Origin of the sequence: Acidovorax sp. SUPP950, assembly GCF_030158935.1 — a bacterium.
In the GTDB taxonomy this organism is placed as follows: domain Bacteria; phylum Pseudomonadota; class Gammaproteobacteria; order Burkholderiales; family Burkholderiaceae_C; genus Paracidovorax.
This window is the reverse complement of the sequence record NZ_BQXE01000001.1, coordinates 1,406,353-1,463,567: the sequence shown is the minus strand read 5'-3', so window position 1 is coordinate 1,463,567 and position 57,215 is coordinate 1,406,353. Positions and strand designations below refer to the sequence as shown.

The 57,215-nt window shown below is 65.8% G+C and carries 48 protein-coding genes and 3 tRNA genes (2 of these 51 only partly in view); 23 read left to right on the top strand and 28 right to left on the bottom strand.

The genetic code is table 11. The features are described from left to right. The 6 genes from AVME950_RS06740 to AVME950_RS06715 all read right to left on the bottom strand — a co-directional run. On the bottom strand, positions 1–587 hold the 5' portion of the coding sequence (locus tag AVME950_RS06740) for a 50S ribosomal protein L25/general stress protein Ctc (protein ID WP_272564888.1). It extends 49 nt beyond the left edge of the window; the window shows 587 of its 636 coding nt (coding positions 1–587); it begins with the start codon at positions 585–587; its stop codon lies beyond the left edge, outside the window. A gap of 147 nt (positions 588–734) precedes the next feature. Continuing rightward, positions 735–1,709 (bottom strand): ribose-phosphate pyrophosphokinase, encoded by a 975-nt coding sequence (locus AVME950_RS06735; protein ID WP_272548852.1) that lies wholly within the window; start codon positions 1,707–1,709, stop codon positions 735–737. Positions 1,710–1,753: 44 nt separating this feature from the next. After that, positions 1,754–1,830 (bottom strand) — tRNA-Gln (locus AVME950_RS06730). A 24-nt stretch (positions 1,831–1,854) separates the two neighbouring features. Next, a complete protein-coding gene (ispE, locus tag AVME950_RS06725) occupies positions 1,855–2,718 on the bottom strand; it encodes a 4-(cytidine 5'-diphospho)-2-C-methyl-D-erythritol kinase (RefSeq protein ID WP_284429215.1) in 864 nt (287 codons plus the stop codon). Positions 2,719–2,723: 5 nt separating this feature from the next. Further along, positions 2,724–3,266 carry a lipoprotein insertase outer membrane protein LolB gene (locus tag AVME950_RS06720; protein ID WP_284429586.1) on the bottom strand — a complete coding sequence of 181 codons (543 nt, stop codon included), beginning with the start codon at positions 3,264–3,266 and terminating at the stop codon, positions 2,724–2,726. After that, positions 3,266–5,056 carry a tetratricopeptide repeat protein gene (locus AVME950_RS06715; protein WP_284429214.1) on the bottom strand — a complete coding sequence of 597 codons (1,791 nt, stop codon included), beginning with the start codon at positions 5,054–5,056 and terminating at the stop codon, positions 3,266–3,268. Before AVME950_RS06715 ends, AVME950_RS06720 begins: the two co-directional genes overlap by 1 nt. Positions 5,057–5,085: 29 nt before the next feature. Here AVME950_RS06715 and mutM point away from each other — a divergent pair, with 29 nt between their 5' ends. From mutM to mutY, 3 genes are all read left to right on the top strand, one after another. Beyond that, the gene (gene mutM / locus AVME950_RS06710; protein WP_284429213.1) at positions 5,086–5,901 is read left to right on the top strand and encodes a bifunctional DNA-formamidopyrimidine glycosylase/DNA-(apurinic or apyrimidinic site) lyase; all 816 of its coding nucleotides are present in this window, start codon (positions 5,086–5,088) and stop codon (positions 5,899–5,901) included. Positions 5,902–6,009: 108 nt separating this feature from the next. Further along, positions 6,010–7,971: a dynamin family protein gene (locus AVME950_RS06705; RefSeq protein WP_284429212.1), complete on the top strand. Its 1,962-nt coding sequence runs from the start codon at positions 6,010–6,012 to the stop codon at positions 7,969–7,971. Then, positions 7,968–9,008 carry an A/G-specific adenine glycosylase gene (mutY, locus tag AVME950_RS06700; protein WP_284429211.1) on the top strand — a complete coding sequence of 347 codons (1,041 nt, stop codon included), beginning with the start codon at positions 7,968–7,970 and terminating at the stop codon, positions 9,006–9,008. Before AVME950_RS06705 ends, mutY begins: the two co-directional genes overlap by 4 nt. A 40-nt stretch (positions 9,009–9,048) precedes the next feature. Here mutY and rapZ read toward each other — a convergent pair whose 3' ends face one another. The 3 genes from rapZ to AVME950_RS06685 are packed head-to-tail and all read right to left on the bottom strand — an operon-like array spanning position 9,049 to position 12,481. Then, positions 9,049–9,912: an RNase adapter RapZ gene (gene rapZ, locus AVME950_RS06695; protein WP_284429210.1), complete on the bottom strand. Its 864-nt coding sequence runs from the start codon at positions 9,910–9,912 to the stop codon at positions 9,049–9,051. A 4-nt stretch (positions 9,913–9,916) separates the two neighbouring features. Continuing rightward, positions 9,917–11,584, bottom strand: coding sequence for a DNA repair protein RecN (gene recN, locus AVME950_RS06690; RefSeq protein WP_284429209.1), 1,668 nt, complete (start codon positions 11,582–11,584; stop codon positions 9,917–9,919). Continuing rightward, on the bottom strand, positions 11,585–12,481 hold the full coding sequence (locus AVME950_RS06685; RefSeq protein ID WP_284402298.1) for an NAD kinase: 897 nt from the start codon (positions 12,479–12,481) through the stop codon (positions 11,585–11,587). 28 nt (positions 12,482–12,509) lie between these two features. Between AVME950_RS06685 and hrcA the strand changes: the two genes are divergently transcribed. From hrcA to greB, 4 genes are all read left to right on the top strand, one after another. Beyond that, on the top strand, positions 12,510–13,514 hold the full coding sequence (gene hrcA, locus AVME950_RS06680) for a heat-inducible transcriptional repressor HrcA (protein ID WP_284429208.1): 1,005 nt from the start codon (positions 12,510–12,512) through the stop codon (positions 13,512–13,514). 19 nt (positions 13,515–13,533) lie between these two features. Further along, positions 13,534–13,610: transfer RNA gene (locus AVME950_RS06675), tRNA-Ile, on the top strand. 233 nt (positions 13,611–13,843) lie between these two features. After that, positions 13,844–13,920, top strand: a tRNA-Arg gene (locus AVME950_RS06670). 79 nt (positions 13,921–13,999) lie between these two features. Then, on the top strand, positions 14,000–14,557 hold the full coding sequence (gene greB, locus AVME950_RS06665) for a transcription elongation factor GreB (RefSeq protein WP_284407618.1): 558 nt from the start codon (positions 14,000–14,002) through the stop codon (positions 14,555–14,557). An 18-nt stretch (positions 14,558–14,575) separates the two neighbouring features. On the opposite strand, the gene AVME950_RS06660 is transcribed toward greB, so the two are convergent. The 4 genes from AVME950_RS06660 to AVME950_RS06645 form a co-directional block, all read right to left on the bottom strand. Then, a complete protein-coding gene (locus AVME950_RS06660) occupies positions 14,576–16,846 on the bottom strand; it encodes a RelA/SpoT family protein (protein WP_284402680.1) in 2,271 nt (756 codons plus the stop codon). Between the two features lie 96 nt (positions 16,847–16,942). Next, entirely contained in the window at positions 16,943–17,146 is a 204-nt protein-coding gene (gene rpoZ / locus AVME950_RS06655; protein ID WP_272564822.1) for a DNA-directed RNA polymerase subunit omega, read from the bottom strand. A gap of 18 nt (positions 17,147–17,164) precedes the next feature. Next, on the bottom strand, positions 17,165–17,785 hold the full coding sequence (gene gmk / locus AVME950_RS06650; protein WP_284429207.1) for a guanylate kinase: 621 nt from the start codon (positions 17,783–17,785) through the stop codon (positions 17,165–17,167). Positions 17,786–17,825: 40 nt separating this feature from the next. Continuing rightward, entirely contained in the window at positions 17,826–18,719 is an 894-nt protein-coding gene (locus tag AVME950_RS06645) for a YicC/YloC family endoribonuclease (RefSeq protein ID WP_284424763.1), read from the bottom strand. 90 nt (positions 18,720–18,809) lie between these two features. Between AVME950_RS06645 and AVME950_RS06640 the strand changes: the two genes are divergently transcribed. From AVME950_RS06640 to hemW, 5 genes are all read left to right on the top strand, one after another. Then, a complete protein-coding gene (locus tag AVME950_RS06640; RefSeq protein ID WP_272548837.1) occupies positions 18,810–19,826 on the top strand; it encodes a serine/threonine protein kinase in 1,017 nt (338 codons plus the stop codon). Further along, positions 19,823–20,725, top strand: a complete 903-nt coding sequence (locus AVME950_RS06635) for a PP2C family protein-serine/threonine phosphatase (RefSeq protein WP_284424634.1) — start codon at positions 19,823–19,825, stop codon at positions 20,723–20,725. Before AVME950_RS06640 ends, AVME950_RS06635 begins: the two co-directional genes overlap by 4 nt. Positions 20,726–20,808: 83 nt before the next feature. Next, the gene (gene rph / locus AVME950_RS06630; RefSeq protein ID WP_272564819.1) at positions 20,809–21,540 is read left to right on the top strand and encodes a ribonuclease PH; all 732 of its coding nucleotides are present in this window, start codon (positions 20,809–20,811) and stop codon (positions 21,538–21,540) included. A gap of 121 nt (positions 21,541–21,661) precedes the next feature. Further along, on the top strand, positions 21,662–22,261 hold the full coding sequence (gene rdgB / locus AVME950_RS06625) for an RdgB/HAM1 family non-canonical purine NTP pyrophosphatase (RefSeq protein WP_284429206.1): 600 nt from the start codon (positions 21,662–21,664) through the stop codon (positions 22,259–22,261). Between the two features lie 30 nt (positions 22,262–22,291). Continuing rightward, positions 22,292–23,548 carry a radical SAM family heme chaperone HemW gene (gene hemW / locus AVME950_RS06620; protein ID WP_284429205.1) on the top strand — a complete coding sequence of 419 codons (1,257 nt, stop codon included), beginning with the start codon at positions 22,292–22,294 and terminating at the stop codon, positions 23,546–23,548. A 64-nt stretch (positions 23,549–23,612) separates the two neighbouring features. Here the strand turns inward: hemW and AVME950_RS06615 are convergent, their stop codons facing one another. The 5 genes from AVME950_RS06615 to AVME950_RS06595 form a co-directional block, all read right to left on the bottom strand. Then, a complete protein-coding gene (locus AVME950_RS06615; RefSeq protein WP_284429204.1) occupies positions 23,613–23,945 on the bottom strand; it encodes an I78 family peptidase inhibitor in 333 nt (110 codons plus the stop codon). A gap of 126 nt (positions 23,946–24,071) precedes the next feature. Then, complete coding sequence (locus tag AVME950_RS06610) at positions 24,072–25,538, bottom strand: SPOR domain-containing protein (protein WP_284429203.1); 1,467 nt, start codon at positions 25,536–25,538, stop codon at positions 24,072–24,074. A gap of 51 nt (positions 25,539–25,589) precedes the next feature. After that, the gene (locus AVME950_RS06605; RefSeq protein ID WP_284429202.1) at positions 25,590–26,891 is read right to left on the bottom strand and encodes an SAM-dependent methyltransferase; all 1,302 of its coding nucleotides are present in this window, start codon (positions 26,889–26,891) and stop codon (positions 25,590–25,592) included. Next, complete coding sequence (locus AVME950_RS06600) at positions 26,888–27,682, bottom strand: DUF1365 domain-containing protein (RefSeq protein ID WP_284429201.1); 795 nt, start codon at positions 27,680–27,682, stop codon at positions 26,888–26,890. The genes AVME950_RS06605 and AVME950_RS06600 overlap by 4 nt, the downstream gene beginning before the upstream one ends. After that, entirely contained in the window at positions 27,679–29,073 is a 1,395-nt protein-coding gene (locus tag AVME950_RS06595; RefSeq protein WP_284429200.1) for an NAD(P)/FAD-dependent oxidoreductase, read from the bottom strand. Before AVME950_RS06595 ends, AVME950_RS06600 begins: the two co-directional genes overlap by 4 nt. Before the next feature lie 233 nt (positions 29,074–29,306). Between AVME950_RS06595 and AVME950_RS06590 the strand changes: the two genes are divergently transcribed. Then, the gene (locus AVME950_RS06590) at positions 29,307–29,849 is read left to right on the top strand and encodes a sigma-70 family RNA polymerase sigma factor (protein WP_284429199.1); all 543 of its coding nucleotides are present in this window, start codon (positions 29,307–29,309) and stop codon (positions 29,847–29,849) included. Next, the gene (locus AVME950_RS06585) at positions 29,846–30,511 is read left to right on the top strand and encodes a ChrR family anti-sigma-E factor (RefSeq protein WP_284429198.1); all 666 of its coding nucleotides are present in this window, start codon (positions 29,846–29,848) and stop codon (positions 30,509–30,511) included. Before AVME950_RS06590 ends, AVME950_RS06585 begins: the two co-directional genes overlap by 4 nt. A gap of 40 nt (positions 30,512–30,551) precedes the next feature. On the opposite strand, the gene AVME950_RS06580 is transcribed toward AVME950_RS06585, so the two are convergent. From AVME950_RS06580 to AVME950_RS06535, 10 genes are all read right to left on the bottom strand, one after another. Beyond that, on the bottom strand, positions 30,552–30,971 hold the full coding sequence (locus tag AVME950_RS06580; RefSeq protein ID WP_284429197.1) for a DUF2177 family protein: 420 nt from the start codon (positions 30,969–30,971) through the stop codon (positions 30,552–30,554). Between the two features lie 21 nt (positions 30,972–30,992). Continuing rightward, on the bottom strand, positions 30,993–31,658 hold the full coding sequence (locus AVME950_RS06575) for a DUF6134 family protein (protein WP_284429196.1): 666 nt from the start codon (positions 31,656–31,658) through the stop codon (positions 30,993–30,995). After that, positions 31,655–32,461, bottom strand: coding sequence for a DUF1295 domain-containing protein (locus AVME950_RS06570; RefSeq protein WP_284429195.1), 807 nt, complete (start codon positions 32,459–32,461; stop codon positions 31,655–31,657). The genes AVME950_RS06575 and AVME950_RS06570 overlap by 4 nt, the downstream gene beginning before the upstream one ends. Before the next feature lie 10 nt (positions 32,462–32,471). Beyond that, on the bottom strand, positions 32,472–33,515 hold the full coding sequence (locus AVME950_RS06565) for an SAM-dependent methyltransferase (RefSeq protein WP_284429194.1): 1,044 nt from the start codon (positions 33,513–33,515) through the stop codon (positions 32,472–32,474). 118 nt (positions 33,516–33,633) lie between these two features. After that, on the bottom strand, positions 33,634–35,271 hold the full coding sequence (locus tag AVME950_RS06560) for a histidine kinase famiy protein (RefSeq protein WP_284429193.1): 1,638 nt from the start codon (positions 35,269–35,271) through the stop codon (positions 33,634–33,636). Between the two features lie 119 nt (positions 35,272–35,390). Beyond that, positions 35,391–36,392: a cytochrome d ubiquinol oxidase subunit II gene (locus tag AVME950_RS06555; RefSeq protein ID WP_502869382.1), complete on the bottom strand. Its 1,002-nt coding sequence runs from the start codon at positions 36,390–36,392 to the stop codon at positions 35,391–35,393. A gap of 16 nt (positions 36,393–36,408) precedes the next feature. Then, positions 36,409–37,776 (bottom strand): cytochrome ubiquinol oxidase subunit I, encoded by a 1,368-nt coding sequence (locus tag AVME950_RS06550; protein ID WP_284429191.1) that lies wholly within the window; start codon positions 37,774–37,776, stop codon positions 36,409–36,411. Positions 37,777–37,782: 6 nt separating this feature from the next. Then, a complete protein-coding gene (locus tag AVME950_RS06545) occupies positions 37,783–38,370 on the bottom strand; it encodes a GbsR/MarR family transcriptional regulator (RefSeq protein WP_284429190.1) in 588 nt (195 codons plus the stop codon). 110 nt (positions 38,371–38,480) lie between these two features. Beyond that, positions 38,481–39,401: a ZIP family metal transporter gene (locus tag AVME950_RS06540; protein WP_284429189.1), complete on the bottom strand. Its 921-nt coding sequence runs from the start codon at positions 39,399–39,401 to the stop codon at positions 38,481–38,483. A gap of 78 nt (positions 39,402–39,479) precedes the next feature. Then, a complete protein-coding gene (locus AVME950_RS06535; protein WP_284429188.1) occupies positions 39,480–40,445 on the bottom strand; it encodes a ferritin-like domain-containing protein in 966 nt (321 codons plus the stop codon). A 241-nt stretch (positions 40,446–40,686) separates the two neighbouring features. Here AVME950_RS06535 and AVME950_RS06530 point away from each other — a divergent pair, with 241 nt between their 5' ends. The 9 genes from AVME950_RS06530 to AVME950_RS06490 form a co-directional block, all read left to right on the top strand. Then, positions 40,687–41,022, top strand: coding sequence for a DUF6172 family protein (locus AVME950_RS06530; RefSeq protein WP_284429187.1), 336 nt, complete (start codon positions 40,687–40,689; stop codon positions 41,020–41,022). 535 nt (positions 41,023–41,557) lie between these two features. Next, positions 41,558–42,082 (top strand): sigma-70 family RNA polymerase sigma factor, encoded by a 525-nt coding sequence (locus AVME950_RS06525; protein WP_272548815.1) that lies wholly within the window; start codon positions 41,558–41,560, stop codon positions 42,080–42,082. 155 nt (positions 42,083–42,237) lie between these two features. Further along, positions 42,238–42,477 carry a DUF4880 domain-containing protein gene (locus tag AVME950_RS06520; protein ID WP_284429186.1) on the top strand — a complete coding sequence of 80 codons (240 nt, stop codon included), beginning with the start codon at positions 42,238–42,240 and terminating at the stop codon, positions 42,475–42,477. Positions 42,478–42,705: 228 nt separating this feature from the next. Then, positions 42,706–42,954, top strand: a complete 249-nt coding sequence (locus tag AVME950_RS06515) for an MbtH family protein (RefSeq protein ID WP_284429185.1) — start codon at positions 42,706–42,708, stop codon at positions 42,952–42,954. After that, positions 42,954–43,697 (top strand): thioesterase II family protein, encoded by a 744-nt coding sequence (locus AVME950_RS06510; protein WP_284429184.1) that lies wholly within the window; start codon positions 42,954–42,956, stop codon positions 43,695–43,697. Before AVME950_RS06515 ends, AVME950_RS06510 begins: the two co-directional genes overlap by 1 nt. Beyond that, positions 43,675–44,367 carry a 4'-phosphopantetheinyl transferase family protein gene (locus tag AVME950_RS06505; RefSeq protein WP_284429183.1) on the top strand — a complete coding sequence of 231 codons (693 nt, stop codon included), beginning with the start codon at positions 43,675–43,677 and terminating at the stop codon, positions 44,365–44,367. The genes AVME950_RS06510 and AVME950_RS06505 overlap by 23 nt, the downstream gene beginning before the upstream one ends. A 75-nt stretch (positions 44,368–44,442) precedes the next feature. Beyond that, positions 44,443–49,764 carry a non-ribosomal peptide synthetase gene (locus AVME950_RS06500; RefSeq protein WP_284429182.1) on the top strand — a complete coding sequence of 1,774 codons (5,322 nt, stop codon included), beginning with the start codon at positions 44,443–44,445 and terminating at the stop codon, positions 49,762–49,764. Next, positions 49,764–54,347, top strand: coding sequence for a type I polyketide synthase (locus tag AVME950_RS06495; RefSeq protein WP_284429181.1), 4,584 nt, complete (start codon positions 49,764–49,766; stop codon positions 54,345–54,347). Before AVME950_RS06500 ends, AVME950_RS06495 begins: the two co-directional genes overlap by 1 nt. 21 nt (positions 54,348–54,368) lie before the next feature. After that, positions 54,369–57,215, top strand: the 5' end (the start) of a protein-coding gene (locus AVME950_RS06490; RefSeq protein ID WP_284429180.1) for a non-ribosomal peptide synthetase. The gene runs 3,705 nt beyond the window's last position; 2,847 of the gene's 6,552 nt are visible here — the first part of the coding sequence; it begins with the start codon at positions 54,369–54,371; its stop codon lies off the right edge, out of view.

The window sequence follows — 57,215 nt, the reverse complement described above, 5'->3', positions numbered from 1 at the left end:
TCGGCAGCAGGTGCTTCCACTTCGACCACGGGGTTGGTCACGGACACCAGAACGGGGTTGTTCTGGCCGCCACGGATCACGGCGCTCACGCCGCGGGGCAGCTTGATGTCCTTCAGGTGCAGCGATGCACCCTTCTTCAGCTTGGTCAGGTCCACGGCGATGAATTCGGGCAGGTCCGAAGGCATGCACGACACGTCGAGTTCGTTCACGACGGGGTTGACCAGGCACTTGTCCACCTTCACGGCGTCGGATTCTTCAGCGCCGCTGTAGTGCAGTGGCACCTTCATGTGCAGCTTGGTCTTGGCATCCACGCGCTGGAAGTCGATGTGCAGCACGAGTTGCTTGTAGGGGTGGTATTGCACGTCACGCAGCAGCACCTTGGAGGTGGTGCCGGCCACTTCCATGTCCAGCACGCTGGAGTGGAAGGCTTCCTTCTTGAGGGCGTGCCACAGCGCGTTGTGGTCGATCTCGATCAGTTGGGGCTCGGCGGCACCGCCGTAGACGATGCCGGGCGTCTTGCCCGTGTTGCGCAGACGGCGGCTCGCACCCGTACCTTGCTTGGCGCGCTCAAAAGCGACGAAGTTCATGGTTAGCTCCTGTGAGGGCCGGCCGCGACCAGCTCGGCCCTGTTGAAAAAGACCCGTGCCACCTGGCAGCGGACCTGCTTGTGTTCCCGAACGAACAAACCTCCCGAAGGAGGTCTGCCATCCCTTCCGCCCCGAGGGCGGACGTCATCAGAAAAGGTTGTCCTGGTCCGAGAACAGACTCATCACCGACTCTCCCTTGGCGATGCGCTGGATCGTTTCTGCGATCAGCGGTGCCACGGAGAGCTGGCGAATCTTGGTGCATCCCTTGGCGGCTTCGCTCAAGGGGATGGTGTTGGTCACGACCACTTCGTCGAGTGCGGAGCCCTTGGCGATGCGCTCGATGGCCGGGCCCGAGAAGATGGGGTGCGTGCAATAGGCGTACACCTTTTTGGCGCCACGTTCCTTGAGCACTTCGGCGGCCTTCACGAGCGTGCCGGCGGTGTCGATCATGTCATCCATGATCACGCAGTTGCGGCCGTCGATCTCGCCGATCACGTGCATCACTTCCGATACGTTGGCCTTCGGGCGGCGCTTGTCGATGATGGCCAGATCGCAGTTCAACTGCTTGGCCAGGGCCCGTGCGCGCACCACGCCGCCCACATCGGGCGACACGACGATCAGGTCGTCGTATTGTTTCTGGCGCAGGTCGCCCAGCAGCACGGGCGATGCGTAGATGTTGTCCACGGGGATGTCGAAGAAGCCCTGGATCTGGTCTGCATGCAGGTCCATCGTCAGCACGCGGGCCACGCCCACGGCCTGCAGCATGTTGGCCACGACCTTGGCGGAGATCGGCACGCGGCTGGAGCGTGGACGGCGGTCCTGGCGGGCATAGCCGAAGTAGGGAATCACCGCGCTGATGCGTTCGGCCGAAGCGCGCTTGAGCGCATCGACCATGATCAGCAGTTCCATGAGGTTTTCGTTGGTCGGCGCGCAGGTCGACTGCACGACGAACACATCGCGGGCACGAACGTTCTGCTTGATTTCGACAGTGACTTCGCCGTCGGAGAAACGGCCTACGTCCACTGCACCCAGCGTGGTGCCGAGGTGCCGGGCAATATCCGCCGCCATCCCAGGATTGGCGTTGCCGGTGAAAACCATGAAGTCGGGGTGATTGGCTTGCATGAGCGACCCAGCAGTCTAAAAAAAAGCCCGTGTGCGAAAGTATTTGGCAGGGGAAGAAGGATTCGAACCTTCGCATGCCGGAATCAAAATCCGGTGCCTTAACCAGCTTGGCGACTCCCCTACACAGGTCGATCACTGAAAGTAATCAACCGAAATCCTGATCTGAAGCCCATCCTGCCAGAGGATGAATCATCAAATTTTCACATGCCTTCACTTGCCACGCGCCGGGCGCGTCTTGCAAGTTCACTGCCTGTGGCATCTGCGCAAACACCGCACTTCCCGAGCCAGTCATTCGACCTTGCAACCCTTTCGATTCCAGCCACTGAAGGGCTTGACCGATCTCGGGACACAGTGCCTGAGCAACCGGCTGCAGATCGTTACTTCCAAATTGGTAGTGTGCTGCAGCAAAGCCTAAGATTGTAGCACAGCCAGAATCGCGTTTTAGGAAAGGGTTCGAAAAAATCGATTTCGTATCCAATCCCGCTTCTGGTTTGACCACCAGGAATTGTGTTCTTGGCAGTGCATGCGCTTTCTCAAGCGGGCGTATTGTCTCACCAATTCCTTCCACCCAAGCGTTATGGCCGCGTAAAAAAAATGGCACGTCGGCGCCCAGCGACAGTCCGATGCGCTCCAGTTCCCCACGCGTTAGCTGCAGGTTCCACAATCGGTTGAGGGCCAGCAGGGTCGAGGCCGCATCGGACGAACCACCCCCCATGCCCGCCTGCGCCGGAATCCGCTTTTCAATGCCGATGTGCGCGCCCAGCGTGCATCCAGTGGCAAGCTGCAAAGCCGAGGCTGCGCGCACGCAAAGGTCTTGGGGAGGCAGCACCTCCGACAGGTCCTCCCGGGTGATTGCGCCGTCCTGACGTAGTTCGAAATGGAGCGTGTCACACCAATCGATCAGCATGAACACCGACTGCAGCAGGTGGTAGCCGTCGGCGCGTCGCCCTGTGATATGCAGAAAGAGGTTGAGCTTGGCCGGCGCCGGCACATCGTGCAAAGACCGCATGTGTGTCAGCGGTCCAGGGCAATGCGCAGTGTGGCGTGCGGCAAGGGGCTGCGACGGTGAGCGACGAGCCTGCCGCGGTCCATTCCGTCGAGTTCTGCCTCCCAGCCATCGACCGCGATGGGTTCGCGTTTGAGCCAGCCGAACAAGGCGGACACCGGCACCGTGCTGCCTGTCAGCTGCAGGACCAGCGCGTCCAGCGAGTCGGATCGTCGCGTTTCCGATCCATTGGTCAGTGTGGCCAGTCCGGGCGACCAAGCCAGCTTGGCCATCACATTGCCGAAGGGGTTGAGAAGCGTCAGTTCTCCTTGTTCAGGGGCGCCTCGCAATTCGAATGCCGCGTTCAACGGTTGTGCGGCGGGATCATCCACTTGCAGCGACAGCCGGCCGCTCCACGCATCGTTGGGCGCTGCGTCCTGCGTGACCATCCGGGCGTGCTGCGCACAACCCGCGAGGAGCAAAAAGGTCAGCGTTGCCAGCCAGGCGCTCCAAGCGGGCCAGGTGCTTTTGGCATTTGCGCGGTAGCGGCCATTGATCGCGGCGCGCCGCATCAAGGGTTGGCTCCGAGGCGCTTCAAAGTCTGGCGCAGGGTGTCGTTGTCCTTGTTCAGCCGCAGGCCTTCTTTCCAGACAGACGTCGCGCGGTCACGCTCTCCGAGTGACCACAGCACTTCGCCCAGATGGGCCGCAATTTCCGGATCGGGCTGTGCCTTGAATGCATCGCCGAGCAAGCGCGCGGCTTCTTTCCGATTGCCGAGCCGAAACTCGACCCAGCCAAGGCTGTCCATGATGAACGGGTCACCGGGCGCGTATTCCAGCGCCTTTGCAATCAGCTGCTTGGCTTCCGGCAGTCGGATGTCACGTTCCGCGAACGAGTATCCCAGGGCGTTGTAGGCATGGTGGTAGTCGGGCTGGCGGGCAATGATCTGCCGCAGCAATTTTTCCATGTCGTCCAACAGGCCCGCCTTTTCGGCCAGCATGGCTTGGTCGTAGACGAGTTCGTTGTCTTGCGGAGCCAAGGCGACGGCCTTGGCTTGGGCTTCATAGGCTTCCCGGTATTTCTGTGCATCGCGCAGCAGCTGGACCTCGGCGAGCAATTTCATTCGCTCTTCCTGGGGCGTCTTCGCAGGCAACGCGCGAATGAGCGCAAGGGCTTCGGGCAACTTGCCCTGGCGAGCCAGCAGGGACGCCTTGCGGCTTTGCACCGTCAGCAGTTCAGCAGAGTTCTCGATCCGGCCCAGCCAGGCCTCCGCTTCCGCCAGGTTGCCCCGCTTTTCTGCGATCTGGGCTTGCAGCAGGAATGCCTGCGTCATCGCACTTCGGCGCGGATCGCCCGCAGGCAGTGCCTCGAGGAGTTTCTGAAACTGCGTCAGGGACGCATACGCCTCATCGAGGCGGTTGGCCTGCAAGTGCAGGCTGGCTTTGACCAGCCAGGCTTCTGCCATGTCGGGCGTGCTCTGGGTCAGCAGATCCGCCTGTTTGGAGGCTTCCGCATAGCGCTGTGAGTCCAGCAGGGTGCGAACGTACACCATGCGGATTTCCGGCTTGGGCGTCCCGGCCAGATAGCGGGCAACCAATGGCTCTGCCTCTGGTTCGCCGGCTTCCAGCAGTTGCAGCGCCAGCAAGGCGACGCCTTCGGCTGGCGCATCCATGGTCTGGGCCTGGCGTGCGGCTTCCAGTCCACCCTTCTTGTCGCCCGCGGCCAGGCGCATTCGGCCGATGGTGATCCACGCGGAGGGGCCGGATGCCGGGTTGCTGAGCTGATCTGCCAGCGCCTGCTCGACGACCTTGGCGGCCATGGTCTTGTCGCTGGCCCGCCCGTACAACTGAGGAATGGCCTGGAGCGTCATGGCCCTGTCATTCGCAGGCGATTGATCCAGTTCCTGCTTGAGGAGGTCGGACGTCTCCTCGATGCGATTGAGCGCAATGAGGATCTGCAACACGTACCGGTTGGCCTCGCGCGACTGAGGCTGTGCACTTTTCCACGCCCTCGCTGCCGCCAGCGCATATTCAGCTGAGCGCGATTGCAGGGCAATTTCGACGGCCCGCCGATAAAGCTGGCCATCGCCGCTGCGGCGGGCCGCTTCCAGCATGAGCGAATAACCGGTGCCGGGATCGCCCCCCGTGGTGCTGATCTCTCCTAGCAGGATTTCATAGAACAGTTCTGCATCGAGCGCGGCGGCTGCATCGCTGGAAGTCTCCTGAGACGCTCGAAGCCCGGCTTGCGATGTCGGTGCTGGCGAATTTTGCGCCTGTGCAGAAAGAGTTCCCGTCACCATAGCGCATGCCAGGGTGATGGTCCAGAGTCGATGTGATTGCGCCATCAACCCATAATAATCCATGGTTCAACGTCTTTGTGGAGCGTGCAGGCATGCCTGAGTTGCCGGAAGTGGAAGTAACGCGACTCAGCATCGCGAAGGGGATTTCCGGCGCGGTAATCCAGTCGGTCACGGTGGGCAAACCATTGAGATGGCCACTTGGTTGCCCGCCCGAGGGGTTGATTGGCCGCACCGTCACGGCAGTGCGGCGCCGGGGCAAGTATTTGCTCCTTGACCTGGACGGAGGGCTTCTCCTGATCCATCTCGGCATGTCGGGGAGCCTGCGTCTGGGGCAAGCGCTGGAAGCGCGTGGTCCACACGACCATTTTGAAATGGAAACGACCTTGGGGACCCTGCGCCTGCGGGATCCTCGAAGATTCGGCGCAGTGGTTTGGGCGCAAGACGAGAGCGCAGAAGAAGCGAAGAAGCTGTTGGGTTCATTGGGAGTGGAACCCCTTTCCGATCTGTTCACCGTCGATGGTCTCTTTGCCGGTTTGCGTGCGAGCCGGGCGCCTGTGAAGCAGGTCTTGCTCAGCGGCAAAGTTGTGGTGGGGGTCGGAAACATCTACGCGTCGGAAGTGCTGTTCCTGGCGGGTATCCGCCCGACAGTGAAGTCATCGACCATCGGCTTGGCGCGGGTTCGCCGCCTGCACGCAGCCATTCGCGAGGTGCTGGCGCGCGCGGTGGAGCGCGGCGGCAGTACGCTGCGGGACTTCGCCAGCGCGGACGGCAGTGAGGGCCATTTCCAGCTGGAGGCGCATGTCTATGGACGGCACAACGAGGCGTGCCGGGCCTGCGGGTCTCCGGTGCGAATGATCCGGCAAGGCCAGCGCAGCACCTACTATTGCATCCGTTGCCAGAAGGCATAGGGTTAAGAGGGGTGGCACCACGCCGTTTCGAGCTTTCAAGAAGTTCGTGGGGTGCTATATTTTGCGAAGGCTCCTGCACGTGCGGGCGCAGCGACACTCGGGAGCAAAGTGGGACCCTCTTTTAACGAACAGTTCGACCAGCACGGCGCGTGGCGCCGGGCATTCGCACTTCAACTGAAGCAGTTGGCCGACTGGATGGCGTCGCATTCCCTCATGGATGCGGCCGTTGGCGAGAAGCTCCAGCGACTGGAGGGCCAAGTGCGCAGCGACAAAGTCATGGTGGCTTTCGTCGCGGAGTTTTCCCGGGGCAAGTCCGAACTGATCAACGCCATCTTCTTTGCCGACTATGGCCGCCGGATCATGCCGGCCAGCGCGGGACGAACGACGATGTGCCCGACGGAATTGGGCTACGACCCCGGCGTGCCTGTGAGCCTGCGCCTGCTTCCCATCGACACCCGGCTGCAGGTGCAGGGACTGGCCGAGTGGCGCCTGAAACCCGAACGCTGGGTGCAGATTCCCTTGGATGTCAATGATGCGGGGCAGATGGCCCGCTCGCTCGAGAAGGTGGCCGAGGTCCGGCGCGTCAGCTTGGATGAGGCGCGAGCGCTGGGCTTCTGGCACGACGACCTGCCGGAAGAAAACCCGGTGCCGGACGCCAGCGGCCAGGTGGAAGTTCCGATGTGGCGCCATGCCCTCATCAATATTCCCCATCCGCTGCTCAAGCAGGGCCTGGTCATTCTGGATACGCCCGGACTGAACGCAGTGGGTGCGGAGCCTGAACTCACCATCAATCTGATTCCGCAGGCGCATGCGGTGGTCTTCATCCTGGGGGCGGACACCGGGGTCACGCGGTCCGATCTCTCGATCTGGCGGGAACATCTTGCAGCCCCGTCTGAAAATGCGGATGCCCGCTTGGTGGTCCTCAACAAGATCGACACACTGTGGGACACCCTGAACTCGCCTGAGCAGGTTCAAGAACAACTGGAGCGCCAGCGCCTGACCTCTGCTGAGATGCTGGGTATCTCGCAAGAGCACGTCATGCTGGTTTCAGCCCAGAAAGGGTTGATCGCCAAAATCCAGTGCGATGACCTGTTGCTGGAGCGCAGCGGCTTGCCTCTTTTGGAAGAAGCGCTGGCACAAGGGGTGATGGGCAAGCGCCAGTCCATTCTCCGCTCTGCCGTGGCAGCGGGCATTGCCGGCCTGCGGTCGGAAACCTCCCGCGTGATCAACATCCGCCGGCGCGATCTCGATGACCAGATGCTGGAGTTACGGAGCTTGCGGGGAAAGAATGCTTCCGTCATCGATTCCATGCGCACTCGCATCGAGCAGGAGCAGCGGGAGTTTGAGATGAGCACCGCGAAGATTCAGGCGGTGCGTGCGGTCCATCTCAAATTGCTGCGCGATATCTTCCATGAGCTCGGAGCCCGTTCACTGAAGGCTGAGCTGGCGCTGCTCACAGACGCATTGCAGCAAAAGGGGCTGAAGCTGGGCGTGCGCAAAATCTATGCGGAGACCTTCCAGCGGCTGCTGGCCATCGTGGACAAGGCGCAATCTTCGGGCACTGAAATCCATGCCATGTTGGGCGGTACATTCCGACAGCTCAACACGGACTTTGGCTTCTCGCTCCAAGTGCCTCCGACTCCGCAACTGGAGCCCTTCCTGCAGGAAATCGCGCAAATTGAGCAGCGGCATTTGCAGTACCTGGGCGTGGGCAATGCCCTCAAACTGGCGCAGCCTGAGTTTGCGCAGCGATTGGTCCGTGCGCTTGGCATGCGGCTTCGCACGGTGTTCGAGTCGGTTGCCAACGATTTGGAGCTGTGGAGCAAATCCGCAACAGCGCAACTGGATGCCCAACTAAGAGAGCGCAAACGCAGCTTTGCGCGTCGCATCGAAGCGGTGGACCGCATTCAGCACGCAGCAAGCGGTTTGGTCGAGCGCATTGCAGAGATTGAAATGGCCGAGCAGGAGTTGGGGCAGATGGAGGCGCGCTTGAATGAGATGACGGAGCAGCTCGCAGCCGTCCCGCGCGCCGAGCCGCCCCAGGTCAGCCCGCAAACGGCCCTGGCATGAGCGACATCCCGGAAATTGCCACCGATGTGGTTCGGTGGCAGGCGGTGCATGGCCGCAACCATTTGCCATGGCAGCAAACACGTGATCCTTATCGGGTGTGGCTGTCGGAAATCATGTTGCAGCAAACCCAGGTCGTCACCGTCTTGGGCTATTACGAACGCTTTCTGGCTCGATTTCCGGATGTGCAGTCGCTCGCAGCGGCAACGGAGGGCGAGGTGCTCGCTTTATGGAGCGGGTTGGGCTACTACAGTCGTGCACGAAATCTGCACCGCTGTGCTCAGAAAGTGGTGGATTTGCACGGGGGCGAGTTTCCCCGGACCGCCGAGGTATTGGCACAGTTGCCGGGAATCGGCCGCTCGACGGCAGGTGCGATAACCGCCTTCTGCTTTTCCGAGCGTGTTCCCATATTGGATGCAAATGTTCGCCGGGTGCTGACGCGAGTGCTTGGCTTCACGGCCGATTTGGCAATCGCCAAGAATGAACGTCTTCTTTGGGATCAGGCCTGTGCCTTGCTGCCAGTCAGTGATCTGCAGCATGCGATGCCGCGCTATACCCAGGGTCTGATGGATCTCGGGGCGACGGTGTGCACGCCAAAGAAGCCGACCTGCATGGTCTGCCCTTTGAACCGGCAGTGCAAAGCCCGCCGCGACGGAGACCCCGAACGCTATCCCGTGCGGACCCGCAAATTGTCGCGTCGTGCGGAGTCGTGGTGGCTGATGCTGCTGCAGGACGGCAATGGGCGCGTCTTGCTCCAGCCGCGTCCCTCGAGCGGCATTTGGGCAGGTCTGCATTGCCTGCCGGTGTTCGAGGAGCGCGCAGCACTGCAAGCGTCATTGGCATCACGGCCTGCGCCGCTTCAGGATTTGGAGGGCTTTCTTCATGTCCTGACCCATCGGGATCTGCACCTCCATCCCGTGCGAATCCCGTGGCAGGCGGATTGGGGCCTTCCGGTGGACGGTGCCTGGTTTGGTGCTTCCGACTGGGACCGCTTGGGTATGCCAACGCCCATCCGAAAATTGCTGCTGAACCTATCCTGATTTTTTTCACGTCTCGCCACTCTGTGGCGAGACGTGAAAGTCACAGGCCGTCCAGCTCACGATGCCGCCGCAGGGTGGTCCAACGCTGGCTGAAGTGCATCGCCAGGCGCTCCACCAAATAAACCGAGCGGTGTTGCCCCCCCGTGCAGCCAATGGCCACGGTCACGTAGCTTCGGTGATTCTGCGCCAAAGGCTCCAGCCAGTGAGAAAGGAACTGCGCGATGTGCTCCTGCATCAGTTTCACATCAGCCTGGTGTTGCAAATAGTCGATGACAGGCTGGTCTTTGCCCGTCAATGCCTTTAAGGCGGGCTCATAGTGGGGATTGGGCAGCATGCGCACGTCAAAGACGTAATCCGCATCGACAGGCACCCCGCGTTTGAATGCAAACGATTGGAAGACCAGCGTCAATTGCCCGGGCAGGGCGGGCATCAGGCTTTTGACGTAACCCTGCAATTGCGCTGCTCGAATGGCGCTCGTGTCGATGACATGGGACTGCTCACGCAACTCGGCCAGCAGTTCACGTTCCAGTTCGATGGTTTGCAGCAATGCGCGTTGGCCTTCCGTCCATTCGTCTCTGGAGAGGGGGTGGCGTCGGCGCGTTTCCGAAAATCGCCGGATCAATGTGTCGGTGGTGGCATCCAGAAACAGCGAATGGACGACCACGCCCTCGCCGCGCAGGCGTTTCAGTTCCTGCGGAACCAGCGGTAACGCGGTGGCGCTGCGAACATCCATTGCGATGGCAATCCGGTTGCCATGGTGCTGATGCTCCAGCGCCACGAAGGCGGCCAACAATTCCGGTGGCAGGTTGTCTACGCAGTAGTAGCCTGCGTCTTCCAATGCATGCAAGGCAACGGATTTGCCGGAACCCGCCATGCCTGTGATCAATACGACCTCTAGCGTCATTTCGTCATGCCTTGATCTGTGCGGGTTGGTTGCTGCTGAGCATTTCGCGTGCGTGCGCCATGGTCGCCTTCGACTGGCGTTCCCCTCCTAACATCCGAGCCATTTCGATCACGCGTTTTTCTCCCTTCGCCACGGTCACCTGACTGACGGTGTGCTGATCCTGACTGGTTTTTGCCACGATCAGATGGTGATCTGCACAGGCTGCCACCTGCGGAAGATGGGTAACGGCCAGCACCTGTCGATCGCGGCCCAACTGCTGCATCAGCCGACCCACCGTCTCGGCGACGGAGCCTCCGACGCCTGAGTCCACCTCGTCAAAAATCAGGGTAGGGGCCTCGCCCAACTGGCTTGTCGTCACGGAAATGGCCAACGATATGCGAGACAGCTCCCCCCCCGAAGCGACTTTGCCAACAGGCCGGGGCGTAGCGCCAGGATGCCCTGCGACCAGAAAAGAAACACTGTCGAGACCTTGAATGCCGGGTTCCGGTGTCGGTTCCAAAAGCACCTCAAACCGCCCGCCCACCATGCCCAGGCCCTGCATGGCTTGTGTGATTGATTGGGCAAGCCTTGGTGCTGCGGCTGTCCGCTGCCGGGACACAGCCTGCGCCGCCTTGCGATAGGCTGTACCACTGGCCTGTTCGGCCGCATTGAGCGCTTCCAGGTCTGCTGCCGTCTCCAGTTTGGAGAGTTCCGCTTTCCATCCCTCCAGCAGTGCCGGCAACTCCGATGGCGTCCGCTTGTATTTGCGTGACAACGAAATCCACAGCGACAGGCGTGAATCCAACTGTTCAAGTCGCTCGGGATCGAGTTCCGTGTGCCGGAGATAGCTTTGCAAGGAGTGAGCCACATCGGCCGCTTGATCCATGCACGACTGAAGCACCTCTCCCATCGCCTTGAATTCGGGATCGAGGGTTTGCTGCTCCTGCAGCAGATGGCAGGCGCGGCTCAACTGAGTCTGTGCACCGGACTCTTCATCCTCCAGCGCGGACAGGGCCGTTTGCGCGCTGTCCAGCAAGGCTTGGGCGTGGGAAAGGCGGCTGTGCTGGGTGTTGAGTTCTTCCCACTCGCTGGATGCCGGGCCCAGCTTTTCGACTTCACTGATCTGCCACTGCAGTCGTTCCCGCTCCTGTTGCAGGGTATGTCTGGCCGCTTCTGCTTGCGCGACCGCTTTGCGGTCGTCACGCCAGCGAGTCCAAAGCGGCTCCAGCGCCGCGGTGCTGATGCCGCCATAGGCATCCAACAGGCTGCGAACGGCATCCTGGCGCGTCAAGCTCTGCCATGCGTGCTGGCCATGGATATCGAGGAGATGTGCCCCCACAGTCCGCATTTGGGTGGCGGTTGCTGGAATGCCGTTCATCCACGCACGGCTTTTTCCTTGCCGATCGATGGTTCGGCGAAGCAGCAGGCTTTCCTCCTGCGGGATGCCTGCTTCATCAAGCCATGCAGACAAACTGGGTGGGCAATCGAATTCAGCGCAGATGTCCGTACGCTCGGTTCCCTCGCGAATCACCCCGGCATCGGCGCGGCCGCCCAGCAGCATTTGCAAGGCATCGATCAGGATGGATTTGCCTGCACCCGTTTCTCCGGTCAGCACCGTAAATCCTTTGTGAAGATCCAGGTCCAGGACATCCACGATGACGAAATCGCGCAATGCGATCCGTTTGAGCGCCATCTATGAGCCCCCTTCATTCCAGCGCAATTTTTTGCGCAACGTAGCAAAGTAGTTCCAGCCTCGAGGGTGCAAGAAGCGCACGCAGTGCTCCGACCGCCGAACCACGATCCGATCGCCATGCTGGAGCGACGCCAGCGACTGCATGTCGAAATTGGCGCTGACGTCCCGGCCCCCTACGACTTCCACCGCAATGTCCGTCGAATCCGGCAGCACGATGGGTCGATTGGACAGCGTATGGGGTGCGATGGGGACCATCACCCAACCAGGAATCGCAGGGTGCAGCATTGGGCCTCCCGCGGAGAGCGCATAAGCCGTGGACCCAGTGGGCGACGCAATGATCAGCCCGTCTGCCCTTTGGTTCGAGACGAAATGCCCACCCACTTCCACCCGCAATTCGACCATGCCGGAAGTGGATCCACGATTGACGACGACGTCGTTGAGCGCCAGGGCTTCAAATACGCATTCGTCCTGACGCATCACGCAGGCATGCATGAGGGGCCTGGCGTCTTCTTCGTACTCGCCATGGAGCATCGGCCTCAGTGCTGAAGCGTGCTCGCCCAAAGGGATATCGGTGATGAAGCCCAGACGTCCCTGATTGATGCCGATCAGAGGAATTTTGTAGGGGGCCAATTGCCTGCCGATGCCCAGCATCGTACCGTCTCCCCCGATCACCATCCCCAGATCGCACTCCTTGCCGATCTGTTCCACCTGCATCGCAGGATAGTCAGAAATGCCGGTGTTGTGCGCCGTTTCCTGTTCCAGAATGGGTTCACAGCCTTCATTTCTGAGGAACTGGGCAACCTCCTGTACGGCATTGCGCGAACTGTCAGAAATAACGCTGGAAGTGAGCGGCTGGTACTTGCCGAAGAGTGCGACCCGTGTGAACCTGAGCTTCATTGGGAAATTAGATCATTAAAATGATTCAATGCTTGATGACCGTGCCAAGTTGTTGCTGAAGGCGCTCGTAGAGCGCTACATAGCCGATGGCCAACCCGTGGGTTCGCGTACGCTGTCGCGCGCGTCCGGTCTCGACCTCTCTCCCGCCACCATCCGTAACGTGATGGCCGATCTCGAAGAGATCGGACTGATCGCAAGCCCGCACACGTCTGCCGGCCGAATTCCGACGGCCAAAGGGTATCGCCTGTTCGTTGACACCATGTTGACAGTGCAGCGCGAGCAGCTGTATTCGCCGCAGCTGGCTGCAGAGCAACCGCAAAAGGTGATCGCCAACGCGGCGCATTTGTTGTCCAGCCTGTCCCAGTTCGTGGGCGTTGTCATGGCGCCCCGGCGTGCCTCGGTGTTCCGGCACATCGAATTCTTGAGATTGTCCGAAAAGCGGCTTCTGGTCATCATCGTCTCCCCTGAAGGAGATGTGCAGAACCGCGTGATCTTCACCGATGTGGACTACTCGCAATCGCATCTGGTAGAAGCGGCCAATTTCCTGAACAGCCACTATTCCGGAATGGACATGGACCAAGTGCGCGAGCGCTTGAAGACGGAGGTGGATCAGCTGCGGGAGGAAATCGGCTCGCTGATGCAGGCGGCTGTCAACGTCGGGTCCGAAGCGATGGCGGAGTCTCAGGACAATGTGGTGATTTCTGGCGAGCGCAACCTGCTGGCAGTGAGTGATTTTTCCAACGACATGGGCAACCTGCGGCGTGCTTTCGACCTGTTCGAACAGAAGACGCAGATCCTGCGTTTGCTCGATGTTTCCAACCGTGCAGATGGCGTACGCATCTTCATTGGGGGAGAGAGCCAGATCGTCCCTTTTGAGGAGCTTTCGGTAGTCACCTCTCCATATGAAATAGACGGGCAAGTCGTAGGCACACTGGGGGTCATCGGCCCCACCCGAATGCCGTACGACAGGATGATCCAGATCGTGGACATCACGTCCAAGCTGGTTTCCAACGCGCTGAGTTACCGCAAGTAAGCACATACAATTGGCGCGGGGGGCGTTAGCTCAGTTGGTTAGAGCAGAGGACTCATAATCCTTTGGTCGCGGGTTCAAGTCCCTCACGCCCTACCAGTTCAACGGGCTTGATTGCTGTTCATGGCCATTCCTCGCGTGCCTGTTCAGGCGCACTGCGTGGACATGAGAGTTGAGATGCCTGCGTTTTCTGCAAACGAAGCCAAGCAACCATCAAAAGATGGGTTAGAATTTAAGTCTTGCTTGATTGCGAAGTTCTTCACAGAGGTCGCGTAAAAATCAAAACAAGAATTGAATGATGGCGTTGAAAACATGCTATAATTCAAAGCTTAGCGGCTGTAGCTCAGCTGGATAGAGTACTTGGCTACGAACCAAGGGGTCGTGGGTTCGATTCCTGCCAGCCGCACCAAACGGTAAGCCCTAGAACAGTGATGTTCTAGGGCTTTTTCCGTTGGGGATTCGAATGCTCTCTGCATCAAAATGCACCCATGAGCAAGGCATTCACCAAAGAATCGGATCAGTCCGATGACGAAGATTTTTCCCCTGCACCCCTTCCTGCGGGTAGCAAGAACTACATCACCCCTTCCGGCTACGCCAGGCTGCGCGATGAACTGCTGGATCTCATCGACAACGAGCGGCCCAAGATCGTTGAAGTGGTTCATTGGGCTGCAAGCAATGGGGACCGTTCGGAGAACGGGGACTACCTGTATGGCAAGAAACGCCTGCGCGAAATTGATCGCAGGATTCGGTTCCTGACCAAACGACTCGAAATTGCCGAGGTGGTCGATCCCGCCATTCACGCCGGAAGTGATCAGGTGTTCTTTGGTGCCACGGTCCACTATGCGGACGATGAAGGCGTCGAGCGCACCATCACGATCCTGGGAATCGACGAGGTCGAGACGGGCCTGGCGCAAGTCAGTTGGGTGTCGCCGGTGGCTCGGGCCTTACTGAAGGCCCGCGAAGGGGATCAGGTTCAGTTGGCCACGCCTGGTGGCACGCGGACGCTGGAGGTTTTGGACGTCCGCTATCCCCAACCGGTGGCATAAGGGGCCAGTGCGCCGGCCTTACCCCTGGGGCAGCACGCGGAAGGCGCGAAGCACTGCGGGCGTTCGGCGCAAATTGCGCAAGGAGGCCTCGACGTGTGACTGGTCTCGTGCGGCGATGACAAAACGCAAATCGGTCGTGTCCATGGCGGCTTCATCGTCCATGTCGACGTGAACGATGTCCGCTTCGGAGCTCGCCAGTTCGGCGGCGATGCGTGCCAAGACGCCCTTGCCGTTGGCCACGGTCACAACGATGCCGGTTTCGAACATGCGCGTGGGCTCATCGGCCCAGTCCACCGCGATAAAGCGCTCGCTGTCCTTGTGCTGAAGCTTTTTCGCCACGCTGCATTGGGCGTTATGAACCACCAGCCCTTCACCGCGCCCCAGGTAGCCGACGATGGGATCTCCCGGTACCGGGCGGCAGCAGTTCGCGTACTGAACGGATGCGTTTTCGCTGCCGTCCAAAGTCACGCCACCTTGCGACAGGGTTTCGTGGGATGAATACCTTTCACGGGTCAGCAACAGGGCATCGGGTCGGTGTCCATGCTCCGTCATCAGCACCATGAGGCGTTTCGCCACGATGCCCGCGATGCGTTTGCCCAGACCGATGTCGGTCATGAGTTCATTGCGTGTTCGATTGCCTGTGAAGCGGAGCAGCTTGTCCCACAGTGCCTGGTTCTCCGACTCGGTCGGCAGGCGTTCCAGCCCCTCGGCCCTCAGGGCCTGGGTCAGCAGCTTCTCTCCCAGTCCCGCTGATTCAGTATGGGCCAGCGTTTTGAGGTAGTGGCGAATCTTCGAGCGTGCGCGGCCCGTGCGCACGAAGCCCAGCCAGGCGGGATTGGGCGTGGACACCGGCGCTGTGATGATCTCCACCACATCGCCGTTCTTGAGCTCGGTCCGCAAGGGGACCTGCTCATTGTTGATCTTGGCGGCCGTGGTGCGGTCACCCACATTGCTGTGGATGGCATAGGCGAAATCGACCACCGTGGCGCCCCGTGGCAGTGCCATGATCTGGCTCTTGGGGGTGAAGACATAGACCGCATCGGGGAACAGGTCGACCTTCACATGGTCCCAGAACTCCGCTGCATCCCGCGTTTCGTTCTGAATGTCGAGCAGCGACTGGAGCCACTTGGTGCCAAGGCGCTCCGCGGCCGATCCATCGGCATCCTGTGCTTTGTACAGCCAATGGGCGGCCACGCCGGCTTCCGCCACCACGTGCATTTCCTCGGTACGCATCTGGAATTCGATGTTGACCCCGGAAGGGCCGACCAAGGTGGTGTGCAGCGACTGGTAGCCGTTGAGCTTGGCAATGGCGATGTGGTCCTTGAACCGCCCAGGAACAGGCTTGTACATCTGATGCAGCACGCCCAGTGCCGTGTAGCAATCGACCACGGTCGGCACGATCACGCGAAAGCCGTAGATGTCTGTGACCTGGGCAAAACTGAGGTGCTTGGTGTCCATCTTCTGGTAGATGGCATAGAGCGTTTTCTCGCGGCCTGCGAGGCGGGCTTTCATGCCCAGCTTCGAAAACGCGGTGTCGACCTCGGTTTGAACCCGCTGCACGATATCGCGCCGCCGGTTGCGTGATTTGTTCACTGCCTTGGACAGGGTCGCGTAGCGCCAGGGGTGGAGATGTCGGAATGACAGATCCTGCAGCTCCCGGTAGGTCTGGTTCAGCCCAAGCCGGTGGGCGATGGGGGCATAGATCTCGAGGGTTTCGGAAGAAATGCGGCCCCATTTGCTGCGCGGCATGTCCGAGAGCGTGCGCATGTTGTGCGTGCGGTCGGCCAGCTTGATCAGAATGACCCGTACATCGCGGGCCATTGCCAACAGCATCTTGCGGAAGGACTCGGCCTGGTTCTCTTCGCGGGTGTTGAACTGCAGCTTGTCGAGCTTGGTGAGGCCATCCACCAATTCGGCCACCGGCAGGCCGAAGCGATCGATGAGATCGGACTTGGTGACGCCGCAATCTTCCATGGCGTCGTGCAGCAGTGCCGCCATCAGCGCCTGGCCATCCAGCTTCCAGGTGGCGCACTGGGCCGCCACTGCGATGGGGTGGGTGATGTAGGGCTCGCCGCTGTTGCGCAACTGCCCCAGGTGGGCTTCGTCGGCAAAGCGGTAAGCCTGCCGCACCTGTTCGATGCTGGCTGCGTCGAGGTAGCCGAGGTTCTCCGTGAGGGCCGCAAAACTGGCCGCTGCTGCGTTGGCGGCTGCTGCGGACGTGCCTCCCGCCGCCCCGCTTTCGCCGGGGCGCGGGTCTTGGGCAGATGGTTTATTCAAGACCGCATTCATCCCTTTAATGTAGCTTGCTGGGGAGATCGTGGTTTTTGGCCAAAAAAAAGCACCGCAAAGCGGTGCTATTGGGCTGCAGCAGCAGACCTGGGCGCGTCAGCCCGGGACCTTCTTCAGCATCTCCAGACCGACCTTGCCTTCGGCGATTTCGCGCAAGGCGGTCACCGCAGGCTTGTTGCGGCTTTCGATCTTGGGGGCATGGCCTTGGCTCAGCATGCGGGCGCGGTACGTGGCTGCCAGCACGAGTTGAAAGCGGTTGGGGATGTGCTCGAGGCAGTCTTCAACAGTAATGCGGGCCATGCGTCTTCTCCAGAAGGATCAGGTGATATTGAGGGATTCGAACGTATCGGCCCGTGCACGGCGTTGCGCCGCATACTTCAGCCGCTGAGCGTGGACGATGGTTTTCAGGTCGAAAAGCGCACGCTCAAAGAGTTCGTTGATTATAACGAAGTCGAATTTGTAGGCCTGCTCCATTTCCTGGGCGGCATTCTTCAGCCGGACCTCGATCACGTCCGGGGCGTCTTCCCCGCGGCGTTCCAGGCGGGATCTCAGTTCTTCCCAACTGGGGGGGAGGATGAAGATGAGGACGGCATTCGCAAAGGCCTGCTTGACCTGGATGGCGCCCTGGAAGTCGATTTCCAGGACCACATCGGCGCCTTGCGCGATGCGCTCCTCGATGGCCTTGCGGGATGTGCCATAGCGGCGGCCGTGCACGTGGGCCCATTCCACGAAGCCGTCAGAGGCGACCATGGCGTCGAATTCCTGCTCCGAGGTGAAGAAGTATTCGCGGCCGTGCTTTTCCTGCCCGCGTGGTGCCCGGGTGGTGTGCGAGACCGAGGGCTGCACATGGGAGTCCAGCTCCAGCAACGCCTTGACCAGGCTCGATTTGCCCGCGCCGCTGGGCGCTGCCACTACGAATAGATTTCCAGGGTAGTCCATGCGGGATAGGTACTGGCTGCTATCAAAAAAGGATTATCACTCACTCGATGTTCTGGACCTGCTCGCGCATCTGCTCGATCAGGACCTTCATGTCCACGCTGATGCGCGTGAGTTCCATGGCGGCAGATTTGGAGCCGAGCGTGTTGGCTTCGCGGTGCAGTTCCTGGATGAGAAAGTCCAGGCGTTTGCCCACTTCACCGCCTTTCTTGAGCAGGCGTTCGATCTCGTCCAGGTGCGAATCCAGCCGGGTGATCTCTTCCGCGACGTCGATGCGGATGGCGAAGGCGGTGGCCTCGGTCAGCGCGCGGTCCTGAGCGGCTTCGGGCAGCGTGGCGTTGTCGGCCAGGGCCATGGCCTCCTTCCAGCGTTCCATGAAGCGCTGGCGCTGCTGCTCCACCAGCTTGGGAACCAGCGGCGTGGCCTGGTGGGCCAGGGCGCGCAGTTGTTCGAGCCGGTCCTGCAGCATGGCCGACAGGCGCTTGCCTTCGCGTTCACGGGCTTGGAGGAGATCTTTCAGTGCTTTCTCGGCCAGGGCCGGGACGGCATCGCTCCAGTCGTCCTGGACGGAGCCGGCATTCGCGCACAGGCGCAGGGCGTCGGCGACGCTCAAGGGGGCCGCGTCGGGCAGCCAGGCGCGCACGGCGTCCTGCGCGGAGTTCAGCCGTTGCAGCAGGCGGGGTGCCGGGTCGGGCAGGGCGGTGGTGTCTTCGTTCTCGATGGAGGCGCGGACTTCGACCTTGCCCCGCTTGAGGCGGGCGGTGAGCAGGCTGCGCAGCACCGGTTCCTGGGCGCGCAACTCGTCGGGCAAGCGGAACGACAGATCCAGGAAACGGCTGTTGACGGACCGGATCTCCAGCCCCAGGCGGCGGGTGCGGCCATCGGTTTCGCCCCCTCCCGCGGATGCACTTTGCTGTGCGCTGGCGTATCCGGTCATGCTGTAAACTGCCATTGGACTTTTCGGTGGTTGCTTGCGATCCGGCGATTATCCGGGTTCCGATTCGTGCCCGAGGTTTCTTCGCAAAATATGTCAAAAATCAAGCCGGCCCCCCTGCCGCCCGACACCACGATTGGTGGCTACCGCGTGGTGCGCCGGCTCTCCTCCGGCGGCTTCGGCGTGGTGTATCTGGCCATCGACCCGGACGGCCAGCAGGTCGCCATCAAGGAATATCTGCCTTCTTCCCTGGCCACCCGCGGCCCGGGCGAGTTGCTGCCCAAGGTGCCTCCCGAAAAGCTGTCGCTGTACCGCCTGGGCCTCAAGAGTTTCTTCGAGGAAGGCCGGGCCCTGGCGCAGATCTCGCACGCCTCGGTGGTGAGCGTGCTCAATTTCTTCCGGGAAAACGAAACCGTCTACATGGTGATGAACTACCTGGAAGGGGCCACCCTGCAGGACTTCATCATCACCGCGCGCGACCTCAAAACGCAGAAGGTGTTCCGCGAGTCCACGATCCGCTCGCTGTTCGACGAGGTGCTGCGCGGCCTGCGCATCGTGCACCAGCACAAGATGCTGCACCTTGATATCAAGCCGGCCAACATCTTCATCACCGACGACAACAAGGCGGTGATGATCGACTTCGGCGCGGCGCGCGAAGTGCTCTCGAAGGAGGGCAACTTCATCCGCCCGATGTACACGCCCGGCTTCGCGGCGCCCGAGATGTACCGCCGCGATTCGTCGATGGGCCCCTGGACCGACATCTACGCGATCGGCGCCTGCATCTACGCCTGCATGCAGGGATTCCCGCCCAACGAGGCGCCGCAGCGCTCCGACAAGGACCGCCTGTCGCTGGCGCTGACCAAGCTGCGCGGCGTTTACTCCGACAACCTGATCGAGGTGGTCGAATGGTGCATGGCGCTCGACCCGCTGTCGCGGCCCCAGTCGGTGTTCGCCTTGCAAAAGGAACTGAGCCGCGAGGGCGAGCGGCGCTACACCAAGCTGTCCGTGGGTGAGAAGATGCGCCTGCAGCTTGATACGCTGGTGTCCGATACCAAGAAGAATGTGCAGAAGGTGGGCGAGGCCACGCGAATGGGGGCGAAGCCGAAATGAAATTCTCCGTCTTCCAGGTCAGCCGTCGTGGTGGCCGCGAAACCAATGAAGACCGCATGGGCTACTGCTACACGCGGGAGTCCAGCCTGTTCGTGCTGGCGGACGGCATGGGCGGCCACCCGGAGGGCGAAGTGGCGGCGCAACTGGCGCTGCAGACGGTGTCCGCCGCGTTCCAGCGGCACGCCAAGCCCACGCTGGAAGACGTGCACGGATTTCTGGCCGACGCGCTGCTGGCCGCACACCACCAGATCCTTCGCTACGCGGCCGACCGCGGCATGCTGGACACGCCCCGCACCACGCTGGTCGTGGCGGTGGTGCAGGAAGGGTCCGCCAGCTGGATCCACTGCGGCGACTCGCGCCTGTACATGGTGCGCGGGGGCGAGCTGTTCACGCGCACACGCGACCACTCGTACCTGGAGCTGCGCAACATGCCGCTGCAGGGCATCGAACGGGTGAACCGCAATGTGCTGTTCACCTGCCTGGGATCGCCGACCAAGCCCATCTATGACATCACCGGCCCGGTGGCCCTGGAGCAGGGCGACCGCATCCTGCTGTGCTCCGACGGCCTGTGGGGCACGCTGGACGACGAGACCATCGCCCGCCAGCTGAGCCGCCTGCCGGTCTCGCAGTCGGTGCCCGACTTGGTCGAAGACGCGCTGCGCAAGGCCGGCGACACCAGCGACAACGTGACCGTGGTGGCGCTGGAGTGGGAAACGCCCGATGCGTTCGAATCCACCCAGGGCATTTCGACCGACAGCATCAGCGACGACGGGTTTTCCTCCACGATCCAGGCCGGGCCGCTCGACATGGTGGACGATGACCTGGACGACGAGGCCATCGAACGCTCCATTGCCGAGATCAACGAGGCCATCCGCCGTTCGGCCGCACGCAAGGCCTGAACGCTCGCTCCGCCCGGCGCTTGGCCTGAAGCGGCGCCTGCCGGGTGACCGTTCTGTTTTCGTTTCCTACCGGACCCCATTCCATGACCTCTTTCACCCGCCCGGGCGGCCGTGCCGCCGACCAGTTGCGCCCGGTGCGCATCACCCGCCGCTACACCATGCACGCCGAAGGCTCGGTGCTCATCGAGTTCGGCAACACCAAGGTGCTGTGCACCGCGTCGGTGGAAGAGCGCGTGCCGCCCCACAAGCGCGGCAGCGGCGAGGGCTGGGTGACGGCCGAGTACGGCATGCTGCCCCGGTCCACCCACACCCGCAGCGACCGCGAGGCGGCCCGCGGCAAGCAGAATGGCCGCACGCAGGAGATCCAGCGCCTGATCGGCCGCAGCCTGCGGGCCGTGTTCGATCTCCAGCGCCTGGGCGAGCGCACCCTGCAACTGGACTGCGACGTCATCCAGGCCGACGGCGGCACGCGCACGGCGGCCATCACCGGTGCCTGGGTCGCGGCGCAGGATGCGGTGGCCCATCTGATCGCGCGCGGCAAGCTGGCCGAATCGCCCATCACGGCCCCGCTGGCAGCCATTTCGGTCGGCATCGTGGAAGGCACGCCGCTGCTCGATCTGGAGTACGTGGAAGACGTGGCCTGCGACACCGACATGAACGTGGTGATGACCGGCGCCGGCCATTTCGTGGAGGTGCAAGGCACGGCCGAAGGCGTGGCGTTCACCCGCCAGGAGATGGACCGCCTGCTGTCGCTGGCCGAAAAGGGCGTGGCCGAACTGGTGGCGCTGCAGCAGCAGGCGCTGCGCAACGGATAGCGATAGCGAATGCGGGCTTGGCTGTCCCTGGCCAGCCCCGTTGCACCGATGGAAATCGCATTTGCTATTAAATTTGTAGCAATGTGCCCTAGATGAATATGCGCTGGAAGCCATTTTGACCATGAAACTCGTACTCGCATCCAACAACCAGGGCAAGCTGGCCGAACTGCAGACGCTGCTGGCGCCGCTCGGCGTGGTGCTCGTGCGCCAGGCGGACCTGGGCGTCGGAGAGGCGGCCGAGCCCTTTCGGACCTTCGTGGAGAACGCGCTGGCCAAGGCGCGCTTTGCCGCCCAGCACACGGGACTGCCGGCGCTGGCCGATGACGCCGGCCTGTGTGTCGATGCCTTCGGTGGATTGCCGGGCGTGGACACGGCGTATTACGCGACCCGTTTCGGCTACGACAAGGGCGACGCGAACAACGTGCGCGCGCTGTTGGAGCAGATGCAGGGCATCGACCAGCGCCGCGCGGCGATGGTGAGCACCCTGGTGGCGGTGCGCACGCCCGAGGACCCGGAGCCGCTCATCGCCGTGGGCCGGGTCGTGGGCGAGATCGCGCGCGAGCCGCGTGGCAGCCAGGGCTTCGGATTCGATCCGATCATGGTCGTGCCCGAGTTCGGCAAGACCTTCGCCGAGCTGCCGACGGAGGTGAAGAATGCCAATAGCCACCGGGGCCGGTCGGCACAGCAGATGCTGGCGCTGATGCGCGAGCGCTGGTTCTGAGGCGCTGGCGCCTTTCGGAGATTCCTGGCCGTGTCCCTTTCCATTCCCATCGTTCCCGAGGCCTCGGCCGAGGCCGCGCCGGCGCCCGTGCGCGACGTGCAGCATTCCATGCGGCCGGGCGTGCTGCAGCTGGGCACGCTGCCGCCGCTGTCGCTGTACGTGCACCTGCCCTGGTGCCTGAAAAAGTGCCCCTACTGCGATTTCAACTCGCATGAGTACCGCGATGGTGGCGTTGCGCAGGCCCTGCCCGAGCAGCGCTACCTGGACGCCTTGATGGCCGACCTGGAGGCGGCGCTGCCGCTGATCTGGGGCCGGACGGTGCATAGCATCTTCATTGGCGGTGGCACGCCCAGCCTGTTCTCGCCCGCCGCCATCGACCAGTTGATCGGCGGCCTGCGCGCGCGGCTGCGCCTGGAGGCGGACTGCGAGATCACGATGGAGGCCAATCCCGGCACGTTCGAGAAAGACCGCTTTCGGGCATACCGCGCGGCCGGGGTGACGCGGCTGTCGATCGGCGTGCAGAGCTTCGACGACCGTTGCCTGAAGGCGCTGGGGCGGGTGCACGACGGTGCCCAGGCCATGGCCGCGGTGGAAGAGGCGGCGCAGTCGTTCGAGACCTTCAATCTCGACATCATGTACGCCCTGCCGGGCCAGACGCTCGCCGATCTGGAGCGGGACATGCGCACCGCGCTGGCGCTGGGGCCGCCGCACATCTCGATCTACCACCTGACCATCGAGCCCAACACGGTGTTCGCCAAGTTCCCGCCCGTGGTGCCCGAGGATGACCAGGCCTACGCCATGCTGGACCGCATCACCGAGATGACGGCGCAGGCCGGGCTGCAGCGCTATGAAATCTCGGCCTATGCGCGCGAGGGCCACGGCTGCTTCCACAACACCAACTACTGGCAATTCGGCGACTACCTGGGCATCGGCGCGGGTGCGCACAGCAAGATCAGCTTTGCGCACCGCGTGGTGCGGCAGGTGCGATTTCGGGACCCGGGGCGGTACATGGATCACGCGCTGGCAGGCCATGCGGTGGCGCAGGACGACGAGGTGCGCCGGGCCGACCTGCCGTTCGAATACATGCTCAACGCGCTGCGCCTGCGCGAGGGGTTTGCGCTGCAGGACTTCATGGCGCGCACGGGCCTGCCATTGACCGCGATTGCCAAGGCGCTGGACGAGGCTGAGCGCAAGGGCCTGATCGAGCGCGACATGGCGCGCGTGCGCCCCACCGAGCGGGGCTTCGATTTCCTGAGCGACCTGCAGGCGCTCTTTCTGGCCGACTGACGGGCGAGCGCTCCGGCGCCTGGACCGCCAGCCACCACCGGCCGAGCCGACCGGGTGCCGGTCGTCAGCCGCAGCGCGCCGCGACGATGCGGCCGTTGGCGTCCACCTGCAGGTTCAGGCGGGTGGCGTCGAATTCCTTGGTCACGATCTGGTCGGGGCGCAGCACGCGGGCCATCTGCGCGCCCGAGCGCACCCGGGCGTCCTCCACCACCTTGGCCGTGCTGTTCTGGCCCACCACCACCTGTGCGGGCGGGCCGCTGCAGATGCCGCCCGCGGGCGCGCCCGTGCTGCTGGTGGTGCCCGGCGTGGCGCTGCCCCAGGGGGCGTTGGTGGTGCAGCCGGCGGCCAGCAGGGCGGCGGCGATGAGAGCGAAGGCCGTCAGGGAGCGTTGGGACATGGTGGAAAGCGATGTCGTTGGTGAATGAAAGGAGCACACCTTAGCGCAGGGTGCTGGCGGCAGGGTCACCAGTGGTAACGCGGCAGCGGTCCCCGCGCCGTCCCTGCGGCCAGGGGGGCCGAAGGGTCAATTCCGCGCCGGCGCAGGGAGCGCCGCCGCGGAAGCATCCAGGCCCAGGTCGCGCACCTTGGCCGCCGCGGCGTTGGCTTGTGACGCGGACGCGAACGGACCCACCCGCACGCGCAGCAGCTTCTGCCCGCCCGAGGTGGTGACGGGCTGCGACGTGGCTGGCAACCCGGCCTCCCGCAGCCGGGCATGGGCGCGGCGCGCATTGGCGGGTTCGGCAAAAAGGCCGACGTTGATGTACAGGCGGCGGTCGGGCGCGGCGGTCGCGCTGGATGCACTCGCAGCTGGGGTGGAGGTTTTGTCCGAGGCCGTCGCCGTCCGAGCCGCGGCGGGCTTGGGCGCGGAGGCGCGCGGTTTGGTCGGTTCGGCAGCCGCACGGCTGGCGGGTGCGGCTTTCGAGGCCGCCGTGGCCGGGGCCGACGCTGGTGCCGGCGCGGCTACCGCCTGCGCTGGCACGGTGGCCGGTACGGAGGCCGTGGATGGAGCGGGCCGGGCGGCGGGCGACTGCACGGGGGAGGACGCGCTGAGCGCCGTGGCCCGCGTGGGTTCTGCCGAGACCTGGGAGGCGACGGCAGATGCCGAAGCCGCTATGGACGGGGCTGCTGCGGAGGAGGCCGCTGGCGCGCGCGGAGTGGCTTGCGGGGCTTGTGCTTTCGCCGGCAGCGAAGCCGCAGGGACGGGCGCGGCGGGCGCACTGGCCCCGGCTGCGAATGGTTCGGTGGGAGTGGGGCCAGGGAGCGGGGCGGTGGCCGGCGCTTCGGCCTGCACGGCACCGCTGGCCCCGTTCGATGCCGCTGGCCTGGCGGCAGGTGCCATCCCGGGGGCGGTCGCTGGCACGGCCGATGCGGCGGGCGTGGGCGCTGCCGCAGGAGGGCTACCGGAGGCGGGGCCAGCCAAAGAAGCCCCGGCAGGCAGCAGCAGGTACAGCGCCAGCGCGGCCACCGCCAGCGCCACGTTGGCCGCGGCGATCCACCCCAGCCGGCGCCGGGTCGCCGCGCGGCGGGCGAGCCATTCGCCCGCCTGGGGCAAGGTGGCCGAGGCCGAGAGCGCCTTGGTGATGCGCTTGCGCACCTCGGCATGAAAGATGGCGTCGCCGTACAGCCCCGGCACCACGGTGGCGGCCAGCAAAAGCGCGAGCAGCACGCCCGACAGCACCGGCAGCGGCCACTGCGCCACGTACTGGCCCAGCGCGAACACCAGCAATGCCACGCCTTCGAGGGCGGCCACGTAGACGAGGGCGGCCCCCCAGAGCTGGCGGAACACCAGCCAGTTCAGCGTGCACAGGGCCGCGGCCCAGTTCCAGCGCGGCAGCGGGCGGCCCGCGGTGTCCAGCCGCTCGAAGGCGGGCAGGTAGTAGTCGGCATTGACCGGGCCGATCGCGGCGCGGTAGAGCGTTCCCATCGTGGTGTCGTCGGAGCGGCGCGGAACGAGGGCGGCATGGGCCGAATAAGCCGTGTGGGCAAGCATGGCGAGATTCTGGCACGCACCCCGCCGTGTGGGGCGCTGGGCGCGTGCGGTTTACCCGGGGCGGTGCGATGCGCCAGGCGTGTCCGGGGCGCTCGGCGGGGCATGGACGATGGTGTACAGGCCCACGTCCACCCGGCCGGTGCTGAAGCCGGCTTCGCAATAGCACAGGTAGTACTCCCACAGCCGCCGGAACGGCGCATCGAAGCCCAGCGGCTCGATCGTGGGCCAGGCGCTCAGGAAGCGGTGGCGCCATTCGGCCAGGGTGGTCGCATAGCTGGGGCCGAAGGTTTCCGCGGCCTGCAGTGCCAGGCCCGCGTTCGCCAGCGCTTGCCGCAGCCGGGAGGGCGAGGGCAGCATGCCGCCCGGAAAGATGTAGCGCTGGATGAAGTCGGTGGTGCTGCGGTACTGTTCGAACTGCGCGTCCGCGATGGTGATGACCTGCACCACGGCCCGGCCGCCGGGGCGCAGCCGCTCTTTGAGCGTTTCGAAATAGGCCGGCCAGTAGCGCTCGCCCACGGCCTCCAGCATTTCGATGGAGACGATGTGGTCGAACTGGCCTTCGACGTCGCGGTAGTCCTGCAGCCGCAGATCGATGTGCTTGGTGAGCGCCTCGTCATGCACGCGCTGGCGGGCGTGGCGCAACTGCTCGGACGACAGGGTGAGGCCGGTCACCGATGCGCCGGTGTCGCGGGCCAGGGCAATGGCCAGGGCGCCCCAGCCGCAGCCGATCTCCAGCACGCGTTCGCCGGCCCGGGGCGCCAGCAGGGTGGCGATGCGGGCCAGCTTGGCCTGCTGCGCCTGATCCAGCGATTCCTGGCCCGTGGCGTAGATGGCGCTGGAATAGAGCATGTCCGGGTCCAGCCACTGGGCATAGAAATCGTTGCCCATGTCGTAATGGAACGAGATGTTCTGGCGGCTGCCCCGGCGGGTGTTGGCGCGGCGCAGGTGAAACAGCCGCGCCAGCAGCCGCGCCGGCAGGCTGGCCTGCAGCGCGCGGCCCCAGCCGGCCTCGTTGCGCACGCCCAGCTCCAGCAGAGCGGCCAGGTCGGGGCTGGACCATTCACCCTGGCGGTAGCTCTCCGCCAGACCCAGGTCGCCGCCCACGGCCAGGCGCCACAGCGGGCGCCAGCGGTGCAGCACGAGGGTGCCGTGGGGCCCGGGCTCGGTGCCGCGGCCCTCGGCGCGTTCACCGCCGGGCAGCTCCACGGTCAGGGTGCCGCAGCGCACGTTGGTCAGCAAGCGGCGCAGCACGCGCTGCAAGGGCCGCGACCGCCAGGTGGCCCGGCGGGGCATCGACGCGACCGCATGCGTGCCGTCCGTCGGAAGTCCGGTGGAGGGGGTGGGGAGGGTCATAGGTCTTTGGTTTTGATGATGGTCACGGGCAGGGCTGGCGCGGGCGGCTTGGTGTGCAGCGGCACTCTTTTGATCCAGAGCTTCAGTGCTTCCCAGTGGATGGCGCCCATCACTTTCAGCGTGAGCAGCGGGTGGGTGAGGAAGGTGCGGGCGAGGGCGCGGTCGTCGAGCGGCCGGCGGCGCGCATGGAAGCGCGCGACCAGCACGGGTCCGTTCGCATCGCTGGCCGTGATGCCCACGCCCAGGTGGTCGCGCTGCGCCGCGGGCAGGGAGATGTCGAAGGCATAGCGCATCGACAGCCCCAGAAAGGGCGACACATGGAATTCCTTGTCGCACGACTGCCGGATGCGGGTGGCGTGCTGCTCGGCTTCGGGGACGGCAATCAGGTAGCTGTGGCGCTCGCCGAAGGTGTTGTTCACCTCGTAGAGCAGGGCCTGGAGCGCGCCGTCGGGCCGGTGGCAGAAGTACACGGTCAGCGGGTTGAAGGCGTAGCCCAGGATGCGCGGCATGGTCAGCAGCTCGATGCGGCCGCCGGGCGCCAGCCCCGCCCGGGCCAGTTGCTGCTCCACATGCTGGCGCATCGGCAGGCCCTCGGCGCCGCCGTAGTCCTTCTCGTGCAGGCTGAACAGGTTGAAGCGGTTGACGGAGAACAACCGCAGGCGTCGGTCGAGCCCTGCCAGTTCGTCCAGATCGATCAGCAGCGAAAAGACGCGGTACTGCAGCCGGTGCCGCGCCGGGCTGAGCCGCTGGTGCATCACGCGGCCGGTATAGAGCGCGGACTGGCCGGTCACCGCTCGGCCCCTGGGTGCGCTGCAGTTCCTGCAGAGACTGCGGACAGGTGGATGCGGCCGGATTCGTTGTCAACGCTCCAGGGCCGGCGCACGCCGCCCAGGGCCTCCGCCACGGCGAGGCCGGCCTGCAGCCCGTCTTCGTGGAACCCGGAGCCGAAGTAGGCGCCGCAGAACCAGGTGCGCCGCTGGCCCTGCAGCGACCAGAGCGATCGCTGGGCCTGCATGGCGGCGCCGTTGAAGATCGGGTGCTCGTAGGTCTGCGTGTGCAGCAGGTGGCGGGGGTGCGGCTCCTGCGTCGGGTTGAGGGTGAGGAACAGCGGGGTGGCGTCCGGAATGTGCTGTAGGCGGTTCATCCAGTAGGTCACGCTGAGGGCCTCGCTGCGTTCGCGCTCGGCAGCGTAGTTCCAGCTGGACCACACCGCTCGGCGCCGGGGCATCAGGGCCGGGTCGTTGTGCAGCACGGCCCGGTTGCGGCTGTAGCCGAAGGCGCCGAGCAGGTCGGTCTCTGCCGGGCTCGCATCCGGCAGCAGGCGCAGGGCCTGGTCGGCATGGGTGGCGATGACCACCTGGTCGAAACGCCGCGATTCCTGCGCATCGCCCGTGCGCACGTAGGCGCCCTCGGCGGTGCGCCGCACTTCGATGGCCGCGCTGTCCAGCCGCAGCCCCTGCCCGAGAACCTCCGTGATCTTCTGCACGTAGCGCTGGCTGCCGCCTTGCACGGTGCGCCAGGCCGGGCGGTGCCCGAGGTTCAGCAGGTGGTGGTTTTCGCAAAAGCGCACGAACGCCTGGACGGGGTACTCGCCGATGCGCGCCGCGGGCGTGGACCAGATGGCGGCGGCCATGGGATAGAGGTGGTCCTCGCGGAACGCCCGGCCATAGCCATGCTGGTCGAGGTAGGCATCGAGCGAGAGGTCGCCCAGTCGGCGGACATCGGCGGGCGCCCGGCGGTAAAAGCGAACCAGATCGCGCAGCATCGACCAGAAGCGCGGGCTCAGCAGATTGCTGCGCTGGGCGAACACGCCGCCAAAGCCCGTGCCGCTGTACTCGAGTGCGCCGCCATCCAGGCTCACGCCGAAGGACATGTCGGTGGCCAGCGTGGCCACCTGCAGGTGCGCGAACAGCGCCGTCAGGTTGGGATAGGCCGATTCGTTGTAGACGATGAACCCGGTGTCCACGGCGATCTCGCCCCCCGGCCCGGGCACGTGCACGGTGTGGCTGTGGCCGCCGGGCCGGCGGTCGGCCTCGAACAGCGTGACCTGGTGGCGTTGGGCGAGCAGCCACGCGGCCGACAGGCCGGAAATGCCGCTGCCGATCACGGCCACATCCAGCGGCCGTCCCGGCGGGGCGGCCTTGGCAGGCGATGCGGGCGCGTGCGCCGCATGGATTGTCATTGCGTCCATCCTCGAAGTCTCCTCGCGGAGTATTGTGTGGGTATACGCAGTGGCTGCGCGTTTGGATTCCACCAGATGGACGTGATCTAATCCGCCGGGTGTTGCGTATGAGCAGCATGACCACCGTCCGCCAGCCCGCAGAGCGGCCTTCCAGGCCTCGAAAATCCTGGCCTCCTTATTTGTCGATCGTGACCCAGCCACCCACCCATGGAGCCCATCCGACGGGAGACGCGTTGAGCGCCCTGGTCCAGGCGGTGGCGTCCCAGGGCGACCGGCAGGCGTTCGCGGCGCTGTTCAAGCACTTCGCCCCGCGCGTGAAGGCCTACCTCATGCGCCTCGGAACCCCGGAGAGCGTGGCGGAAGACCTCGCTCAGGAGGCGCTGGTCAGCGTCTGGCGCAAGGCGCACCTGTTCGACCCGGCCCACGCTGGCGTGTCCACCTGGGTTTTCACGATTGCGCGCAACCTGCGGGTGGATTATTTCCGGCGCCGCTCCAATCTGGCGCTAGAGCAGGACGAGGGCCAGGGCGAACAGATCCCCGACACGGCGCCTGCGCCCGACGAACATTGCTACGCCGCCCAGCAAGAGAGCGAAGTAAGGCGTGCCCTGCAGCAGTTGTCGCCCGACCAGGCGCAGGTGCTGCAGCTGTCTTTCTTCGAAGAGCATCCCCACGCCCGGATCGCGCAGGATCTGGGCATTCCGCTGGGCACCGTGAAGTCGCGGGTCCGCCTGGCGATGAACCATTTGCGCCGCTTGCTCGGCCACCTTGAGCCATGACGATCCAACACCATCCCGCCGACGACGTGCTGCTGGCCCAGGCCGCCGGGCACCTGCCCGCGGCCGCCTCGCTGCTGATCCAGGCGCATGTGGCCATGTGCGCGCACTGCCGCGAGCGCTTGTGCACACTCGAAATGGTCGGCGGTGCCATGCTGGACGGCATCGCCCCGGCCACGTTGCAGCCCGATGCGTTGGCGAGCACCCTGGCGGTGATCGACGGCGTAGCGCATCGTCCTGGTCATGGCGCTGGCCGCCGGCCATCGACGCGCCCCGGATCCTGGCCGCAAGGGGCCTTCTGGCCCGATGCGCTTGATGCCTGCCAGGTTTCGCCCTGGCGCTGGCTCGGTCCCGGCGTGCGCTGGAGCCGCGTGATCCTGCCGGACGATGCCCAGGCCAACGTGCTGCTCCTGCGGATCGGTGCGGGCAAGCGTTTGCCGCAGCACACGCACAGCGAGGTGGAATGGACCCAGGTGTTGCATGGCGCCTTCCACGATGGGCGCGCGCGGTTCGGCCCGGGAGATTTCGACGGCGCCGATGGGCAGGTGCACCATCAGCCGGTGGTGGAGCCGGGCGGCGAATGCATCTGCCTGGCGGGCATCGAAGGTCGGGTGGTTTTCGATGGCGCCATCGCGCGCTGGGCCGGCGCGCTCGTCGGCATGTGAGCGGGATCGCGCCCTGTCCAGGGCGCGTGGCGGCCATCAATCAGCGCAGCGGGCCGCCCCAGCGCAGGGTCGCCAGGCAGGCTGCCGTGGCGGCTGCGCCCGTGACGAAAGCGCCCCAGCACATATCGGCGATCGTCACGCTCCACGGCCAGTCTTTCAAGGTGGCCTGGTTGGTCAGGTCGTAGGTGGCATAGGCGATCAACCCCAGCAGGGCGCCCATGCCCAGGGCCGATGTCCAGCTGCGCTGCTCCACCGCAGGCAACACCGCCATCACGACCACGCCGGCGACGTAGATCAGGTAGAACAACGCCGCGGGCGCCACCGAAAACTTGTCCTGCATGAGGTGCCCGATGGCGGGGCGGTAAAGGCGGTCGGCCATGGTGGAGAGCCACACGGCGTCGAGCGCCAGGAAGACCAGGGCCGTGGAGGCATAGGCGACGGCAAAGGGGCGGATCATCATGGGTTTTCTCCTGAGAGTCGGTTATTTCAATCGGTAGCTGAGCCGGCGGCCGCTGCCCACGGTGGAGTCGAGGCCGATCCACGCGCCGTCGGCGGCATACCAGAGGTCGATGGGCTGCGGCAACCCGGTGATTCGCCAGCGCACTGCCGCCACGGTTTCGCCCCGCACATCGAGGGTGCCTTCGCCCTGCCGCACCACCTGCACGGCATCGATCTTGCCCGTCTGGGCATTGAGCAACTGCGTCTGGCTCAGGATGGCCGGGTTCCAGTACGCAAAACTCAAGGTGCACGCGGGCATGCCTTCGGCGGGCGGAGTGGCGCTGCCCGGCGCGGGAAAGCGCAGGTCCACTTTGTTGACCTTGCCATCGTCCTGCGTCTCCGCGGTGATGGCTTCAAGGCATCCATCGCGCCAGAGTTCACGGGCATCGTGCCGGTAGCGATAGACGACCAGGCCGAGCAGCTTGACGGCAAAGCGTGCTTCGCTGGTCAGCACGCGCTCCTGGGCCGCAGGCGCCGACAGTCGAAAGCGGTGTTCGCCGATCGGCGTGCCATCCAGGGCCACCTGGAAATTCCACTCGTTTGCCGCCGGCATCGCTGCGGCCGCAGGCATGGCCGTAGCAGTCCACAGCAAGGCGGCGGCAACGCACCAGGCGGTTTGCTGGCCGGGGGATGCCAGGCGGCCGGTCATCGGGAGCCTCCGGTGCGCGGTGGTCCCGGAATGAAGGCATTGGTGCGCAGCATGTACTCGCGGTAGGCCGGGCGGCGCTCGGCGATGTCTTTTTCCAGCAGTGCCACGCCCGACACGCGCAGCAGCAGGACCGTCATGAGCGCGGGCGACACGATGGTCCATACGCCCGCCCAGCCCGTACCTGCGAGCGCCACGAGCCAGAGGCCCCACCAGACGCAGGCCTCACCGAAATAGTTGGGGTGGCGCGTGAACCGCCACAGTCCCCGGTCCATGACCTGCCCCGCATGGGCGGGATCGGATTTGAAGCGCGCCATCTGCGCATCGCCCACCGCTTCGAACACGATGCCGAATCCGGCCAGGGCAATGCCGATCGCATCGATCGCGCCCAGTGGGCGGGGCGATGCCGCCAGGCCTGCCAGCAACGGCGCCGAGACGATCCAGGCCAGCATGGCTTGCAGGCCGAACACGAGGTAGAGGCTTTTGAAGGCGAAGTTCGGGCGGTTGCGTTCGCGCATCGCGCGGTAGCGGTGGTCTTCGCCGTGCCCCCAATTGCGTGCGGTGATATAGACGCACAGCCGCAGTCCCCAGATCCCCGACAACAGCAGCAACGCGGTGCCCCGGGCCCCAAGGCTCGGGGCCAAGGCCCCATACACGGCGCCGCAGCCGGCGATGAGTATGGGCCAGGCCCGATCGGCCAGGCTGGCGTCCTTGCGGGCAAGGCTCACCACCCACGTGGCAACGGACGCGGACAGGGCCCAGGCGAGGCCGAACAAGGCCCAGGTGGTGGTGGCTGATGCGTTCATGCCCATCCGATCAGTTGCGACGGTCGAACAGGTAGTGGCTCACCCACCATTGCTGCCCACCGTGAAAGCCGAAGAGTTCTTCCACCGACAGGAAGAACAGGCGCCACCGGCTCCACCATGCCGGCGCGTCTTCTCCGTAGGTTCGGCGGAACAGTGGCATGAGCGCGTCGTGTTGCAGATCCATGTTGTCCAGCCAGGCGCGGGCCGTGCGTTCGTAATGCGTGCCATCCCAACGCCAGCGCCGCCGCAACTGCAGATCGTCCTGGCAGTGCAGGGCCAGATCGTCGCTGGGCATCATGCCACCGGAGAAGAAATGCTTGCTCATCCAGTCGCTCGCGTCGCGTTCCTCAAACGGGTAGGGCGCCTCGCGGTGCGCGAACACATGCATGAAGAAACGGCCACCGGGTGCGAGCCAGCGCGACACGTTGGCAAAGGCCTGCGGCCAGTTGCGCAGATGCTCGAACATCTCCACCGAAACGATGCGGTCGAAGCGGTCCGCAATGTCGAAGCGGTTGAAATCGCAGGTGATCACCTGCACGTTGGACAGACCGCGCCTGGCCGCCTCGGCGTTGATGTAGGCGCGCTGCGAGTGCGAATTGGAGACCGCGGTGATGCGGCTGGCGGGATAGCGCTGAGCCATCCACAGCGTGAGGGACCCCCAGCCGCAGCCCAGCTCCAGAATGCGCTGCCCGTCGGCCAGGCCGGCGTGCTCGCACGTCCGAAGGAGCGCGGCTTCTTCTGCCTGCGCCAGGGTGGCAGCTCCGTCGCCCCAGTAGCCGCTGCTGTACTTGCGATGCGGGCCGAGCACCGCGCCGAAGAATTCGGCCGGCACCTCGTAATGCTGCTCGTTGGCCTTGTCGGGCAGTGGTGCCAGTTCGGCCGTGCGCATGGCGTCCACGAACGCCTGCGTCTGCTCTGCCGCGGCTGCGGCGTCGCCGCTGCGCATTTCCTGCAGGCGTTCTTTCAAAAGACGGCGGATGCCGTAGCGCACCATCTGGTCGGGCACGATGCCTTGCTCGGCCCATCGAATGGCATTGGCGGTGCTTTTCGGCATGTGCGGCTCCTGGAATGCCGCATCGGAATGTGCGGCCTGCTTCCTGTACGCAGGCCTGTCGCCGTTGGATTGCTGGCGTCGCGAAATTTCAGTGCATCGCGCGCCCGGGTGCATGCGGTCAGGTCCGGGTGCCGGTGGCGCCGTCCAGCACCATGCGCACGCTGCGTGCCAGGTCTGCCAGCCGGTAGGGTTTTTTCAGGATCTCGAACTCCGTCGGCGCGACATTGGCCAAGCTGCCCATGTCGCGGTCGAACCCCGTGGTGAGCAGGATGTGGATGCCCGCCACGGTCTTGCGCATCTCGCGCGCGAGTTCGTAGCCGTTCAATCCCCCGGGCATGACCACGTCGGTGAAGAGCAGATCCGGCAGTGCGTCCTGTGGCATCGCCCGCACCAGTTTCAGCGCGGCATGTGCGCTGTGCGCCGTGTGCACCGTGTAGCCCAGGCCTTCCAGCATGGCCTGGGCCAGTTCGGCCACCTCGACCCGATCGTCCACCACGAGGATGGTTTCATTGCCTCCGCGATTCTTCGGGACCAGCGATTCGGCCAGGTCGGGGTGGGGACGGCCATGTACGGCAGGGAAATACATGCGGACCGTGGTGCCCAGGCCCACTTCCGAATAGATGGTGACAGCACCGCCCGACTGCTTGGCGAAGCCGTACACCATCGACAGGCCCAGGCCCGTGCCCTTTCCTTCTTCCTTGGTGGTGAAGAAGGGGTCCATCACGCGCGACACCACTTCGGGCGGGATGCCGGCGCCGGTGTCCGTCACGGAGATGGTGGCGTAGCGGCCGGACTGCAGTCCGGAGAAGTTGTTGCCATCCTGAGCATCCAGGTGGATGGCCTGGGTTTCCACGCGGATGCGGCCCCCGTTGGGCATGGCATCGCGGGAATTCAGCAGCAGATTGAGCACGGCCACTTCGAGCTGCGTCGTGTCCAGCTCGCAGTTCGGCAGGTCTTCGCCGAGCACGTACTCCATCTCGATCGCATCGCCCAGCGTGCGCTCGGCCAGGGTGGCCATTCCCCGGGCGAGGCTGTTGAGATTGACCACCCGCCCTTTGAGCTTTTGCTTGCGCGAGAAGGCCAGCAACTGCTGGGTCAGCGTGGATGCCTTGGACACCGCACTGCGGATGCTGTCGATGGAGCGGTCGATGTCCTGCGGACCCAGGCGGTTGTTGCGGTTCTTGACGCGCATGACGTCCAGGTGCCCGGACATCACCTGAAGCAGGTTGTTGAAGTCGTGGGAGATGCCGCCGGTGAGTTGGCCCAGGGCCTCCATCTTCTGCGCCTGCGAGAGGGCTTCCTCCGCATCGCGGCGTCGGCTCACGTCCAGCTGCGAGGCGAAGAAATAAACCAGTTCGCGCCGGCTGTTGTAGACCGGGGAGATGAAGAGGGCGTTCCAGAACGAGGAGCCGTCCTTGCGGTAGTTCAGCAGTTCCAGCGAAATCTCGCGCCGTTGCTCGATGGCTTCGCGGATGGCGGCGACGGTGTTGCGGTCGGTGGCCGGGCCCTGCAGAAATCGGCAGTTGTGCCCCATGATTTCCTGAACGGAGTAGCCCGTCATCGCCACGAAAGCCCGGTTGCAGAACACGATGGGGTTGTCGGGCTGGCGGGGGTCGGTCACCAGCATGGGCATGCGGGTGGTTTCGATGGCCGCAAAGAAGATGTCGTCCTTGTGGTCGGACACTTCGCTGGGGGCGCCTTCGGCCACGTAGGCTTGCCACGGGCCGGGTACGGGGGGCTTTTCGCTGCTGCTCATGTTGCAGGAATCGTAATGCAATCGTCCTTGCCACTGCCTGCCAGATCGGCCTGCCCGATGTAGGCGCACACGCCGCCGCTGCCTTTTCGAATGAAAGCCGGGGCCGCAGGCGAGCGCGCTCAAAGCCCGTACGTCAGCGCTTTCGCCTTGCCCCAGAACACCCGGTACATGAAAATGGTGTAGGCGACGATGGCTGGCAGGGTGATGCCCACGCCCACCGCCACGACCACAAGCGACTCTGGCGCGCTCGCCGCCTGCCACACCGTGATGCGGTCGATGACGATGTAGGGGTAAAGGCTGTATGCCAGCCCGAAGAACGCGAGAAGAAACACCGCGACGGTGGCGACGAACACGATCCAGCCGTAGCCCGCGTTCACGATGCGCGGGGTGTGCAGCACGTGATGGATGGCGAACAGCGCCGCGGCGCAGGCCAGGGGAATCGGCAGCAACACGAAGAGCTGGGGCAGCGCGAACCACTTCTCGAACACCGTGTGGCTGACCAGGGGCGTCGCCAGCGAAATGGCGGCGAGGGCCAGTGCCATGGGCCACAGCACGGCACGGCCCCACGCCAGCGCCTTGCGCTGCAGGTCTCCTTCGGTCTTCATGAGCAGCCAGCCGGCACCGAGCATGCAGTAAGCCGCGGGCAGCGTGGCGGCAATGCCGGCGGCGAACAGCGTGGGCCACAGGCCACCTGCGAAGCCGGTTACATAGGCGCCCAGCATCCAGCCCTGCGCGAGCGTGGTCACCAGCGAGCCGGCGGCGAAGGTGCGGTTCCAGGCGGTCTTGTGGGCATCGCGCGCCTTCACCCGGAAGTCGAACGCCACACCGCGCAGGATGAGCCCCAGCAGCATCACCGTGGCCGGCGCATAGAGCGCTGAAAGCACCACGCCGTGGGCCATCGGAAAGCACACCAGCAGCACGCCCACGCCCAGCACCAGCCAGGTTTCGTTGGCATCCCAGAACGGTCCGATGCTGGAGACCATGGTGTCTTTTTCGCCATCGGTGGCGAAGGGCAGCAGCATGCCCACCCCCAGGTCGTAGCCGTCCAGCACCACGTACGCCAGCAGGGCCAGGCCCATGACCGCCATGAAGGCGAGGGGCAGAACATTGGCAAGGGTCATTTCCATGGCGGGCACCTCAAACGGCTTGCGGCGCCGGCGGGCGGACCGCCGGCGTGGGCATGGCGGCGTGTTCGGCCATGTACTTGATGACGGCGACATAGCTCACCAGCAGCGTGGCATACACCGCCAGATAGGCGGCGAGCGACATCGCCACGGTGGAGGGTGGGTGCTGCGCCACCGTGTCGGCGGCGCGCAGCAGGCCGTACACCAGGTAGGGCTGGCGTCCGATCTCGGTCACATACCAGCCGGCCAGCGTGGCCACCCAGCCCGAAAAGGTCATGGCCACCAGGGTGAACAGCAGGGCGCGCGGGAGCGAAGCCACGGGAGAGGCCTCCTTTCGGCGGCGCCACAGCGCGAAAGCGCCCCACCATGCCACCGCCAGCATGAGCATGCCCATGCCCACCATCAACCGAAAGCTCCAGAACACGGGTGCGACGGGCGGATGCGCGCCTTGGAATGCGTCGAGGCCCTTGAGCTCGGCCTCGCTGTCGTGCGCCAGGATCAGGCTGGCGGCCTTGGGAATCTGCACGGCGTAGTCGGTGCGGCCCTCCTTCTCGTTGGGCCAGCCGAACAGCGTGAGCGGCGCGCCCTTTTCGGTGTGCCAGATGCCTTCGATCGCGGCGATCTTGGCGGGCTGGTGCTGCAAGGTGTTGAGGCCATGCATGTCGCCCATCAGGATCTGTGCGGGGATGGCCACGGCCACCGCGACGAGGGCGGCGCGCAGCGCCAGGGGCGTGCCGAGCGTGGCCGTGCCGCGGATCAGCTGCCAGGCGCTCACGCCGGCCAGCAGGAAACCGGCGGTCAGCGTGGACGCCAGCAGCTTGTGGCCCAGGCGGTAGGGGAAAGAGGGGTTGAAGACAATGGCCAGCCAGTCCACCGCGTGGAACTTGCCGTCGATGATCTCGAAGCCCGCAGGCGTCTGCATCCAGGAGTTGAGGCTCAGGATCCAGAAGGCCGACAGGGTGGTGCCCCCGGCCACGAGCAGGGTGGCGATCAGGTGCACGCGGTCGCTCACGTGCTGGCGGCCGAACAGCATGATGCCCAGGAAAGTCGCTTCCAGGAAGAACGCGGTGAACACCTCGTAGCCCAGCAGCGGGCCCGCGATGTTGCCGGCGCGCTCCATGAAGCCGGGCCAGTTGGTGCCGAACTGAAAGCTCATGGTCACCCCCGACACCACGCCGAGGGCGAAGGTCAGCGCGAAGACCTTGGTCCAGAAGTAGTAGGCCTGCTCCCAGCCCTGCGCGGCCGGGGTGCCGGCGGCGGCCCGGTGGCGCAGCCGGAAGTACACCAGGAACCAGCACAGCGCGATGTTGATGGTGGGAAACAGGATGTGAAAGCTGATGTTGGCCGCGAACTGGATCCGCGAGAGCATGAAGGTGTCCATGGCGATCTACCGGTCCTTTCCGCCCTGCTTGACGGTGCCGCCCTTGCCGGTGAGCCGGTCCTTGAACTCCAGCACCCGCGTGACGGCAGTGCCCATGCCCATGAGTTGCATCGCGGTCTCGGGTGCGAGGCGCTGCACGTCATCGAACCAGGTCATCAGGCGGTCGATGAGGTCGTGCATTTCCTGCATGCGCTGCTGCGCGTGGCGTTCGTCCTCGGACGCGGGCTCTTCCAGCAGGGCCATGCGCAGCATGGACAGCGTGGGCTCGATCTCGCGGCGCCGGCGCTCTTCGGCCAGGGTGCGGAAGATCTGCCAGACGTCCTGCGGCGCTTCGAAGTACTCGCGCCGGTCACCCGGCTGGTGGCGCAACTGGACGAGCCGCCAGGCCTGCAGTTCCTTCAGGCCCATGCTCACGTTCGAGCGCGAGAACTCCAGCGTCTCGGCGATTTCATCCGCATTGACGGGGCGGGGCGACAGGTAGAGCAGGGCGTAGATCTGCCCGACGGTGCGGTTGATGCCCCAGCGGCTGCCCATTTCGCCGAAATGGGCCACGAATTGTCGATTCAGGGAGGGGAGCGGCTTGATCTGTGTCATGCCGCGATTGTGCTTCAGGTTTACTGAGTTTTCAGGATTTACTGAAAATTCAACAAGTACATCGGGGTCGATTCATCGATGGAAAGCGCTGCAAGGCCGGGATGGGCCGTTCATCCCAGGGCGGTATCGAGCAGCATCATCACCACGAAGCCCAGCATCAGCCCTCCCGTGGCGAAAGCCTCATGCCCCTTGCGGTGGGATTCCGGAATGATCTCGTGGCTGATGACGTACAGCATGGCGCCCGCGGCCGCGGCGAGCCCCCAGGGCAGCAGGCTGGCCGACAGGCCGATCAGTGCCACACCCATGACGGCCGCCACCGGCTCGATCAGGCCGGACACCACGCCCAGGCCCGCGGACATCCAGCGGCCGTAGCCCACGCCGCGCAGGGCCAGCGCCACCACCATGCCCTCGGGAACGTCCTGGATGGAGATGCCCGCGGCCAGCGCCTTGGCACCCACGCCATCCGGGCCGGCGAAAGCGACCCCGATGGCCAGGCCCTCGGGCAGGTTGTGCAGCGTGATGGCGAGCACGAAGAGCCAGGCGCGCTTGATGGCACGGGCCTGCGGGCCTTCCAGCCCTTTCACGAAATGCTCGTGCGGCACGGCGCGATCGATCAGCAGCAACAACAGGGCCCCGCCCAGGATGCCCGCGCCCACGATGCCGCCCGCCCCCCACGGCCCGGCGCCCTGGGACTTCGCCGCGGCCAGGGCGGGAATGACGAGGGAGAACGCGCTGGCCGCGAGCATGACCCCGGCGCCGAAGCCGAGCATGGTGTCGTGCGTGCGTTGCGAGAACTTCTGCGACAGCAGCACAGGCAGCGTGCCCAGCGCCGTTGCTGCAGCCGCCATCAGCCCGCCCAGCAGGGCGCCGCGCAGCCGGTCGTCTCCGCTGACCAGGCCACCCATGGCCTGTGCCGAGAGGATGGCCAGGCCCGCGGCCACGATGCCCAGCCCCAGCCATTGGCGCCAGGACAGGGCGTGATGCGCGGGCACTTCGGCATGGCTTGCCGGATCATGGGAATGCAATGGCATGGCAAGGACTCCTGCAAGGATGGGCGGGGGTGGGCGGAGACCACGGCGGCACGACGCCGCGGCGGTGCCTTCGGGCGGCTACATGTACACGCTGCTCAGCCGCAGGCTGCCATTCACGCCGGCCGGGAAGAACCCGCCCTGGCTGGCTGCGTTGGGCGTGAGATAGACGATGTTGAGCACGTCGTCCGGAGAGCGGCTGTAGGCGATGCCGTTGGCGTCCAGCGGAACGATGTTCGATGCCCCGCTGGCGTCGGGTGCGATCCCCTGATCCAGGTCCTTGGAGTTGTCCAGGGTGTCGCGCGCGTCGGAAATCTTGCCCGCCGCCGCCTGGGCATCGATGCCCTTCGAATACAGCACCGTGCGCACCAGGCCCGCGTGGTAGGCCTCGGCGGCCAGGATGCCGGCAGCGGCCTCCAGGTAGGTCTTGTTCTGGATCAGCGGCGCGGCGCCCTTGTAGGCCGTGACGCCCACGTCCTCGAAGATGAAGGCGCCCAGCAGAAAGCTCAGATCGTCCTTGTAGGGATTGAAGGCCGTCCCGGCCGGGATCAGCCCGGAGGCCTGTGCCGCCTTGGAGAAGGCACCGTTCGGGTCGGTGCCGCCCACGTCGATCGACGGCATGGCGACGGCAGACGATCCCAGGGCGGCCCGCAGGAAGTTCACATGGGCCAGTTCGTCGGCGGCGATCTCCTTGGCGTAGGCGGCCACCACCGGGTCGGAGAAGGGCACCTTGGTGCCGCCGATCACGGTGCCGCGCGTGCCTGTGCCAGTGGTCTGCGCATCGGGCAAACCGGCGCCGGTCGTGGCGTAGAGGTAGAACTGCGCCTCCAGGTATTCCAGGTTCAGCGCGAAGTTGAGAATCTCCGGGTCGGTGGGGGCGTCGGCGCCGATGGCCGGGCCCGATCCGCCGCCGCACGCGGTCAGGATGGCGCCTCCCGCCATGCCGGCGGCAAAGCCCCCGGTCTTGCGAAAGAACATGCGACGCTCTTTGAGCTTGTCGGAGCGGCGTTGCAGGATTTCAAGGGGCGATGCAGGGATGTCGATCATGGTGGTTCCTGGTGGTGTGCGGAGCACGAAGGTCACATGTCGGTCCAGCGGCAGGGAGCCGTTGCCGGAGAGGCAGGAAAGCGGGGCCGGCCGATGCCCGGCACTGCATGCCATGGATCGCCTCCGCCGTCTTCCTGTGGTGGGGGTACGGGGCTGGGGCTGCAACGGATTCAAGTTTTTTTGCACGTCATCCATGCAGTGGCGCGGCATGGCGGATGGCCCGCTGGGGCTACCATCGCCCATGCGAAAAAACTTCACCCTCATTTCCCCCAACAAGCAGCGCGACCGTGTTCTGGATGCCGTCAAGCATGAAATCCGCCAGTACCTGCGCCGCGAACGCAAGCGCGATCTGCCCGCCGGATCGAACTACTGGGACTTCGACTGCCGCTTCGGCCTGACGAAGGATTCCGCGGAAACCGTGCCGCTGGCCGACCTGATCGATCGCGTGGGCGCTGCGGCGGCGGACGGGGCGGATGCCTTCTATGTGGAGGTGCTGGCACGCCCGGCCGTGAAGGCCGTGCACGAGCGGCGTGCCGCCCCGGACGACGAAGGGGACGACGAGGGCGCGCAGGGGTAGGCCGAAGCAGCGGAGAAGGTCCGCTGGCTGCCATTGGCAGTCATGGCAGTCAAAAGCCGCTCATGCCGGCGGATTGTTTGCCGTTGTTGCTATGAATTCAATAGCAAATATCTGAAATGAGCGCTCCCGGCCCTGGCTCTGTGGAAGGCGTCACCCGCCTTCCGAGGGCCCGGGATCGGAGGCGATCCCCGCGCCGCTGTGGCGGTTTGCAGCATTTTCTGACCGAGGCCATGCAGCAGGACGCGTGCGTGGCGCCTCGTCCCTGTCTTCATCTTTCGCGCTCGCACGTCTTCATGGGTAAGGTCATTCACCGCGGATTCGCGGTTTCTTTCTGTCACCAATTAATAATAATTCTCATTAACATTTCATGGATGATCGATGAAATAGTCCATGAAATAACCGCTTGCTCTTTTGGCGCTGGATGGCAGCGGGGAGCGCTGTAGGCGGGCGACCTGCCGGGCCAGGGGCGAAGGCAGCCGGCAGCCGGCCGCCCCGGACCATGGCGATTTATTCAGTTCACTGGGAGGTGCTGTACATGTCTTTGCATTCGTCCGGGCCATCGCTCGGAGAGGTGTTCGTGGCCAACCGGGCGCAGCTTTTGCGCGTGGCGCACAAGATCGTTCGCACGATGGATCTGGCGGATGACATCGTGCAGGACGCCTATCTGCGCATCGTCGGCGGTGCGAGCGAACGCAAGATCGACCAGCCCATCGGCTACTGCTGCCAGGTGGTGCGCAATCTGGCGCTCGACCATTGCCGGCGGCAGGCCGTGGAGCGCAACTGCGTTGCCTCCGGCATGGATGTCGAAGCCCTGGAGGTGGCCGGGCCCGGGTCGCCCGACCGCCTCATGCGCGACCGGCAGCTGGTGGGCCTGATCGAAAAGGCGTTGGCGGACCTGCCCACGAGAACCCGCGTGGCATTCCAGCTGTACCGGCTCGATGGCATGACGCAGCGCGACATCGCCATTTCGCTGGGCTGCGCGCTGGGGCTGGTCAACCGGCTGATCGCCGAGGCCACCCAGGCCATTGCCGCCCTGCACCACCTGCTCACGGACGATTGAAACGCTCGCCACGGCGCCATCGAACTCCGTACTTTCCGAAAAAGCGCTTTGCCCGGCGAGGCCCACTTGCGGTAAGGTGGCCGTCAGCCAGGGCCGGTGCATCCGCATCCGGTCGGTTGGCCACCGATGCGCCGCGGCGCGAGCGAGTTTGAGGCATGACACAAGCCGACCCCCATTGGGCCGTGGCGTGGGACTGGGTACAGCGCGAGTACGACCGAGAGAATTTCGACCCGGCTGCCCGCGCGGCGATGATGCACTGGCTGGCGGCCGACGAGGCGCACCGCAAGGCCTACGACAAGGCGGCGCGGCTCTGGCTGCTGGCCGGCCTGACGGCACCCATGGGCGATCTGGAGGAGCACGCTTTGGCGCAAGTCCAGCCCAGGATGCAGGACTGACCTGCCTGCCTGTCTGGCTGCCAGCGTCGTGCAGCCACCCTTGCCCTGCCAGAATTCCTTTCGTCGCGCGCATTCTTGCGGGTCGGATGGTGCGCCGCATGCGCTGCGTCGCGCACCATCCCGTGAACAGATTCGTCCCTGCTGCGTCTAGTTGAGCAGAAGCGCATGGCGCGTCCTTGTCGGACTGCGCTGTGCAGCCATCCCTCTCAACTGCCCAAGGACGTATCCATGTCAACCAGCTGCCTCGACCGCGACGACGAGACCTTCATTGTTCTGGTCAACGAAGAAGACCAGTACTCGATCTGGCCGCACTGGAAAGCCATTCCGAGCGGCTGGTCGGCCGTGCCGGGCGTGCAGGGCGACAAGAAAGCCGTGCTGGCCCATGTCGAGCAGGTCTGGACGGACATGCGCCCCCGGTCGCTGCGCGAGTGGATGGAGGGGCAGGCGGCTTCGGTGTCTTCTTCCGTGGGCGGCTGATGCCCGTCGAATCCCGCATCGATCTGCTCTGCCTGCCCTGTGCGGGCGCCAGCGCCGCGATGTATCTGCGGTGGAGGCGCCTGCTGCCGCAGTGGCTGCGGGTCGTTCCCGTGGAGCTGCCGGGCCGCGGTGCGCGCCTGGCCGAGGGCTTCGTCCCAGACTTCGATACGCTGGTGTCGCAGTTGTGCTCCGAGCAGTCACAGGCGATGCAGGGTCGCTATGTGGTGTTCGGCCACAGCATGGGCGCCCTGCTGGCCTATGGCATGGCGCGCCGCCAGAAGCAGCGGGGTGGGCCGATGCCGCAGGCGCTGCTGCTGTCGGGGAGTTCGGCTCCCTCGATGCGTGACCCGAATCGGTTCGCGGGCAAGGACAACGATGCCGCCCTGATCGCCGATTTGCGGGAGCAGGGCGGCACACCGGAGGAGGTCTTCGAAAGTGCCGAACTGATGCGCCTTACGCTCGATGCGCTTGCGGCGGACTACCAGGTGTGCCAGAGCTTTCGCCACACCGAGCCAGGGGTCTTGTCCGTGCCATTGCATGTGTTTGCGGGCCGGCAGGACCGCATCGATCCAGCGAGCATGCAGGCATGGTCAGCGGAGTCGAGCGCGGCGTGCACGCTCGACTGGTTCGAAGGCGGGCACTTCTTCCTGCGGCAACAGGAAGGCCCCTTCCTGGAGTCACTCGTGCGCCGCCTGGCGCAGACCACAGCGGGAGGTGCGCATGCCGCTGCAGCGCTTGCCTGAGCCGATGCCGATGGGCATCGAGGGCTACCGCCTCGACTTCGATCTGGAAAGCGATGAAGCACTGCATCTGGACGTCCTGAGTCCGGCGGAGCGCGCACGCGCCGGCCGGTTCCTGCGGGCGGCGGATCGCCTGCGCTTTGCGGAGACCCGCGCGGCCACCCGGCGCTTGCTGGCCGGCCGCCTGGGCTGCGGACCCGCCGAGGTGCCGCTGGCGCAGGATGCCCATGGCAAGCCGTTCATTGAAAAAGGTGGCGAAGTACCGCTGTTCAACGTGTCGCACTCCGGAGGCCATGCGCTGATCGCCGTGGCGGACCCGGGCGCCGTCAGTGCCGTGGGCATCGACATCGAGCAATGCCGCGAAGGGCTGGATATCGACTCCCTGGCGCAGACCGTTCTGACCGATCGGGAGCGTGTCGCGGTGACCTGGGCGACCGATCCGCAGCACGCCCTGTACCAGTGCTGGGTGGGCAAGGAAGCGGTGCTCAAGGCCATCGGCGTGGGCATTGCCGAGCACTTGCGCTGCGTAGGCATTCATCCCGACCGGGAAGGCCGGTGGTCAGTGGAAAGCACTGTGCCGCAATGGTCTGGGCTGGAGGCCATGGCGCTTTCAGCGCCGCCGGGCTACATGGCGGCGCTGGCATGGCGCAGCAAGGTGCCGGCTCCCGGTTAGTGGGCCGAGGTCTACCGCATCCGCCCGCCGCCCTCCAGGGCGCGAAACGGGCCAATCAACCATGGGAATGGACACATGACAGGCTTGACAGCATCGGCTGGCCGGATGGACCCGGCACCGAAGAATTTCGTGGAGCACCTGCAATCGCTGGCCCTGACGCGGCCGGATGAGGTGTGGCTCACCGTCGCGGGCGAGTCCGACGGTCAGCCGGTGGAAAGGGCCTTCACTTACGGCGCCTTCGAGCGGCGCACGCGGTCCCTGGCGGCGCGGCTGCAGCAGCAATGCGCGCCGGGTGATCGGGCCCTGGTGATGCTCGACAACGACGAACACTACGCCGCGAGCATGCTCGCCTGCTTTTACGCCGGTGTGATCGCCGTGCCCGTGTTTCCGCCGGAATCCCTGCGTCCCCAGCACCTGGCCCGGCTCATGGGCATTGCCACCGATTCCCAGGCCGCCTGCGTGCTCACCTCTTCGGCGCTTTTGGCGCTGATGGCTTCGGCCAAGGAGGGTTTCGATCAGGTCCGGACGATCGCCGTGGACTCGGTGGCTCTGGAATTGGCGGAGGACTGGCGCCCGTTTTCCCCGTCCGATGACGACGTGGCCTTCCTGCAATACACCTCGGGATCGACTGCTGCGCCCAAGGGGGTGATGGTCACGCACGGCAATCTCATGGCCAACGAGTGCGCCATTCGTGAGCGCATGGAAATCGGTCCGCAGGACAAGTTCGTGTCGTGGGCGCCGCTCTATCACGACATGGGCCTGATCGGCGGGCTGCTGCAGCCGCTCTACAGCGGCGCGCCTTTGGTGCTGACTTCGCCTCGGTACTTCCTGGAGCGTCCGGTGCGCTGGCTGGAGTTGATTTCGCGCCACCGCGCCACGCTGAGCGGCGGCCCCGACTTTTCTTACCGGCTGTGCACGGAGCGTGTGTCCGCGTCCCAGATGGATGGGCTGGACCTGTCGTGCTGGCGGGTGGCCTACACCGGTGCCGAACCGGTGCGTGCGGACACGGAACTCGGGTTCTGCGAGCGCTTTGCCTGCACAGGCTTTTCCGCTCAGGCCGTGTACGCCTGCTATGGCCTGGCCGAAGGAACGCTCTTTGTCACGGGCAGCCAGCGCGATGCCGGCATGGTGGCCCACCATTTCGACAGCGAGCAGCTCGCGCAGGGCGTGGGGGCGCGCCTGGAAGGCGAGGGCCATGCAGGCTCGCCGCTGGTGGCCTGCGGCACGGCGGTGCCGGGGCACACCGTCATGCTCGTCGATCCGTCGACGCTCGCCGAGAAAGCGCCGGGCCGGGTCGGCGAGATCTGGGCCGCAGGGCCGAGCATCTGTGCGGGCTACTGGGGCAAGCCGCAAGAAACGGCAGCCACGTTCGTCGAACGCGAGGGCCGCCGCTGGCTGCGCACGGGCGATCTCGGCTTCTTGCATGGGGAGCAGCTGTATGTGACCGGCCGCATCAAGGACCTGATCATTCTGCGTGGGCACAACCTGTATCCGCAGGACATCGAACGCACCATCGAGGGCAGTGTGGATGCGGTGCGCAAAGGCCGGGTCGCCGCCTTCGCGGTATCGGGACCGGACGGAGAGGGCATCGGCGTGGCTGCGGAGGTTTCGCGCAGCCTGCAAAAGCTCGTACCTGCGGCGGCACTGGCCGAGGCGCTTTCGGCTGCCGTCAGCGAAGTGTTCGGGCAGGGCCTGTCGGTGGTCGTGCTGCTCAACCCTGGGACACTGCCCAAGACCTCCAGCGGAAAGCTGCAGCGGCAGGCCTGCCGAAAGGGCTGGGAGGGCAAGACGCTGGATGCCTATGCCGTCTGGGAACATGGTGCCCTGGTAGAGGGGAAGGCCCCGGTTCAAGCAGTCAGCGGCCCGCTCTCCGACCACGAGCAGGCCCTGGCGGAGATATGGCGCGAACTGCTGCAATGGCCGCAGGACCGACCCATCGAGCGGGGCACGCACTTTTTTGCCGCCGGTGGCAACTCCCTGCTGGCGGTGCAGGCCGCGGTGCGCGTGGCCACGCGCTGGGACATCGAGTTCACGCTGCGCGATTTTTTCGAGCAACCGCGATTGGCCAATTGCGCTGCCATGGTTCAGGCGCGGCAGCGCAGTGCGACGGGAACGGTGCCGCCGTTGCGCATCACGCCTTTGCCTGCCGAGCAGCGCTTTCAGGGGCTGCCGTTATCCGCCGCGCAGGCGCGCCAGTGGTTCCTGTGGCAGCTGGCGCCGAGCAGCGCGGCCTACCACGTCGCAGCGGCGGTGCGTCTGGAGGGCGCACACCTGCCGACCTCGGTGCTGCAAGCCGCCGCCGAGGCGCTGGCCACACGGCACGAATCGTTGCGCACCGTGTTTCGCGCAGGTGCCGATGGCACGCCCCGGCAATGGATACAGCCTGCCTTGCAACCCGTGGTTTCCGTGGCGGACCTGAGTGGGCTGCCCGGCGGCGAACAACGGTTGCGCATCGACGAACTGGCATTGCAGTGGAGGACCGAGCCCTTCGATCTTGGGCGCGGCCCTCTGTGGCGCCTGGCGCTGATTCGCCTGGCCGACACGTCGCAGATCGTCGTGCTCGTCATGCACCACATCGTGTCCGATGCGGCGTCCATGCAATTGCTGCTGGACGCCTTGGCGGCGCACTGTGCCGCCGCGTTCTCAGGCAGCGGCTTGCCCCTTCTTGCGAGCGATGGCCTCCAATATGCGGACTATGCCGTTTCGCATGGCGCCTGGCTGCAGGAAGGGGAGGGCGCGCGCCAGCTGGATTGGTGGCGTAGCCAGCTGGGCGAGGTGCACCCGGTGCTGGCCCTGCAGACCGACCACCCGCGCCATGCCCAAGGCCGCTATCGCGCGGCGCGCCACGAGATGGCACTGCCGGCGGATTTGCTGGCAACCCTGCGCCAGCGGGCGCAGGCGCACGGCACCAGCCTGTTCACGGTGCTGCTGGCAGCGCTGCAGGCGCTGGCGTATCGCTACACGGGCATGGAGGACATCCGCATCGGCATTCCCGTGGCCGGCCGGCACCGTCCAGGAACGCAAGGACTGGTCGGCCTATTGGTCAACACCGTTGTGCTGCGCAATGGTGTGCAGGCTGGCATGGCGCTGGAGGAACTTCTGGCGGGCGCCCGCGCATCCATGCTGGGGGCGCATGACCACCAGGACCTGCCCTTCGACCAACTCGTCGAGGCATTGAAGCCGCAACGCAACGCGGGGCAGAACCCGCTGTTCCAGCTGCTTTTCAACCATGTTTTTGAAGACTACCGCGCGCTCGAACGGATTCCGGGTGTCACGGCGCACGCACACGCCCTGCCGGAAGGCGAGGCCCAATTCGAATGGGTACTGGAGTCGAGGGAGCGGGCCGATGGACACCTGTCGCTGGCCATCCTCTATGCGGCGGAGCTGTTCGATTCTGGGACGATGGAGCGGATGGGGGCGCACTACATGGCGCTCTTGCAGGCGCTGGCGGAACGTCCCGGGCAGGCGGTGGGCGAGGTGCCGTTGCTGGGCGCGGCGGAGCGCGATCGGCTGGCGGCGTGGGGCGACAACCGCCAGGGCCACGGCACGCCGGTGGCGGTGCACGAACTGTTCGAGCGCCAGGCGGCGGCGCAGCCCGATGCCCCTGCGTTGGTGTTCGGTCAGGAGGCGCTGAGCTACGGCCAGCTCAACGCCCGCGCCAACCAACTGGCGCACCGGCTGGTGAAGCTGGGGGTGCGGCCCGAGACGCGGGTGGGCATTTTGGTGGAGCGCAGCACCGAGATGGTCGTGGGGCTGTTGGGCATTCTGAAGGCCGGGGGGGCGTATGTGCCGCTGGACCCGGAGTACCCGCCGGAGCGGCTGGCCTACATGGTGCAGGACAGCGGCATCGGCCTGCTGCTCACGCAGCACCAGTATGGTGGCAAGGTGCCCGAGACGGCGGGCTTGCAGGTGCTGGAGCTGGACACGGTGCGGCTGACCGAAGAGCCCGAGCACGACCCGCAGGTGGCGCTGCACGGCGAGAACCTGGCGTACGTCATCTACACCTCCGGCTCCACCGGGCGACCCAAGGGCGCGGCCATCCGCCACAGCGCGCTCCACAGCTGCATGGCCTGGATGCAGCAGACCTATGCGCTCAATGCGAGCGACACCGTGCTGCACAAGGCCCCATTCGGCTTTGACGTCTCGGTGTGGGAGACCTTCTGGCCCTTGACCACCGGCGTGCGGCTGGTGGTGGCCCAGCCCGGGGACCAGAGAGACCCCGAGCGGCTCGTGCAGCTCATCCGCCAGCACCAGATCACCACCTTGAACTTCGTGCCCTCCATGCTGCAGGCCTTCCTGGCGCACGAAGGCATCGAGCACCAGACGCGGCTGCGCTACATCATCTGCGGGGGCGAAGCCATGCCCGCGGCCACCCAGAGCGAAGCGCTGCAGCGGCTGCAAGGCGCCTCGCTGCAGAACCTGTACGGCCCCACGGAAACCACCATCCACGTCACGCAGTGGCAGTGCCGTGAAGACGGAGGCACGCAGGTGCCGATTGGACGGCCGATCTCGGCCACGCAGGCGTGGGTGCTGGATGGGCAGTTGAACCCGGTGCCGCAGGGCGTGGCGGGAGAGCTGTACCTGGGAGGCATCAGCCTGGCGCGGGGCTACCTGGGGCGGCCGGGCCTGACGGCCGAGCGGTTCGTGGCGGGGGAGGGCGGCCAGAGGCTGTACCGAACGGGAGACCTGGTGCGCTGGAACGCGCAGGGGCAGCTGGAGTACCTGGGGAGGCTGGACCACCAGGTGAAGATCCGGGGGCTGCGGATCGAGCTGGGGGAGATCGAGGCGCAGTTGCTGGCGCAGCCCGAAGTGCGGGAGGCGGTGGTGGTGGAGCAGCAGGGCCGGCTGGTGGCGCACGTGGCGCTGCATGGCGAGCGCCAGGAATTGCAAGCGCAGGACGAAGGGGCCGGGATCGATGCGGCCTGGCTGCGCGAGAGGCTGGGCAAGGCCTTGCCGGACTACATGGTGCCGGGGGCGGTGGTGGTGCAGCCGGGGCTGCCGCTGAACGCCAACGGCAAGGTGGACCGCAAGGCGCTGCCGAAGGCGCAGTTCGGAGGGGGTTCGGGGTACGAGGCGCCGCAGGGGGAGATCGAAGGGGCGCTGGCGCAGATATGGGCCGAGGTGCTGGGGGTGCAGCGCGTGGGGCGCTATGACCAGTTCTTCGACATCGGCGGCCATTCCTTGTCGCTGGTGCGTGTGCACCGGCTGCTCCAGTCGCGCTGCCAGATCAGTTTGCCCCTGGTCCAGCTTTTCCAGTACCCCACGGTCGAGGCCCTGGCCCGACGAATCCATCAAGGCGCAGAGGCCGCCGCCGGAGCCGAGCAGGCCGATCAACGCGCCTTGCGCCAGCGTGCGGCACTGCTTCAGCGCCGTCAATCCGCAGAAAGAGTGAACTGATGCCGCATACCAACACCCCGCCGGAATGGACCGGCATCGAGATCGCCATTGTCGGCATGGCCGGACGTTTTCCCGGCGCCGACGACGTGGAGGCCTTCTGGCACCAAATCCGGACGGGAACCGAATCGGTGGAGCACTTCAGCGACGAAGCGCTGCGCCAGCGCGGCGTGCCGCAGTCGTTGCTGGACGACCCCGACTACGTCAAGGCCGGCGTGCCTTTCAGGGGCGCCGACCAGTTCGATGCCGGACTCTTCGGCTACACGCCGCGCGAGGCCGAACAACTCGACCCCCAGCAACGTGTTTTCCTGGAGTGCGCATGGACCGCGTTGGAGCACGCGGGTTGCGATGCCCAGCGTTGGCCAGGCAAGGTGGGCGTGTATGCCGGTGAGGGGCCGCACCTGTACCTGATCCGGCACCTGCTGCCTGCCTTCGGCCTTGGCAAGGACACCGGCATTGCCGAATTGCTGGGGCTGCTCAGCGCCAATGCAGGCAGTTCGCTGTGCACGCGCGTGGCCTACAAACTCGATCTTCGCGGGCCCGCCGTCACGGTGCAGACCGCGTGCTCCACCTCGCTCGTGGCCGTGCACACCGCGTGCCAGGCGCTGCTCGGCCATGACTGCGACATGGCCCTGGCGGGTGGGGTGTGGCTCAACCTGCTGCAGGAAGACGGCTACCGCTACCAGGCCGGCGCGATTCTCTCGCCCGACGGGCACTGCCGCGCTTTCGATGCGCGCGCCGCCGGCACGGTGATCGGCAGCGGCTGCGGCATCGTGGCGCTCAAGCGGCTGGAGGATGCCCTGCGCGATGGCGACACCGTGCACGCGGTGATCAAGGGCTCCGCCATGAACAACGACGGTTCGGACAAGGTCGGATTCACCGCACCCAGTGTTAACGGGCAGGCCGAGGTGATCCGCGCTGCACAACTGATCGCGGGGGTGGCGGCCGATACCGTGGGCTATGTGGAGGCCCACGGCACCGGCACGGTGCTCGGCGACCCGATCGAGGTGGCCGCGCTGACCCAGGCATTCCGTGCCGATACCGAGCGCAGAGGCTTTTGCGCCCTGGGGTCGGCCAAGAGCCACATCGGCCACTTGGACGCCGCCGCAGGCGTGGCGGGCTTGATCCGTGCGGTGCTGGCGCTCAAGCACCAGACCCTTCCCCCCAGCCTGCATTTCGAGCAGCCCAACCCTTCCATCGATTTCTCCAGCAGCCCTTTCTATGTCAATGCAACTGCACGGCCCTGGCCTCGGGCGGGTGTGCCCCGCCGCGCTGGCGTGAGCTCATTTGGCATCGGCGGTACCAACGTGCACGTCGTGCTGGAAGAGGCACCTGCGCTGCCGGTCCGTTCCGGCGCACCATCGGGGTGGCAGGTCCTGCCGCTGTCGGCGCAAAGCCCCGCAGCGCTGCGGCAGGCCGCGCAGGCCCTGGGCGAGCACCTCGATGCGCACGCTGATACATCCCTGGCCGACGTGGCTTTCACCCTGCAGACGGGGCGCCGCACATTGCCCCTTCGGGCCGCCATCGTCAGTGACGGCGCCACTTCGGCGGCGCGGGAACTTCGGGCGGCCGAAGGGGCGTTGGGGCATCCGGCCCGTGCGCCCGAAGTGCCGCCCGAGGTGGCTTTTCTGCTGCCAGGTGGCGGCACGCAGCATGCCAACATGGGATTGGCCCTGTACCGCAGCGAGCCCGTGTTCCGCGAAACGGTCGATCGGTGCTGCAAGACCCTGAGACAGGCCGAAGGGCTGGACCTGCTGGCCTTGCTCTACCCCCCACCAGGCCAGGAGGCACGGGCCGACGCCCAGCTCGCACGCATCGAGTTCACGCAGCCCGCCCTGTTCGTCGTCGAATACGCGCTTGCCCGCCTCTGGATGTCGCGCGGCGTGCAGCCCACCCTGCTGCTGGGCCACAGCTTGGGCGAATACGTGGCCGCGTGCCTGGCCGGCGTGTTTTCCCTGGACGATGCGCTGCGCCTCGTCGCCCTGCGCGGCCGGCTCATGCAGTCGATGCCGGCCGGGGCCATGACAGCCATCGCGCTGCCCGAGTCGGAACTCGCGTCTTTCGTGGCGGCGGGCTGCGACATCGCGGCAGTCAATGGCACCCAGCTGTGCGTTCTCGCCGGGCCTGTGAAGGCCGTGGAGGCGGCTGAGCAGGCCCTGCTCGCCCGCCAGCTCATGCCGCGCCGCCTTCACGTCGAGGTGGCATCGCATTCCGCGATGACTGAAGGCATTGCCCTGGCCTTGCAAAAGGCGGTGGGCGCCGTGCCACGCCATGCCCCGAAAATCGCCTTTCTATCCAATGTCACCGGCCGGCCGATCACGGCGGAGCAGGCGACCGACCCGGCCTACTGGGCCCGGCACCTGCGTGGCACCGTGCGCTTCGCCGACGGACTGGAGGTCATTCTCCGTACCCCGGGCCGTGTGCTGCTGGAGGTCGGCCCCGGCGAAACACTGTCCGGCCTGGCACGCCAGCACCCGCTGGCGCATACGGCGGCCGGCATCTGGCCCAGCCAGGCCCACCCGCAGCAGCAGGTGCACAACGAACGGCAGATGGCGCAAGCCCTGGCCAGCCTCTGGAGCGCGGGCGTGGCGATCGACTGGGGAGCCTGCCATCCCATGGGCCAGCGGCGGCGCCTGCCACTGCCGGGCTATGCGTTCCAGCGCCGCCGCTACTGGGTGGATGCTCCGGTGGCAGGGCTGCCTTCGTCTTCGGCGATCGCTCCATCTCTGGCTGGCGAGGCGTTCTACGTGCCTGACTGGAAGTCCATTCCCCCTGCCGAGGCCGTAGTGGCTGAAGCCCGCGCTGGCGCATGCACGCTGGTGTTCGGTGACCGCAGCGATTTCTGTGAAAGCCTGCTGCAGGCGCTGCAGCAGCGCTCCGCACCAGGGCACGCCGTGGTGTGGGTGCAGGCCGGTGCGGCCAGCCACCCCATCGGTCCGCTGCACCATGTCGTGCGGCCCGGCCACCGGGCCGATCTCGCGCAGCTGCTGGCGCGCGTGCAGGCGGCACATGGACCAGTGGTGGAAGTTCACCATCTTTGGGCACTGGACACCGCCGTTCCTGCAACCGATGCGGCCCTGGAGCGGGGCTATTTCAGCCTGCTCGCCTTCGTCCAGGCGCTGCAGGATTCGGCACTGGGGCGCGAGCAGCCGCTGGCCCTGCGGGTGGTCGCCAACCAGATGGCCGATGTCTCGGGCCTCGATCCCCTGTGCCCTGAAAAAGCCATGCTGGTCGCGCTGTGCAAGGTGATCGGGCAGGAATATCCCCACATCGATTGCCGTGCGACGGACGTGATTCTTCCCTCCAGCATCGACGGCACGGCCTGGCTGATCCGGCAACTGGCGGCCGATGCGCAGCACCGCCGGGAAGACCCCCTGCGGGTCTATCGCGGGCGCAAGGTCTGGCGCCTCGCGTACGAGCCACTACCGCGTCCGGAGATGCCCTCGAGCGCACGCGGCACCGCTCGCCTTCGCCCGCAAGGGGTCTATCTCATCACCGGGGGACTGGGCGGTGTGGGCCTGGCGGTGGCAAGGCATCTGGCCGAGCATTGGCAAGCCCGCCTGGTCCTGCTGGGGCGGACTGCGATGCCCGCGCCCGACCGGTGGGACACCCTGGCGGCGGACCCTGCCCAGCCACCGGCGCTGCGCCAAAAAATGGTGCAGTTGATGGAGCTGAAAACTTTGGGTGGCGACGTGCTGACCCTGTCCGCCGACGTGGCCGACCCCTTGCAGATGCAGGCGGCCGTGGCGCAGGCGCGCCAGCGATTCGGCGCCCTGAACGGTGTCATCCATGCGGCCGGCCATGCCAACAGCGGCATGATCGGCCAGCGCAGCGCGGCGGAGGCCCGCGAGGTGTTTGCACCCAAGCTGCGTGGCACCCAGGCCTTGCTGGCCGCCGTGCGTGGTGAGCCGCTGGATTTCGTGCTGCTGTGCTCTTCCATCTCCAGCATGGCGGGCGGATTGGGCATGAGCGACTATGCCGCAGCCAACGCCTACCTGGACGCGGTGGCCGCGCTGGAGCAGCGCACGTCACGCTGTCCGGTGGTCTCGGTCAACTGGGATGCCTGGCGAGACCTGGGTATGGCTGCCGGCCTGGTCCTGCCCCCCGGGGTGGGCATGGACGGCCCGGAAGGCGCGCAAGCCCTAGAGCGCATCGTCAACGGCCCGGCACACGCCCAGGTGGTGATCTCCACCACCGATCTGGCGCAGCGCCTCGGCGACATCGACAACGGCATGCTGGAACTGCTGGAGACAACGCCCGTTCCTGCCGCCGGTCGCAGCCGGCATCCGCGTCCAGTGCTGCCAACGCCCTACGTGGCGCCGGATGGAGACCTGGAGTTGGCCCTGGCCGAGGTCTGGCAGGACATGCTGGGCATGAGCAGCGTCGGCGTGCACGACAACCTGTTCGAGCTGGGGGGCGATTCCCTCCTGGCCATCCAGCTCCTCGCCAGGGTCCGCAAGGCCTACGCCGTGGAACTGCACCCTGCCGCATTCTTCAAGGCGCCCACGCTGGGCGCCCTGGCCCAGCTCGTGGAAGCACGCCTGATCGATGAGATCGAACGCAGTGCGGCTGCCGCCGCTGCCTGACCTCTGTTGCCAAGACCTCCCATGCTCGAAACCCAAGACCTTTCCGCCCGCCGCGCGGGCCTCACGCCTGCGCAGCGCGCGCAACTGCAGCAACGGCTGCGTGGTGCCGCCCAGATGGACGCGGCTGCGTTGGCATCCCCGCATGCCATCGGTGTGCGCAGTGAACCGGGGAAAGCCGTCCTGTCGGCGGCGCAGCAGCGGATGTGGTTCCTTTGGCGGCTCGATCCCGCCAGCACCGCCTATCACGTGAGCGGTGGCCTTCGCCTGAGCGGCGCCCTGGATCGCCAAGCCCTCGCCGCCAGCCTGCAGGCCTTGGTGGCACGCCACGAATCGCTGCGCACGGTGTTCCTGGAAAAGGCCGATGGCAACGCCGAGCCCTGCGTGCGGGCCCCGGAGTCCATCGAACTGCCCTGCCTGGACCTGCGTGGCCTGTCGCCCGAGGCACTGGAGGCGCAGCGCAGCCCGGCCGTGCAGGCACTGCGCTGCGCGCCATTCGATCTTGGGAAGGGACCGCTGATGCGGGTGCTGCTCCTTCAAACGGATGCGCAGGCATATGAACTGGTGGTGGTGATGCACCACATCATTTCGGACGGCTGGTCGGTGCAGGTCATCCTCGACGAGCTGGCCCTGCAGTACGCCGCGCGCGTGCAGGGCCACGAGCCTGAATGGGCTGCATTGCCCATCCAGTACGCGGACTATGCCGCCTGGCAGGCGCAGTGGCTGGCCGGTGGCGAGAGCGAGCGCCAGTTGGCCTGGTGGCGCGCGCAGCTGGGGGAAGAGCAACCGGCGCTTTCCCTGCACACCGACCGCCCCCGACGCAGCGATGGCCGCTACCGCGCAGCCCAGCACCGTATGGTGTTGCCCGAGGCACTCGTGCTGGCGTTGCGCCGGGCTGCGCAAGCCCGGGGTGCCACCTTGTTCATGGCGCTGCTCAGTGGGTTCTTCGCGCTGCTGCAGCGGCATACGGGGCAGACAGACATCCGGGTGGGCGTTCCGGTGGCCAATCGCAACCGGGCGGAAACGGCGGGGCTGGTGGGATTTTTCGTCAACACCCAGGTCCTGAGGGCCCGGCTGGACGGCCGCACGGAGGGGGCGGCGCTGCTGGAGCAGACGCGCGATGCCGCCATCGGCGCCCAAGCGCACCAGGATCTGCCTTTCGAGCATCTGGTGGCGGCCCTGCGGCCTGAACGCAGCCTCAGCACCAGCCCGCTGTTCCAGGTCATGTTCAACCACCTCCGACGGGACCATCGCTCGTTGGCCGGATGGCCGGGTGTCGCCGTCGAGCGGCTGGATTTCGACGAGGGAGCAGCCCAGTTCGAACTGACGCTGCAGACCTGCGAGACCGGTGCGGGCCAGGTCGAGGCCTCGTTCCTCTACGCATCGGAGCTGTTCGATTCTGGGACGATGGAGCGGATGGGGGAGCACTACATGGCGCTCTTGCAGGCGCTGGCGGAGCGCCCCGGGCAGGCGGTGGGCGAGGTGCCGTTGCTGGGCGCGGCGGAGCGCGATCGGCTGGCGGCGTGGGGCGACAACCGCCAGGGCCACGGCACGCCGGTGGCGGTGCACGAACTGTTTGAGCGCCAGGCGGCGGCGCAGCCCGATGCCCCCGCGTTGGTGTTCGGTCAGGAGGCGCTGAGCTACGGCCAGCTCAACGCCCGCGCCAACCAACTGGCGCACCGGCTGGTGAAGCTGGGGGTGCGGCCCGAGACGCGGGTGGGCATTTTGGTGGAGCGCAGCACCGAGATGGTCGTGGGGCTGTTGGGCATCCTGAAGGCCGGGGGGGCGTATGTGCCGCTGGACCCGGAGTACCCGCCGGAGCGGCTGGCCTACATGGTGCAGGACAGCGGCATCGGCCTGCTGCTCACGCAGCACCAGCATGGTGGCAAGGTGCCCGAGACGGCGGGCTTGCAGGTGCTGGAGCTGGACACGGAGCGGCTGACCGACGAGCCCGAACACGACCTGCAGGTGGCGTTGCACGGTGAGAACCTGGCGTACGTCATCTACACCTCCGGCTCCACCGGGCGGCCCAAGGGCGCGGCCATCCGCCACAGCGCGCTCCACAGCTGCATGGCCTGGATGCAGCAGACCTATGCGCTCAATGCGAGCGACACCGTGCTGCACAAGGCCCCATTCGGCTTTGACGTCTCGGTGTGGGAGACCTTCTGGCCCTTGACCACCGGCGTGCGGCTGGTGGTGGCCCAGCCCGGGGACCAGAGAGACCCCGAGCGGCTCGTGCAGCTCATCCGCCAGCACCAGATTACCACCTTGAACTTCGTGCCCTCCATGCTGCAGGCCTTCCTGGCGCACGAAGGCATCGAGCACCAGACGCGGCTGCGCTACATCATCTGCGGGGGCGAAGCCATGCCCGCGGCCACCCAGAGCGAAGCGCTGCAGCGGCTGCAAGGCGCCTCGCTGCAGAACCTGTACGGCCCCACGGAAACCACCATCCACGTCACGCAGTGGCAGTGCCGTGAAGACGGAGGCACGCAGGTGCCGATCGGGCGGCCCATCTCGGCCACGCAGGCGTGGGTGCTGGATGGGCAGTTGAACCCGGTGCCGCAGGGCGTGGCGGGAGAGCTGTACCTGGGAGGCATCAGCCTGGCGCGGGGCTACCTGGGGCGGCCGGGCCTGACGGCCGAGCGGTTCGTGGCGGGGGAGGGCGGCCAGAGGCTGTACCGAACGGGAGACCTGGTGCGCTGGAACGCGCAGGGGCAGCTGGAGTACCTGGGGAGGCTGGACCACCAGGTGAAGATCCGGGGGCTTCGGATCGAGCTGGGGGAGATCGAGGCGCAGTTGCTGGCGCAGCCCGAAGTGAAGGAGGCGGTGGTGGTGGAGCAGCAGGGCCGGCTGGTGGCGCACGTGGCGCTG

Bases quoted from the DNA above. Each gene is read 5' to 3' on its own strand.
- AVME950_RS06735 (WP_272548852.1), bottom strand. From the start codon at position 1,709: ATGCAAGCCAATCACCCCGACTTCATGGTTTTCACCGGCAACGCCAAT.
- ispE (WP_284429215.1), bottom strand. From the start codon at position 2,718: ATGCGGTCTTTGCACGATGTGCCGGCGCCGGCCAAGCTCAACCTCTTT.
- AVME950_RS06720 (WP_284429586.1), bottom strand. From the start codon at position 3,266: ATGCGGCGCGCCGCGATCAATGGCCGCTACCGCGCAAATGCCAAAAGC.
- AVME950_RS06715 (WP_284429214.1), bottom strand. From the start codon at position 5,056: ATGGATTATTATGGGTTGATGGCGCAATCACATCGACTCTGGACCATC.
- mutM (WP_284429213.1), top strand. From the start codon at position 5,086: ATGCCTGAGTTGCCGGAAGTGGAAGTAACGCGACTCAGCATCGCGAAG.
- mutY (WP_284429211.1), top strand. From the start codon at position 7,968: ATGAGCGACATCCCGGAAATTGCCACCGATGTGGTTCGGTGGCAGGCG.
- rapZ (WP_284429210.1), bottom strand. From the start codon at position 9,912: ATGACGCTAGAGGTCGTATTGATCACAGGCATGGCGGGTTCCGGCAAA.
- recN (WP_284429209.1), bottom strand. From the start codon at position 11,584: ATGGCGCTCAAACGGATCGCATTGCGCGATTTCGTCATCGTGGATGTC.
- AVME950_RS06685 (WP_284402298.1), bottom strand. From the start codon at position 12,481: ATGAAGCTCAGGTTCACACGGGTCGCACTCTTCGGCAAGTACCAGCCG.
- hrcA (WP_284429208.1), top strand. From the start codon at position 12,510: ATGCTTGATGACCGTGCCAAGTTGTTGCTGAAGGCGCTCGTAGAGCGC.
- greB (WP_284407618.1), top strand. From the start codon at position 14,000: ATGAGCAAGGCATTCACCAAAGAATCGGATCAGTCCGATGACGAAGAT.
- AVME950_RS06660 (WP_284402680.1), bottom strand. From the start codon at position 16,846: ATGAATGCGGTCTTGAATAAACCATCTGCCCAAGACCCGCGCCCCGGC.
- rpoZ (WP_272564822.1), bottom strand. From the start codon at position 17,146: ATGGCCCGCATTACTGTTGAAGACTGCCTCGAGCACATCCCCAACCGC.
- gmk (WP_284429207.1), bottom strand. From the start codon at position 17,785: ATGGACTACCCTGGAAATCTATTCGTAGTGGCAGCGCCCAGCGGCGCG.
- AVME950_RS06645 (WP_284424763.1), bottom strand. From the start codon at position 18,719: ATGACCGGATACGCCAGCGCACAGCAAAGTGCATCCGCGGGAGGGGGC.
- AVME950_RS06640 (WP_272548837.1), top strand. From the start codon at position 18,810: ATGTCAAAAATCAAGCCGGCCCCCCTGCCGCCCGACACCACGATTGGT.
- AVME950_RS06635 (WP_284424634.1), top strand. From the start codon at position 19,823: ATGAAATTCTCCGTCTTCCAGGTCAGCCGTCGTGGTGGCCGCGAAACC.
- rph (WP_272564819.1), top strand. From the start codon at position 20,809: ATGACCTCTTTCACCCGCCCGGGCGGCCGTGCCGCCGACCAGTTGCGC.
- rdgB (WP_284429206.1), top strand. From the start codon at position 21,662: ATGAAACTCGTACTCGCATCCAACAACCAGGGCAAGCTGGCCGAACTG.
- AVME950_RS06615 (WP_284429204.1), bottom strand. From the start codon at position 23,945: ATGTCCCAACGCTCCCTGACGGCCTTCGCTCTCATCGCCGCCGCCCTG.
- AVME950_RS06610 (WP_284429203.1), bottom strand. From the start codon at position 25,538: ATGCTTGCCCACACGGCTTATTCGGCCCATGCCGCCCTCGTTCCGCGC.
- AVME950_RS06605 (WP_284429202.1), bottom strand. From the start codon at position 26,891: ATGACCCTCCCCACCCCCTCCACCGGACTTCCGACGGACGGCACGCAT.
- AVME950_RS06595 (WP_284429200.1), bottom strand. From the start codon at position 29,073: ATGACAATCCATGCGGCGCACGCGCCCGCATCGCCTGCCAAGGCCGCC.
- AVME950_RS06585 (WP_284429198.1), top strand. From the start codon at position 29,846: ATGACGATCCAACACCATCCCGCCGACGACGTGCTGCTGGCCCAGGCC.
- AVME950_RS06580 (WP_284429197.1), bottom strand. From the start codon at position 30,971: ATGATGATCCGCCCCTTTGCCGTCGCCTATGCCTCCACGGCCCTGGTC.
- AVME950_RS06575 (WP_284429196.1), bottom strand. From the start codon at position 31,658: ATGACCGGCCGCCTGGCATCCCCCGGCCAGCAAACCGCCTGGTGCGTT.
- AVME950_RS06570 (WP_284429195.1), bottom strand. From the start codon at position 32,461: ATGAACGCATCAGCCACCACCACCTGGGCCTTGTTCGGCCTCGCCTGG.
- AVME950_RS06565 (WP_284429194.1), bottom strand. From the start codon at position 33,515: ATGCCGAAAAGCACCGCCAATGCCATTCGATGGGCCGAGCAAGGCATC.
- AVME950_RS06560 (WP_284429193.1), bottom strand. From the start codon at position 35,271: ATGAGCAGCAGCGAAAAGCCCCCCGTACCCGGCCCGTGGCAAGCCTAC.
- AVME950_RS06555 (WP_502869382.1), bottom strand. From the start codon at position 36,392: ATGACCCTTGCCAATGTTCTGCCCCTCGCCTTCATGGCGGTCATGGGC.
- AVME950_RS06550 (WP_284429191.1), bottom strand. From the start codon at position 37,776: ATGGACACCTTCATGCTCTCGCGGATCCAGTTCGCGGCCAACATCAGC.
- AVME950_RS06545 (WP_284429190.1), bottom strand. From the start codon at position 38,370: ATGACACAGATCAAGCCGCTCCCCTCCCTGAATCGACAATTCGTGGCC.
- AVME950_RS06540 (WP_284429189.1), bottom strand. From the start codon at position 39,401: ATGCCATTGCATTCCCATGATCCGGCAAGCCATGCCGAAGTGCCCGCG.
- AVME950_RS06535 (WP_284429188.1), bottom strand. From the start codon at position 40,445: ATGATCGACATCCCTGCATCGCCCCTTGAAATCCTGCAACGCCGCTCC.
- AVME950_RS06530 (WP_284429187.1), top strand. From the start codon at position 40,687: ATGCGAAAAAACTTCACCCTCATTTCCCCCAACAAGCAGCGCGACCGT.
- AVME950_RS06525 (WP_272548815.1), top strand. From the start codon at position 41,558: ATGTCTTTGCATTCGTCCGGGCCATCGCTCGGAGAGGTGTTCGTGGCC.
- AVME950_RS06520 (WP_284429186.1), top strand. From the start codon at position 42,238: ATGACACAAGCCGACCCCCATTGGGCCGTGGCGTGGGACTGGGTACAG.
- AVME950_RS06515 (WP_284429185.1), top strand. From the start codon at position 42,706: ATGTCAACCAGCTGCCTCGACCGCGACGACGAGACCTTCATTGTTCTG.
- AVME950_RS06510 (WP_284429184.1), top strand. From the start codon at position 42,954: ATGCCCGTCGAATCCCGCATCGATCTGCTCTGCCTGCCCTGTGCGGGC.
- AVME950_RS06505 (WP_284429183.1), top strand. From the start codon at position 43,675: ATGCCGCTGCAGCGCTTGCCTGAGCCGATGCCGATGGGCATCGAGGGC.
- AVME950_RS06500 (WP_284429182.1), top strand. From the start codon at position 44,443: ATGACAGGCTTGACAGCATCGGCTGGCCGGATGGACCCGGCACCGAAG.
- AVME950_RS06495 (WP_284429181.1), top strand. From the start codon at position 49,764: ATGCCGCATACCAACACCCCGCCGGAATGGACCGGCATCGAGATCGCC.